Source organism: Thalassoglobus sp. JC818 (genome assembly GCF_040717535.1).
In the GTDB taxonomy this organism is placed as follows: domain Bacteria; phylum Planctomycetota; class Planctomycetia; order Planctomycetales; family Planctomycetaceae; genus Thalassoglobus.
The window spans coordinates 1-57,671 of sequence record NZ_JBFEFI010000015.1; the positions used below are offsets into that span (position 1 = coordinate 1).

The following is a 57,671-nucleotide window of genomic DNA, read 5'->3' on the forward strand; positions in this document are numbered from 1 at the left end:
GGCGCAAATGCAGGTTGAACCAGAGTGACATTTGAAGTCGCTCCTCGTACAGCCTCTCATCGTAACTCTATACAAACCAATTGAGTCCGAATTTTGCATTCATCGACTTACGCTAAACAGGAAACTCATCATGTTCAGCCAAAACATTAAGGAGAAAGGAGGTCAAGCATTGGCTGTCGCCACAGAACTCCTCAAACACATCAGCGACAAAACGATTCAAACTCAGACGAAAGACTTTGTGAGCCAGATCGCAGTGCCTGCGGAAACGTTCACTCGAATGGTGGCATTTGCATCAATGAGCCAGCCGACGCCGACGTCAATGAAATTCTCTTCCGCCCAACCGCCCATAGTATCTGAAAAGCTTCGGAGATTTCATTCCGCAAGCGCAGTCATTCAATGCGTTGGGTTTCGGAGGACGAAGACATGAGCATCGAGTCGATGGAGCACGTTGAATGACTCCGGAACTGTCCGATTCAAGAGGTCAATGTGAGCTGTGTTGAACTCATTGACTTCCGTCTCTGAGAGTGTCGCGCCGACTCCGCGACAAGCTCGAAATCGACCGCACCAGCCTTCACGGGTAAACGGGATCGGCTCGTCATAATAGAACATGGCCTGAACATCGAAGTCTGCTTCAGCCCAGGCCGGACAGGCAGGAATATTTCCGGACCAATCGGCACCGCCCCAATCTGGGTTGAACTTGAGCACAAGCTGTTCGCTGGCATGAGCGATCTTGTCCACCCGTGGCAACCAACAAAAATGTGAAGTCACGAGGAGACCGTCCGGCTTGAGGATTCGTCGCAATTCTCTAACTACTTTATCGGTATCAAAGTAAAGCCAGCACTGATTGGCAGCCACCACATCAAACGTCGGCTGCTGCCATGGAAGTGACTCGGCAGAGTGAACTGCGAATTCAACGGAAAGCCCCTCTTCGCTAGCGAGTTGTTTTGCCATCTCGATCTGTTCGCGTGAAACGTCGACACCGGTCACGTTTGCGCCCTGTTTTGCAAACTGACGAGCCATCACACCAGTGCCTGTGCCGAGATCCAGAATTCTCTGTCCCGCGAGTCCGATGTCGAAAGCAGAAAGTCGCCGAAAGAAACTGGCAGGTGGACCAGGACGATGAATCGCGTAGTCCCGCGATGTCTTGCCCCAATCGATGCTCTTGTCGCCGTCGGTTGGTTTCAGATCATGCATCGTTTTTCCTTCCCAGATTAGTGTCGTCTTCTTTAGTTCAAACTTTTAACTGGCAACTAACTCTCAATCGCAATCAATTGTCCTTCCCATCCGCTTTCAGAGTTCTTTGCGATCATCAAATACTCGCCTGACTCCGGTGCTTGAACGATGACCTTCCCACACTCATCCCAAACAGCGCTGCGTCCACCTGTTGGAAATCCGCCTGTTTCGCATGCGTAGTTTGCCATTGCGACGGGAGATTTGTACTCGCGTGCGTATCGAGCAAGAGTGTCTTCCGCTTTGCAGACTCCCTCAGGGGTTTTCGCCACGCTCGCCACGTAGATCGTCGCACCTTTCTGAAATGTATCTGCCGGGTGAATAGGATTGCTAATGTCGGCACAAATCGCGACTCCAACCTCACGCCCATGACATGGATAGACAGCCACATCATCCGACGGAATAAACCACGGAAATTCGTCTGGGTGAACGAATCGCTTTCGATAGACTTCGATCGGGAGTCTTGGTCGAAAGGTCAATGCTCCAATGAAGGGCTTTGCTGCGGATGATCGAATCGGGGCACCAGCGATGATTGCGATCTCCCGACTGTCCGACAATTCCTGAAGCACGGTCAGACACGGATCATTGGCCTCAATCGCAGTCTCTGCGGCAATCGTCGGCTCGTACCCAGTGAGAGAGAGTTCCGGAAACAGGACGAGCTTTGCCCCATGATCCGCTGCACAAGATACGATTTCGGCATGCCGCCGGATGTTCTCAGCAATGTCACCTTTCACAGAAGCGGATTGGGCAACTGCAATGCAGAACTCTTCTTGCGGCATACTCCCCTGCTCGATCATTGCAATTCTTCTAACTTGAATTGGAGCGATGAGCTTAACATTTTATGAATGTTTAGCTGTCGTTCGTCAAACTGAAGGCCATTGAAGCCTTCGTCAAACATGAATAAGTATGGTGCAGCAGATACTACCAACAACCCATTCCATTAATTCCGAAGGAGCATGAAGTAATAACCTCACGGCTTCAGTTTGTCGGCTCGTTGTACGAAGTCAGGGTCGATTGTAACACCGAATCCGGCGCCACTGGGACAACGGACCACACCGTCTTCGCATTTCAATGATGAGTCAGCACAATGAATGGGGAGACTCGTATTCCCCTTAAATTCCATAAACGGGCCGATGTTGGGTGTGAATGAGGCAAATTGCACAACGTCCAGGTAGCCGAGTCCGCCGCCGGACATGTGAGGCACAACTTTCATCCGGGCGGCCTCTGCCATGCGAGCAACCTGTGTGGCTCGAATCAGTCCGCCACCGTAGTGGAGATCGGGCTGAACAATATCCACTCCACGATTGGCGATTGTCCACTTCCACCGATGCATCGAGAACTCCTGTTCCCCTCCTGCGACGGGAATTGCGAGCGCATCAGCAACCTTCTTTGTGCTCCACAGGTCATCGAATTCACATGGTTCTTCAAAGAATCCGTACTGATGCTCTTCCATCAGCCTTCCGATCCGGATGGCTTCTGTCGCATCGTAGCTACTGTTCGAATCAGCATAGAGCGTGAAGTCGTTTCCGAACTTCTCGCGCACGAGCGGAATCAACGCTTCACTGCGGCCGGGGAGAGAGTCCACATTCCGGCTCATCCGTCCCCCCAGACGGAATTTAATCGCTTTCACACCTGACCCAGATACTAATCCCTGCAAATGTTCCACTTCTTCTTCTGGACGATTCCCACGGTTTCCGCTGGCAAAGTAAACCGGGATATCTTGCCGCAATCGACCACCGAAGAAATCAGCGACGGGGCGATTTGCAGCACGACCGAGTAGCTCCAGCATGTTCATTTCGATCGCAGCAACACAGATCCATAGAGCGATTCCCTGAAGCTTATAGTTACTGCTTCGTCGATACACATCCCACAGCAGTTCTTCAATTCGACGTGCGTCCTGACCAATGAAAGCTGGTGCGACATTCTTAAGAAACACTGGCCAGAAGTAGTCCATTTTTGCTGGATTCGGAACCGTGATCGCTTCGATGCCATCGGAAGTGCGACTGCGGACGAGATAGCTGCGACCGTTTCGTAACAGTTCAATTGACTTGACTGTGACGGGCTGATTCACTGACGACAGATCGAGTACGGGCTTCTTCAGAATTTGATCGAGTTTCTCTGAGAGACGATGCCCTTCATTGACTTCGACTTGATCGCTGACCACTTGAGTCGTAGAAAGCCCGATTGCAGCTGCGCCCGACAACGTGATCGATGCCAATGCCGATCGACGTGAGATGCACTCGTCTGTTTTGAAACTGCTGGCCGACCGAGTCGATTCGGTGCGTGTTTCCATAAGTTAAACCTCTCTGAAATCTGTGTGCTATTCGTCGAAATCCCACCCTGAATAAACTCAGTGCGTTCCATGCTCACAAGTGAACTCTCCCGAACGGGACTTGGATTGAATCGTGAGATGTATTGGCAAGGCAAATAGGAAAACAATTCTTCCCAACAAAACACAGCGAGCGTGCAACGGTCCATAAGAGCCGATCTATTTCCAGCTCTCTTTCAGGTTCTCGTAGCCACTCTGATGGGCGGCTAAAACTGTTTTCGAAGCGGAAGTCCCGGTTTCGATCGACTGCTCAAGGACGAGGTGAGGAGATATTCCACGGCTACGAAGGATGTCAAACAGGCGAGCGTAGTTGAGATCACCGTCGAAGGTAAAACTCTCCGTCCAGATTCCTCCCTTCGACTGACGCAGGTGCAATTCGACAATGCGGTCAGCGTAGTGATCGATCGCGTCGAAGAGTGCGACCTGAGAATTGCCACATCCTCGATAGACCCAATGGGCATCCAGACAGAACTTCACGTGCTCAGGGTTCGTCGCAGTGAGCATATGATGAAATTCGCGAGCACCCTGTCTCAACTCGCTATCGTGGTTGTGGTATGCCAGAGTGATACCAAGTTTCTTCAACTGTGCTCCGAGCCGGTTTAGCGACTCTGCTTGATGGATGAGTTGCGAGTCTGACTTGTCTTCGCTGCCGCCCCAACGAATCGGCGACGGGTTCGTGACGATAATGTGTGTGCCGAGGTCGGCTGCGCGTTCAGCAATCGACAACACCTGATCAATGCTTGCTTCGGACTGTTCTTCGTCGTGCAGGACGCTATTCACATAAAGCGACCGCATTTCCAAATTATGGTTTGAAAGGCGTTCTTTCAGACCGTCGAATTCTGCGGGCTGATGAATGATCGGCTCGTATCCAGTGATCCCTGTACTGGCGATGTCAGCGAGCAGCTCATCTGTATGCAGCGTCAATGTTTTTCCGTCACGGCGTGCGAAGGTTGACCACGGGTAGGTGTTAGTGGCGATGTGCAGCGGATGGTCGGTAAGTCGATCCGCAGCCTGGAGTTTTGTCAGCGTCATACCAAGAGCAGTTGCTCCGGCGACTTCAGTCAGCATTTCGCGGCGATTGATCACTTCAAATTCCTCAGGTGCCGAATTTTGCAAGATTGGCCATACTTTGAGTCATCGTATGTTTTTTCTGCATTCGTGGTAACCATTCGATTCAATGTGCTATCCGATGATGATTTTCAGTGTTTGTGTTTCAGACTCAAGGTGATCGAAGCGTGGAATTGGACGAGCGAATCAAACAGGTTCAAGATGGGAATCTGGATGCATTTGCAGTGATCGTACGCCTCCATGAACGAACAATCCGTGCTTGGCTCGTTTCGCGTTGTCCGCCTGGAGGAGATGCGGACGAAGTGGCACAAAAGACATTCGTGCAAGCTTTCAAAAGAATTGACGACTATGAAATCGGGACGGACTTCCGAGCCTGGTTGTTCACAATTGCCAGATATCAGTTGATGGCGGAGTGCACCCGACTGCAACGACTGGCGGACTATCAAAGCCGCTACGCTCCACTCGCACTCAGCCGAGAATTGGAACGTCGGGCGACGAGTAGCTCTCAAGCACAGGATCAACTGCTTGGATTCCTGCGAAGCTGTCTGAAAGAGATGGGTGAGAAGCCACAGCAGCTTTTGAATTGGCGATACACCGAAGAATTGCCATTGGCTGAGATTGCGGAACTGACGAATCGAAGTGTTGGGGCAATCAAGAAACATCTGTTTAAATTGCGAAAGAGTCTCCACGACTGCATACAGCGAAAGCAGGCAAGCGAGGCTGTGCGATGAATCCTAGTTTCGACCAGCTTTGGACGGACTACCTGGAAGGAGAACTCGACGGCTCCGGGTTGATCGAGTTGCAGGAAATGCTGGCTGCTGATACCGAACTCCTCAAACATGCTGCGAATCTCTTCGAGGAACATCGGTTGCTAGGATTGGAGCTTCAACCATTCGATTCAGACGCTTTCGTCCAAGATACCATCCGGAGAATCGAAGATGATCAAGGGACGTTTCTCCGTTCTATCACCGAGAAACTTCGCGGAGCCGAACAGCCTTCCGAGAGGGACTCTTCACTCGTCAGATCAACTGTCTCTTCCAAGCGATGGTTCAGTTCGATCGCGATTGCGGTTCTTACACTGCTCGTCTCCTTAAGTCTGCAACACTGGTTTGGTTCATCCCAAGTGATCGACAAAACGGACCTAATGTCAGACAACGCGACTCGCTCTCGATTGGCAAATGATATTGCGACTCTAATTTTTGAAGACGGTTGTGAATGGTCGTCAGAAACAGCTTTGCATGAGGGGCAACGATTACCGCCGGGGAGTCTTGAACTCATCACAGGAACAGCAGTCATTCGCTTTGACGGTGGTGCAGAACTGGTGATGACCGGGGAAACGTCCCTCGTCTTGAGTTCAACAGGCAGTGCGAAACTCAATCATGGGAATGTTGTTATCCGAGCTGAAGATGGGGCAGAAGGGTTCGAATTGGCAACGCCTCGCTGCCCGCTGATTGACCTCGGGACAGAGTTTGCAGTCCGCGTTGGCTCTTCCGGTGACACCGAAGTTCACGTTCTGGATGGACAGGTCGAGTATCGAAATGGCAAGTCGCCGGACATCTTGACGGCTGGCCACGCAGTCCGACTTTCGAAAACAAGTGACACTGCGGAAGCGGTTGAGCTGGACTCTCCTAGGTTTGAAGAAGTGGTTCGCCGTGCGAATCCCCGACCGCAACCTGAACGCATGCAAGCTTACGAGGGGTTCCATTACGAACCTGGCATTCTACCACTCGAAGAAACGACGAAAGGCATCGGCTGGGGTGGCCCCTGGCGGCTGCGAACGCAGGAGGAGCGCAAAGTCCCCGACGTTGAGAACTCGCCAGAATTCTTTGAGATTGTTCACGGATTAATGAACGTTACCTGGCCCGTTCCCGGCGGGCGACTGGGAATGCTTATGCTTCCACCTAGCAATTCTTTCTACGTGAGGCCGCTCGCCAAGCCTGTAGATCTCGGCAAAGACGGAGTCACATTTTTCAGTTTGATGGTCCGCGAAACCGAGCGGCGAACGGATCGAAAGCGGCCGCAGGAACATCTGCGTCTCACTTTCCGCGCGTCCGAGGACTATTTTTCTGATTCAGTAAGCTTTGGGCATGGGCCCGGGGCTCGCCCTCGGATTCAAGCTGGCAATGGCAATCAGTTTACAAGCCCACTCGTCTTGCCAACTGAACAGACGATGTTATGGATCGGAAAGATCATTTCTCGCAAGGAGGGTAAAGACGAAATCTATTTCCGAATTTATGGCGAGCAGGATCTGCTGGGATACGCAGAGCCGAGCACCTGGCACGTTGTTACACGCGGAGTTGATATTTCCAGTCGGCTGGATCGCCTGCTTTTGAGTTCGACGGGAGTGACTGCTCGAATCGTGGATGAACTACGTATCGGCCCGACCTGGCGAAGTGTCGCCCCCATGCGGGAGGAACATTGATATCGCCTGCTCACTTACCCTCGACAGTATCGATCCTTCGGGTAACGCCTCAATCAAGTGAGTCTTGGAGTTTTTTACATGCTGGTCGTCGACCTTCGTCGATTTGTGTTTCAATTGCCCTTGCAAATGAGCCAGCAGCTTTGAATTACGAGTTCTTGGTGATGCAGTTTGAAGCTACTTAGAATGCGGTGAACCTGAATAAACAAGGAGTGGCTAAAGTTCTCCATTTAAGGTAACCAAATGGCAGAAGCTGCTATTTAAAAGCAATCAGAAGATTGGAAATCGACCAGTGGGAGATTTGAATTGAAGAATTGTTTCGCAGTCGTCGCTGTCTGCCTGATTTCCGTCTCGAATGCCCGAGGCGAAACTCCATCTTTGATCCGTGAGTTCTTGACCACTCACTGCTTGGATTGCCACTCTGGTGAAAGTGCCGAGGCTGGTTTCGACCTTGATTCCCTCGCCTTCAGTCTGGATGACTCCACGGTTTTTGATCGATGGGAGAAAGCTCACGACAAGGTTGAACGTGGGGAAATGCCTCCGAAAGACGTCGATCAACCGTCGGATTCTGAGCGAGGTGTTCTGCTTCAGCAACTATCGAAACACTTAACCGCTGCCGATCAAGATCGCCAAACGAAATTTGGTCGCGGGACAATCCGCAGACTGAATCGAGCTGAGTTTGAAACAGCACTCAGTGATCTTTTTTCGATCCCACTAAATATCCAAGCAGAGCTCCCCGAGGATGCGAAGAATCATGGTTTTAATACAGTCGGTGCAGCGCTCAATGTTTCTTCCGTTCAGATGGAAGCGTACCTGAGCGTTTTAAACAAAGTGCTTACGCAGGCCACTACCCTGTACGAGAAGCCTCAACGGCGAACTCACCGTCTGAGCTACCGTGAAGAGAATGGCATCATGCAGGTCTACCGTCGCGGCGGTCCCTTCCTCATTCAGGATGACGGAGTCGCTTTCTTCGCGACGGAGAAGTTTTCACATCTTAATGCAGTCATGAGCCAATGGACTGCTCCTCACACAGGGCGCTATCGGGTCAAGGTATCGACTTTTGCACTACGTTCGGACGAGCCGGTGATTGTCTCGTTGCGAGCAGGCGGCACTGGACATGCTGAGTCGAATCATGTGCCTCATGTGTTTCTCGACCATTTCGCCGTGAAAGAAGGGAATCCACAGATATTTGAGTGGGAAGGGACTCTAGAGCGCGGCCAATATTTTCATGTCTATCCGACGTCATTGCCTCCGATGCGGTTTGCCGGTCCCAAAGAGGAAATGCAACAGCACGCATACAATGGTCCGGCTGCCGTCATTCAGTGGGTCGAAGTTGACGGTCCGATTTTTGAACAATGGCCGCCAGCATCTCATCGTGTACTGTGGGGCGATGTTGCAACGACACCAATTCCCGACGCTCAACCGAATCAAGATCCCATCGCACATCTCGACGAACCTCCCGCCAGGATCGCGCAGCCCAAAATGACTCGAGTTCCAGTTGAGAAAGCGACTGGGAACAAATGGATCTACGATCCGAAAAAGCAAGAGGTGGGAGGTGAACCGATTCACAGGAGTGCGGGCATCCCTGCTCCACTACATGCCACACTCGCATTAAATCCATCTTCACCGAAGAAGGTTGCTGCTTCACTGTTGTCAGAATTCGCCAATTGTGCCTTCCGTCGACCTGTTGGTGATGAAGAAATCGCCCCTTACATTTCTCTCGTTCATCATTGGCTGGACGAAGGGCGAGACTTTGAATCGGCGATGCGTGTCGGGTACATGGCACTGTTGACCTCTCCTGGTTTTCTCTATCACCAAGCTTCGTTGCCCGATGCAGCCTCCGAGTTAAGTCCCGTGGCATTTGCCGAAAGACTCAGCTTTTTCCTCTGGAATGGTCTGCCGGACGATGAACTCAGAACGCTAGCCGAAACGGGTCAAATCTTGGATCCCGACACGCTGCGGTCTCAGGTCGATCGCATGCTGAACGATGACCGCTCCGATCGCTTCCTTAAAGACTTCCTCGATCAATGGCTCGATCTCCGCTTGATTGATTTCACAGTACCAGACGAGAAGCTGTACCCGGAGTTCGACAAACTCTTGCAGTGGTCCGCCGTGGAAGAAACTCTCGCTTTCGTCCGCAAACTTGTCGAAGAAGACCTGCCGTCCCGGAATGTCATAGATTCCGATTTTGCGATGGTGAACTGGCGCCTCGCGAAACACTACGACCTCCCAGCAGTTAATGAGATGCACGTGCAGGCGGTCTCTCTTCCCAAAGACTCTGTCCGCGGTGGTCTTATGACACAGGGGAGCATCCTGAAGGTGACCGCAAATGGCACAACGACCTCTCCGGTTGTGCGCGGCGTCTGGTTAATGGAACGAATCATGGGTATCCAACCAGACCCTCCTCCGCCTGGAATTCCGGCTATTGAACCTGATATTCGTGGTGCGACGACAGTCCGCGAGCAATTGGAGAAACATCGCAGCTTGGCCAATTGCGCCGATTGCCATGCCAAGATCGATCCCCCCGGAGTGGCACTGGAAAGTTTCGACGTCATTGGAGGCTGGAGAGATCACTACAGAGCTATCAACGAAGAACTCGAAGACTTGAAGCCAAGGTACAGCCCGTTCCAACCTGTCCCGATCAGATACGTCGAAGGGCCTCTGGTTGACGCTTCCTACGAATTAGCGGATGGCCGATCGTTTGAAGACATCCAGGGATTCAAACGTTTACTACTTGAAGACGAACGTCAAATCGCCCGAGGAATCACCAAGAAGCTTCTTATTTACTCGACCGGAGCCGAAGTCTCGTTCTCTGATCGAGAAAAAGTTGAAGCAATTCTCGACCGTGCTCAATCGAGCGAGTACGGCTTCCGATCACTCATCCACGAAATCGTTCAAAGTTCACTTTTCCATCGGAAGTAGCTCAATCGATCAGAACACAAATCTCGCGACCAAAACAGGCCCAATCTCTATGCATCGTATTCAATTAAATCGTCGCAGTTTCTGTAGCGCCGCTGGCGTTACACTGGCATTGCCGTTGTTCGAGTCTATTGTGTCGAGGAGCTGCCACGGTGACGATTCAGCCCGAGCGACGGACGGATTCGTGCCTGATGATGTGCCACGCCGAATGATCTGCATTTGCAACAATCTGGGACTGCATCGTCCATTCTATATGCCCGAACAGTCGGGACGCGACTATCAACCTTCCCGATACTTAAAGCTCCTTGATCAGTTTCGGGATGACTACACGGTCTTTAGTGGAGTCTCGTTGCCGTCTGTCGATGGCGGACACATCGCCGAGAAGAGCTTCCTGACGGGTGCTCCTCATCCTGGAAGCGGGAGTTTCAAGAACTCAATTTCGCTTGACCAGCTCGCAGCAGATTACATCGGAAGAGAAACTCGGTTTCCCTCGCTTGTATTGTCAGGGCGTGGCGGCAGCAACTCGATTTCGTGGACACGTTCCGGAGTTCCGATTCCCGGTGAAGCTCGACCGTCGCGAGTGTTTGAAAAATTGTTTCTGGCTGGCAGCCCGAAGGAGATAGAAGCCCAGATCCAAAGTCTCCGTGAAGGGCAAAGCATCATGGACACCGTGCTTGACCAAACACGGTCACTTCACCGTCGACTGAATACAACCGACCGTGCCAAGTTTGACGAGTATCTGACTTCGCTTCGCGAGGTTGAGCAGCAGATGGTTCGCCTTCAGGAATGGGAGAAGACTCCCAAGCCCAAAGTAGACGCCAAACCTCCACGAGATATCAAAGACAATGCTGACGTGATTGGTAAAGCTCAATTGCTGTTCGATCTGGCCCATCTTGCCTTCGAAACAGACTCAACGCGGATCATCACGGTGCTTATGCAGGGAGACTTTCTCGTCCCACCAATTGACGGCGTGACCGAAGGTTATCATACCGTTTCTCATCACGGTCAGAACAAGAAGAAGATCGAGCAACTTGCAATGATCGAAGAGGAGCATATCCGGCAATTTGGACAACTCATCGGCAAACTGAAAAACACCAAAGAAGATGGCGGATCGCTGCTTGATCGAACGATGGTGTTGTACGGCAGCAATCTCGGCAACGCGAGCAGCCACGATAACACGAATTTACCAATCATCCTCGCGGGTGGCGGGTTTCAACACGGACAACATCTCGTCTTCGATGAGAAAAACAACTACCCGCTACCAAATCTGTTCGTCAGCATGCTACAGCGACTGGGTATTGAGACCGACCGCTTCTCGAGCAGCACAGGGACAATGCGAGGCCTGAAGCTGACGTGAGGAAACACTCTCAGGATGAGTCTTTAGAGCCCTTCGATCATCACTCACTCCAGTTTTTAGGTGAGCGCCTATTCAGAATCTGGATCGCATGGTACCTGCCGAATCGATAGTCATCAGGATTCGCGTTTTGTACGATCACAGACTGATCAAACCACACTGATGCGTAAATTGCACTCGCTCTTTCCCACTGACAACCACATTCAGGAAAACATTCACCAGTCAAAATCGATGTAACGTTCTTTTAAACACTGCCTCGAAGGAGTAGTTCTTTTGAACGATGACACAAAGCCTTCGTCAATCACACGCAGGGATTCGTTAAAGCTTCTCGTCCCATCCGCTGCGGCGTTCGTGCTCTCGGGACAATCCTTCGCCGATCCCGGACCTGAAGAGCTGCCACGATCCAAAATGGGCCTCGTGATTTATGATTGCAATCATCGTCGCCAATGGTTGCGTGAGAAGAATCTTCAACACGATCTGTTTGAGCCGATCACGTTTCTCAAACATTGTCAGGCATTGGGAGCGGGCGGAATGCAGGCCAACCTCGGAGTGATGGCGACCGAAGAAGTTCGCGAACTCCGCAATTTCGCCGATCAACATCAACTGTTCATCGATGCCATCATTTCAGTACCCAAGAACGATACTGATGTCGACCGGTTCGAAGCCGAAATTAAGACTGCACGCGAAGTCGGTGCGCAGGCAGCGAGAACGACCATCATTCCTGGCCGACGCTACGAGCGATTCAAGTCGCTGGCTGAATTTCGAGAGTTCGAAAACAATGGTCAGCGAATGCTCGAAAGAGCGGCTCCCATCGTTGAAAAACACCGTGTGCCATTGGCCGTCGAAAACCACAAAGATCAGCGAATCGCGGATCGAATCGCGTTATTTCAACATCTCGATAGCGAGTTTGTCGGAGCCTGTGTCGATACGGGCAACAGTTTCGCATTGCTCGACGGGGCCTACGAACCCATCGAAGCTCTGGCCCCCTATGCGTTCTCCGTCCACTTGAAGGATCAGTCGCTTCACGAATACGAAGAAGGCTTCCTTCTCGCAGACATCCCGCTCGGGCAGGGAAGCTTTGACCTTAAGCGGATGGTTCAAACTCTTCGCAAGTTCAAACCGCAAATATGCTTCTCATTAGAACTGATCACCCGCGACCCACTGAAGGTTCCGTGCCTGACGGAAGACTATTACGCCACGATGCCTGATGTTCTGAGCCGCGACCTTGCACGCACACTGCAATTCGTTCGGATGAACTCTTCTGAGAATCTGCAAGAGGTTGGCACGTTACCTCTGGAGCGACGGGTTCAACTCGAAGACACCAACATCGCCGCAAGCCTTACGTATGCTCGGGAGGAGTTGTCTTTATGAACAGTTCTCTATCTCGTCGTAATTTTCTCAAGACGGCCGGTGTCGCCGCAGCATGGACCGTGACAGCAACTGCCGCTCCTGCGAGATCCGCCAATAACATTGTTCGCGTGGGAGTGATCGGAACGGGGGTGCGAGGAAAATACCTGATCGGCAACCTGCCCAAGTCTGCTCGGGTCACCGCAATCTGCGATTGCGCAACCTCTCGAATCGCAGGGACGCTGGAACCCAAAGGGACTTTCACTTCGGTCTTGCAGTCGTTTTGTGAAACCTCTGCCACTGCTTGTCAGACCTATACGGATTACAGGCGGATGCTCGATCGCGAACAGTTCGACGCCGTCATCATCGCCACTCCTGACCATCACCACACTCTGGCAGCCATGTTGGCACTGCAAGCTGGCTTGGATGTCTATCTCGAAAAACCGCTCACTGTTTCGATTCGTGAAGGTCGATTGCTTGCGGACATGGTCGAAAAGACCGGACGTGTGCTACAGGTCGGCAGTCAGCAACGAACGATGGAGCTCAACCGGTTTGCGTGTGAATTTGTCCGTGACGGAGGTTTGGGCCAAATCACTCGAGTGGAGCTACCCAACTATCCGGGGCCATTGCCGATGCCATCGCTGGAAGGCGAACTCGCTACTGGCGGAGTCGATTTTAATCTGTTCTGCGGGCCTACTGCATTGCGACCACATCACCGGCACTTGTGGATGAAAGAAGATTTCAACGTTGGTGGTTTGTTGTGGCGAGGATGGGATCTGTTTCGCGACTATTCGGGACACCTCATGACAAATTGGGGGGCTCATTCAATCGACATGATGCAGTACGCTCTCGGACGCGACGACACCGGACCGGTCGCTATTGAGGCGATCCAGCCGGATTCAATCGAGATGATTCAGAAAGACTGGGCCAACAAAACACCCAAGCCCGATGGACAACATGATCGCCGCTTTTGGCCTGTAGCGATGAGATACGCCGATGGAGTTGAAGTTCTGTTCCACGGACCGAATGAGCCTATTCACATTTATGGCGAGCGAGGGACGATGCAAATTCGTCGTAACTATTATTCGATTGATTCTCCGGGATTAATTACCGATGGGCCTGATCCAGAACTGGTTGAGAAATGGGCAGGAGACGGACATGTCGCTCGCCCGCATCTTGAGAACTGGCTCGACTGCATTGTTACTCGCGACGTTCCGAATGCACCGGTTGAAGTCGGTCATCGAACGGCCACCGTCTGTCATCTCGCGAATATCGCACGGGAAATCAATCGACCACTACGCTGGAATCCGGACAAAGAGCAATTTGTGGATGATGAAGAAGCAGACCTCAAACTCGATCGCCCGCGCCGCGAAGGCTTCGAATTGCCGACTGAATAGCGATAACTTCTCAACAAGGCTGTCGACCGATGCAACATCGCCTCCTTGTCGACGACAAAAAACTCAAACAACGATTCTCTTACCGTCCTCCTGTTCACCGATTTTTATTTCTGCCGTTATTGAGCCTGTCGAGCACGAGACAAATTCGGGCCGAGTCATTCAGAAAGCTCAAAAACACGACGCGGGGCTCTTCAACTTGTACATGCTAGCGTTTCTACACCTGGGTACGCGGCGATGTTGGATTTCACCCTGGAGGGCCAGTCCGAATTCGCAGTGGGTCACGCAGCAGGCGAAGAACTTTCTAATGGATGCCGAGGACCTGGAACTCGCGCCGAAGATGGTGATGCGGGATAACGATGCCAAGTACACCGCTCCATTCGATGCGGTGTTCGAGAGCAGTGGCGCCCGCATCAAACGCAACACGCCGTTGTCACCCAACCTTCGGGCACACGTCGAGCGGTTCATCCAGACGCCGCAGGTCGAGTGCCTCAACAAGTTCGTGATCGTGGCTCAGCGGCATTTGAACTACGTCTGTCGGCAGTTCGAAGCATGGTACAACACCGAGCGACCACACGAGGCGTGCGGACATCTGCCACCGGCGATGGAAACAGAACCGGAGGAGCGAACCACGATTCGCCGTGGCGATGTGATCTGCAACACGCGGCTCGGTGGGGCGCTGAAGTCGTATGCGCGGCGGGCGGCTTAGACGTCGCAAATCAAGTTCCCTTTTGACTGTCATTTTTCCGAACGGACAGCTCTACTCAGCGTTGTTGATTCTTGCAATGTGCGTACTGATCTCTTTGCATGCAGATTCGATCTGGACGCAGACAGTCTCAATCTGCTGTTGAACCGCAATTAGCCCTTCCTTGTGACGTTCACAAAGTGCTTTCTGCTCCTCGGTTAATCGCTCGATGTATCCTTCAAACTCTGATTCCGGAATGTTCCCATCGTTGTCAGTCTTGAATTCATCGACCGAGATTTCTCCATCTAATGCCTCTAGCAGATCCTCATTCGTTCGCGCCAAATCCAATGTGTCACGATTGCCAGTCCAATCCTCGATTGACCTCAAGAGTTTCATGTCAACCTGAGACGACAATGGACCGCTAGGTTCATATGCTTCTGCCCATGCCCGATCTTTTTCACTGACTGCGTCTTCCACTGCCTTAAAGGCATCGTATGATTTGTCGACATCGTCATTGGTGAATTCGCCCTCTAATACTGCTCCGAGCGCCTCGAGCTGCGACTTGACAAGCAACAACGGGGTGATCGCTGAAGGCATCTTCTGACCGTAAAAGCGAACTGAGTCAGATTCTATTTCATCGACCCATTGTGAGATCTGACTTATGGTCGAAGAGTCACGAACGATGATACCGCCCTCCCAACTTGAAGAGCTTTCCTCTGAATAGTTGGCAGACCCCACGTAGGCGACCGTGTCCGTCAGTATGATTTTGGCGTGATTCCGAAAGCAAAACAGTACACGGGCAAAGGCGCCAAATCGCTCGGGATCGAGTTTTCGGAACATCGTCTTCATTTTGTTCCGCGCACGCTTCTTCGCGTTGTCAGACGTGTAGTCTTTGAATCGGCCTGGAATATTCGTAATCAGACGAACTTCAGCATCGCAATCACGAAGAAGTTGAAGGAGGCCTTCGTTGCCGTTCGAAATATTATAGGTGACGACCGACACTGTCTCGGACTGACCGATCTGATCAATGACCTCTTGGTAACCAAAATCGTCTTTTGAGAGAACGAGTTGGCCTGTCACGTCTGGGATCTCAATTCGCATTGTGCTTTCCTCGGATCTTATTGATTCGTGGCTTCACGTTCTCGAAACCAAGGTGAGAGATTGACAACAGCCTTTCGGACTGCATCAGGTTGAAGCCCCGACTTGGTCGACAAAATTTCGATGAGATCTTCCTGATTGGGTTGGCCCAGTGCGAGCCGATACAACAGCCGTTGCTCTTTCATCCAATGCAGCCAGTGCTTCTGTTCGCTTGTGGGCACATCAAACACGTAGCGGTTTACGGTCCCATCTTTACAGACCCACCACGGGGCCAGGCCGGAATCGTCGCTCATTCGCTCGTCTGCCAGTTCCGCAATCCGCGCCCACGGGCTCTGAGCAGAGCTCCGAGTCGAGATCGCCTCCTTGGCTAACCGAGCCGCGATCGCACGACGGATCGAGAGTCCGCCAAATCGCTGAATGCGGCCCTCACGCTGCTCCAGGTCGACCGGATTTCGGCACAGGTCCCAGTGCACCAACGTGTCGCACCATGCGTGGAAATCGAGCCCTTCCTGGCCGACCGATGTCGTAGCCAGCACGTAGGGCCAGAATGGCGTATTAAATGCTCGCCGCATTTCATCGGTTCGAAATGGCTTCTCTCCGTCTTCCAGACTGCGTACCTGCGTCTGAATAAACGGCATCGCGACATGGCATCGCAGTGAAAAGGTGGCGTCACGTTTTGCATCGACAGGATGCAGGAAGAACATACCGCTCTTGATGGTCAGACCTTCCCTGAGTTCCTGTGCCAGTTCTTCGTCGTGCAGATTGCGGAGCATCCCGGTGATCCAGAGATGCTCATCGAGAACGGATTCCAGATTGCCATCCGTAACGGCCCGCAGAATTGCGTCGGGATAGGACTCATTTCCTCTCGAAAGCAATCGGTAAAACCAGCGCTGATCAAGGTAGTTCTGGAGCCCCATCCACGAAGCTGCCAAGACCTCATAGAACGCCTCTTCCCAGTTCAGTACTTGTTCTTCAGAGTCGGAGCCACTGAAGTGTCGCAGCAAAGCCCTCCCGACGACGACTCCTGGCGAACCAAGTGCATAGTCGACCAGCGACTCAAAACCCGCTAGCCGGATCACGTCCAACGGTAGTTCTGCCTCCGCGTCCCAGTCACCCAGCAAATTGCCAAGACCAGTGTCATCAGTTTCGCCGGTGGCAATCTTGTTTCGCGCTGACCACCACGATTCACTGATCCTGTCCCAGTTGCCCGCAAGATGGTCGAGTCTTGCGATCAGCCCTCCCCGTGCAAGACCCTTGGAGTTCCTTTCCGCGTCGGACTCTGAGGATTCAAAACCGTCTCTATCACACGGTTTACGATGATCGCCGGCGCATCTACGTTCGGGGCACTCGACCGCCAGAAGTGCCCAAGCCTCGCATCAGACGTTCAAGACTGAAGATTCGGGCGGCGAACAACCCTGTCCGAAACGTGATCAAGGTGGCTCGCGAATACGAGGCGTTTCTGTCTCGCCCCGAGGTCTACGGCTATCGCCAGGTCGCTCAGAATTTCGGTATCTCGAAGGTGATGATCAGCTACTACCTGACGCTCTTGAATCGGCTCCCAACTGACTTCATCAGCTGGCTGGAAAACTGCGAGGAGGAACTCCCGCTGACGTTCTTCAGCCTGAAGCGGCTGAGACCCGTCACGATGCTGGACGAGCCGGATCGTCGTCCCGAGCTGGTTGCCCTGACTCGAAAACTGATCGAGGAAATGCAGGGCGATCCGTCAGAGGCCGTGCCAGCTCTCCTGGAACTTCTCGGGGAATCGGCACTGGCGACGCCAAAAGAGCGTGAGCATCGGTCCATCCAGCTCGACTGATTGATACGACTGGGCGGCATCCTGCCAAATCACGCCCCCAAGAAGCCGCTCAGCCTTTTCAAAGGCCGTCACCGGGGTGCAAAAAATAGATTTCCCTGTGTTTTACGTTGTTTTGCGAGTCTACCACGATGAGGAATGTTTACCAGTCTCTGCTGCTTCTGATCGCCGGAGCTACCCAGCAGGAACTGGCTCGGCATGTTCGATATCTGAAGGTTGAGAACGAAATTCTGCGGAGCAAATTGCCCAAACGGGTCACGCTGACTGAGAAGGAAAAGAACCGTCTCGCGAAGTTTGCGGCGAAGCTCGGATCGGCTCTGAACGAGCTGGCGACGATTGCACATCCCAGCACCATCCGGCGATGGATTCGCGAGGCGGCTGATGGCGTCAAGAAGTCAGTGGCAAAACGCGGTCGACCGAAAACCAAGGAGGAAATTCGGGAGCTAGTCCTGAAAATGGCTCGTGAGAATGACTGGGGTTACACCCGAATCATGGGTGAGCTCAAGAAACTCGGGATCACGCCGCCGTCTCGCAACACGATCAAGAACATTCTCAAAGAGAACGGGCTCGATCCAGGGCCGAAGCGAGGCGAGGGAACCTGGGACGACTTTCTGAAGCAGCACGCCTCCACACTTTGGCAATGTGACTTCTACGCCAAGAAAGCTCTCACATTGAAGGGCTTTCGGGATCTCTACATTCTCGTGTTTCTGCATGTGGAATCGCGGCGCGTTTACATCACGCCGTCGACGTTCCATCCCAATGAGGAATGGGTGAAACAACAGGCTGTTGCGTTTCTCGGCCACGTAAGGGACAGCGATCTCGACATCAAACTGCTGATGCACGATCGGGACACCAAGTTCACTGCCTCATCTGATGCGTTGTTCGATCAGGCGGGCGCTGAGATGAAGCAGACGGCGTTCCGGTCGCCCAACACGAATGCCTTCGTGGAGCGGTACATCCAAACGCTGCAACAAGAGGTGCTGGATCACTTCATTGTCTTCGGCGAACAACACATGGACTACATCGTGGCCGAGGCTGTTGAACACTACCATGCGGAGCGACCGCATCAGGCCAAAGACAACGCGCTGTTGATCAAACCGCCTGATGATGGAATTGAAGGGAATGCCGAGAATCAGAAGATTCGGCTCCACTGCAACGAGCGGCTCGGTGGCTTGCTGAAGCACTACTACCTGAAGGCTGCTTAGTGGTTGCATGCTTGGAAACGAGACGTCATCTGATTCATTGCTTGTGTCGCATGGCGAATTGTTCAGCCGACATAGCTGACGCCCTCGCTCCGACCGTCGAAACGAGGGCGTCCACTCATCTACTCCATATCGCAGTCCTCATCAGGATCAAACGACGTATCAACCCACTCCTCGTGAGTTTCGTCGCCATACAGATCAAACAAGCGGCGATTGATCGGACGATTTGCGCGGGCTTCCTGACGTGCTGTGACTTCGTCCCACATGGTCTGCGATTCGTCGCCGGACATCGAACCATGTTCAAGCAAATATGATGCGAAAGCCTCAATCATCTCGACGGTGTTGGCATGACTGACGTACACGGCTGCCCGTTCGATCTGCCTTTCAAGCATATGTTGTCCAAAATCGCCGTCTGACCAAACATAGCTGTGGGATTCGGTGGCAAGTTGCCAGTCGAACGGGAACTGTTGCACGCGTTCGATCGAGCAAGGTTCGCCCCGATATTGCAGTTCTGAGGCAGGGCCACAGAGGGCGACCGCAGTCAGGTTGTCCATCATTCGCGTGTGCTCGCTGGTTCCTGGCGGCAAACGGATTTCACGCGGCTCAACGATCGTCCGTTCGTCAATCCATTGTTTTCCCCTGGCTACCTCGAAGATTGAGTCTGGGAACTCGTCGAGCGACAGTCGGAAAACAGGAAACTGAAACCCGATCGCTGCGTATGCGTGACCGGCAACGTGCCAGGCTTGTGCTTCAAGCTGCTGTGACATGACTCTGCTCCTTCCGTAATAAATCGTTTTGGATGCCCCATTGTTGCTCGATCTTCCGCGCGGCTCGCTGGATTCGATCCACTTCACATTCGACGGCTTGCAGTTCATTGACCGTTGGAAGAAGACCGCGACGCATCATCTCCTTGAAGTCCCACAGGTTCTTGACGATCAACCGTAGTGCTAACCGAGCCATCCCGATCGTTCGGCCTTGGACATTGCTTGACTTCAGAATCGAGATAACAGCCTCCTTGCCGAGATGCCCAGGAACTGCCGACGAAACGTCAACTCGACCATTCAGGCAGTTTTGGAGACGCGTGGCAGCCAGGCGAGAAAGCCGACTCAGCTGCTTGGACTCGGCGAGGAGACGACAATCGCAAGTCACATCGACTCGGTGTTGAAGTTTCTCAAGGCTGCCCCGTGCCCTTGCGAGGCGACTCAGTACCTCGCCGAATTTCACCGTATCGAAAACCGTATCGTCGGATTGTGGGGCAATGGATCGGAACCGCCCCTCGATACGCCATTGATGCGGTGACGTTGACGCACATCCGAGGTTCGGCTGAGGCGTAAGACCGCCACTCGCGACTGAGGTCTGACTGGATCGAAAAGTACAGGCAAGACTGACTCTCCACAGTGTTCGATCAACGAATCGACAGCAGTTGCGAACTGAATCGCCCGCTTGAGTTTCGGGAAACTGGTCTTCGTTTGCGTTGCAATCTGTTCCGCGAGTTGCCGCGCCGGGCAGTGTTTTGCAAGGCTGCTCCATTCGCAGAGTGGAGATTTGCTCTCCGTAGCGACTCGGCGACGGAGTTCGAGAAAGCGTCTCCCGTCAAAGTATTCTCGCTGGAGTCCGCATTCCACCTTCTTCGTTCGACGTGGTTCTTTGATGAACTCCACAAAGACTTCGGTAGAACAACTCCGAGATGCGAGTGTCTTGCGAAAGACTGCCGTTGATGGACGATCAGGAGCGTGAAAGAAGTGGGACGGGCATTTCGCCCGGCAGTCACTGGCTCCGAACTTCGCCACGGGAGCGGTTGCGCTGGGCAGTTCCATCAAAGCCTTGGCCCACTGATGCTCGACGTTCGAGTCCGCGTTTGCGGAATACCAGATTTCGCAGAGCAGAGCACGCTCGCGAAAATAATCGACATTCCAGTGCATCCGCTTGCCATCATTGCGTTGGCGTTTGGGGCGAGTCAGACGACGGTCGAGTCCACCTGGACCGCAAGCACTGCCAACATACAGATACCAACCCGGCAGAAACTTGTGCTGTGCTCCCTTTCGATCGAAGGTGATGGCGGTTTTCCGAGACAAGTAGAAGACCAGGACATAGACTCCTGGAGATTTGGAAATGGAGTGCATAGGGCTCCCCGTATCGACCGACCGAATCGTCTTGAATCGGCCGGTCGTGAAAGGTGGGCACGCCCTCTTGGTAAGCCAGTGATGAATGTGACTCGATCGGCTCCAAAACCAGTGGAGCGAACCGGAGACAAAGTACGGCGTTAGTCTTCCACGGCCTCAAACAGCTCCAATGCGCCTAGGACAAATCCTTTGAGCCAATGGCCGGACGGATGCTCAACGCCGATTGATTTCCAAAAATCCCAGGCTTCCTGCCGGTCGACTTTGGCCTCATGTCCTTGAAGGATCGCTGAACCCACGAGCTCCGAAACCTGGTAACAACATTCGTTGCATTCCTCGAAGTATTCGTCGAAACCTCCACCCGCTTCGTCATCGAGCGCTTCTCGCAGCAGTTGAAGATTTCTCAATTCAACGTAATGAGCGTTCTTTGCTACCCATCTTACGCCCGCATCGAAACCGGCTTCGTTCTGATTCCTTTCCTGATCCGTTTCCCATTCTTCGCGTGACGCTTGAAGTCGGGTGGTCGCTTCGGCGACAGCTTGTTCTGAAACGATCGTTGCGATTGAACGTGCATTTGTGCTTTTCATTGTCTGTTCCTGTTGTATGTGATCTTGCAAGAATTGGTCTGGAGTAGAGGTGACAGCCCGGTGTTGGACCGTGCCGTCACCAGACGACCGTGGTGGTCGGGGCGTCGGATGTTATGCAGCCGTGCGAGGCCACTCTTGACGCACTTCGCCGTCGATCACTCCATCGAGGACGATCTTGGTGCCGGAATAATACTGCTTGTGAAACAACGCGGTGCCGGCGGCGTCACATTGATCGCGGATACTGCGGACCCAGTCCGTTTGCATCTCGTGACGTTTGGACTTGGCCGCTTTTTCGCAGCCCGTGATCACCCAGTCGATCTTGCGAAGACGACGGCCAAATTTGATTGGGCCGAGAAGCGGCTCGGCCGAAACGAATCGCACTGCCACCGGAATCTTCGTCAGCAGGTCGATGCGTTGGACGTAGTCCTGATTCTCTACGGTGACGCCGAGCCAGACGTTCGAGTAACCCTTGCCCCAATCAACTGGAAGACGATCCTGGATCAACTCGGGACGTTTCGTGAGGATCAACCAGTCGAGGTGCTCGCATTCCTTGATGATCTCCCACGCTTCCGGTCGCCACGCGTCTGCATCGGCGTGAAAGAAATCAGACAAGGAACAGGTGAAGACGCGGGAGGGTGTTCCACTCTTGAGCTCCTTCCGGTTCCAGATGAACGGGTTTCGCCACGTACCTTCCTTGGTTCGTATCGGCCCGTTGAATGGGACATGCCCACGCAACTTCAACCATCGGGAGATGTAACAGTGTTGGCACGCGGGCGAGACTTTCTGACAACCCATCCAAGGGTTCCAAGTGTGGTGAGTCCAGCCGATTTTGGAGTTCTGCATTGTGAGGGTCTGTCTCTTTTGGGTGAAACGCGAGTTGGGACTCGCGTTGAGAAACTGGTAGATGACCGGCGTCTTAGGCGAGAGGCCGGTCATTAGACCCTCTTGGTCAGGGGTGGAACCTATTAGCAGCGAGTTCGGTGTAGGAGACAGCCTCATACTCGATCGCTGGCGTGCCTCTTTGCTCAGATGCTCGGAGTCGTTTGAGCGCATCGTGAGAACGACACGGCTTTGACGATGGAGATCGTCTCGTGAAAGTAGAGGCAAAAGCCTGACGCCGTGTAGGCGAGTGGTGGCATTCCCTGGCAGAAAGTCGGCGAACTTCTTGAGTCGCGACACGGGTAATGCAGTCCCGAACAAAATCGGTTCGGAGTCGCAAATGCGGCGATTGTATCAACCGCAGGCCGGAGCAAATCTTGCTGGCATATTTAGAAATACCATGGACAGTGAGAGCGATCAATAGAGCCAATGAAAGAGTGTGTGCTCTCCAAGAAAAAAAAGTCGCGCCCCACCGAGCTGCCTTCTGTGGGGCGTCCCACACGCCGGATCTACTCTGTGTGAGCGGGCAAAACCAGCTTTTGGGCAAGCTAGGATGTCAGGCTATATTCAACTGTCTGATGGTAAATATCCAATTTTTGGCTATTCAGATGAAACTGTTCCTAGTGTTGTCCCTCTTTTGATTTACGTGCTGATCTTGGGCGTTGGCTGTAAGTTGTCTGGCTGGAAGGTTTTGGTCGATTTCCGGGTACAAGTCCAATTACAACAACGGTCCGCTCTCCATTCTCAATGTCTGGATCAACCTCAAGACTCTCACACCAGAAACTGTCGTTTAGTGTATAGAGTGATCGAGGGGATTGTTTATTCTTCATGCCTTTGCTCGCTTTTACATTATCCTTGTGGCTTGCTGCGTTTTGAATGCGGAGATCTAGAATCAGCAGGAACGTCACACGGCCGCGTGCACTCGAATAGTCGGATGGTTGATGTAAATAGTTTTCACTAATGTGCTCGCGTTTGACATGCTGGAATTCATGCTTCAGTTCGATTGGAAATTCCACCTCAGGAAATCGAATTCCCGAATCTGTACGGCCTCCGGCTACCGGACCTGTCTCGTATACACTCTGTGTTCCAAATTCTTGTCGCAGCCAACGAAAGACATCTTCTTGAAGATCACTCTCTGAGGCCGTTTGCCCCAGTCCATTGTCCTCCCTGCAAAGACAGTACTGCGGCAAGGAATCTCGAACGAAATAAACAAAGCTCACCAATGACGCAACGGTTGATTTTAGTCGACTCCACCACTCAGAATTGTATGGTGTCAGTAGCTCGCGAAGTTCTTCCAGAAGCCGGCAAGCAGTTCGGTGAACCATCGGGTCACCCCCAAAAAGACCATCTCCATGGACTGCAAGTAATCTCGCGTTTGGAATCATTGATTCAACAAACGGAGCGACTTGTCCGGTTTCTAAGGCACTCTCCAGTTCGCTAATGATTTCCCCTGGATGGCGTCCGGTGGCTTCTGCGACTCGTTGAAGTTGCTCCTGTGCATTTTTTGAAACCAGCAGAGAATCTGTTTCTAACCGACATGTCAATTCAAGCAGATTGCGCAGCACGTCACAGCAATCAACATTCGTCAATTCACACTCACGGAGTACAGCTTCGAGGCGTTTGCGGCCTACTGCTCGATGCAAGATCTTGCCAACTGTGGGTCGGACAATCTTGCGTTCAATCTCGATCACGTCTTCTTGCACCAGCAGAAACGACTCACCGAGCCAACACGTGGAAAGAGATTGCAGTGCTTCGGAAAGACTGATCAAACCGGTTTGGATGTTGAGCCAGCTGTCCGCACCGTTTACTGCGGCCCTCGCTACATTCAACGCATCAATGGACCGTTCGATTCCGACTAGGAAGAACGTCAAACTCGGGGATTCGTATCCCGGCCATTGCGAAAATGCAACTTGCGTTGATGACGCTAACTTCGCACACTCGTCGTCGTCGGAGCCTTCGCAAAACATCAAGAACAATTGCATCAATTGCTGCATTGCCATAGCGTCTGGCCTTGAACCTGCCAACTGGAACGCCGTGGCGGATTTTTTCAGCGCTTCAACGACGTTGTCGCGATTGTCAGCCGAGACGATCTCTCTGGTTTCCATGCACGCCAAATAGAATTTTGCTTCTGCTGACGCCTCTTCGTGAGGAGAATCGGCAAAGTCAATCAGGTTGGCACGCAGCTCTGGGCAAAGTCCAATTTGCAGCAACCTCCCGCTCAACGTCGCTGCCTTCCCGACAAGATACGGGTTGGCGTGCTTGTCAATACGTTGCAGATGAGATGACAGCTCGGACCTTGCGAGAGGATCGCGACAACCCAACACAAACAGGGCATCGAGCAGTGCCGGGCCCAAGAATGCATCCTCTCGTACATTGCGAAATGCATCAACAATAGCATCAACGGCTTCGACCGCTCCAGAACGCGCAGACAGGGCAATAGCCAATGAAACTGATTTTTGGGTCAGCGGACCAATTGCCAATTTCAGTCCTGTTATCAACGCAGATGTTGCCTCTTGCGTTGGAGACTCCATTGCGTGCGTTGCCAGAGAGTCGATCACCCCATCGGTCTCCGGGCATTTGTTGGCCTTTGCGAGTTTCTGGCGGGCATCGCTCCAGTAATCTGCCGTCGACTGTTGTGTCACAGGAGAAAGTCCTCAAAACGCAAATTTCCCGGACTGTGCGCCGTAAACACGTTCTTGCCGTGTCGCATCGGAAAACTCCGGTCTAGCAGTAAAACACAGTATTTGAATGTGCTCCTCATCTGCTTCATCAATTGAATGAAGGACAGCTGCTAAGGCTCGAAAATCCTCTGGCACCATCTCTGCTGACCCCGGTTGGTCTACCAGTAGAAAGCCTGGGTGTCGTCCAAAGCCAGCCTTGCAGCCGAGTCGCATCATAGCCAAGAAGAAGGCAAGTTTGAGACGCATACGTTCACCCTGATTTTTGATTCCTGTGAATCTCACCTCTTCACCGTGCTTCGTCAATTTCACGGTACCGAGTTCAGAACATGTCACATCAGTGATGCTCTCCGCTCCAATCTGACGTGCAACTTCTTGCGTAAGGCAACTTAGGCTTTCGAGTAATTCTTTGTTTCTGCGTGACGCTTCCTTTTGCAGGATGTCGCGAGCCTTCTTCAATATTCGCCTCTTCGATTCATCGAATGCCCCTACTTCTTGAAATTCCTTCAAACGATGTGTCGTCGACGAGATTTGTGAAGAAAGCTGTCCTACTTCACGCAATAGTGTGTCTCTTAGTTCATCCTCTTGCTCAGTCGGTAGCGCCCGAGTGAGTTTGGCTTTCGCGGATGCTTCGAGGTCCTCAACGTCTTTGCGCAGTTGTACGACCTCACTTCTCAGAGCCTCTGCCTGTTGCCTCAACTGTTTCCTGTTTCCTTCTTCATGTGAAATCTGCGCGGCGATCTGCTCTGCTTCGGATTGACGAACGGCAATCTCGTCAGGTGTTGCATCATTCGCAGGTTTGTTGCATAAACGGCAAAGGTGCTCGTTCTGCTCTCGTTCAAGTTCCTCTGTGGAAACCTCCGAATCGCAGTTAGGGCAAAGGCTGACGTTGAGCCCAGTGAAGTGGAGCTTCAACGCAATCAATTCCTTGATCTGTGTTTCTCGTGAGCGGAGAAACGAGAGAGACTCAGCAACATCTGCGATTTCTCGTTGACAGCTTTCCTCTTGTGTGAGCCGATCGCGAATCATCTCTTGAACAGCCGTTATTTGATTCTGAAATCCCTCTTCAACAAACTTCTTTCGACGCACCGCGAGGTCCCGTTTCATTTTTCTGAGCCGATCCTTTACTTCGGTCTCCTGTTTCTCCAAGTCGGCAAGTCGTGATTGCAAACTCTTTCGCTCGTCCGCTGTGGATTTCTCCAGTTTGCTTTGCTTTGACGCTTCAACACCGAGCCAGTTGAGTTGCTCAACCAAATGCAAGCCAAGAAACGTGGAAAAGATCAAGCCTTCCTGGTTACCAAATGAGTGTTCTTTGTCGCAAAGCAAGTACTTGTCGCTGCCGTCTGGAATTTGAAGTGCCTGAAAGTAAGTGAGCCAAGTCGTACCCGCTTCGCTAGGACTGTCCTGGTCTCTTGCTCCAGGAACGGACCATGCAAGTCGAGAGAGACCAATCTTGTCGAAGAAAAAACGGCGGAGGGATTCTTGGAGTTCGTTCTTGTCAGGTGCTCTAAATACAACTCTAGACTTCGTTGGGTCGTCGTGCAGTTCGATGCCCTTTGGTCCCTCGTAGAGGACACCGAGCCCGTTTTCTGATTCTGGAGAGCACGTGATAGCAATCAGGAATTGTTCATCGTTTATCGAAAACCACAAACGTATGTTAGTGATCCACTTCTTCACATCTGCATCGTAGTCATCATCGTCGCCTGTCAGCGCGAATCTGATCGTCTTCAGAATTGACGACTTTCCCACATCATTATCTTCGATGAGAAGCACGTTGACACCAGGGCCAAAGTCTTGCGCGTAATCAATAGGCAGCGGGTGCTCTTCATTTGCAAGAGTTTTCGATCCGCTGATTTCGAGACGCACGATCGACAAATGGCATACCGGCCGAGCAGGTGGGTCGGCAAGGTGAACTGCATTCAACTCGCTGCGAATGTCGTGCAGTGAGATTTGCTTTTGAAATTTCTTGGCGAAACCGGAGTGCACTTTCTCAATCAACGCCTCCAGATTCAAAATTGGTTCAAGCGACATCAGTAGCCTCCTCGGTGAGCGTCAGTGGTTTCTTGAAGACCTGCTGATAGTGTTCTATCACTTCGCGAATTGGGAGGTCGGGGATGGTTCGGGCTAGTTGAGCATGGCGGTAGGTCGGGTGAGAGTATTGAAGATTGCGGATGTCACTTGCGGACAAACCATCATAGAAATGCTGTATTAGGCGAATGCGATTGTCGTACCACTTTGCATGCTCTAAGGACTGAACCAGTTGATCTGCAACCAACTGGGCTTCGTTGGATAGGAAGTAGTGTTTTTGCGGCTTCCCATCACGTCGGCGTTCGATCCCCACGTACACCAATCCACGCGCGTGCCACCATGCCTCGACTTCATTCAAACGCTCGTGTGCTCCGTACCAGAAGCGGCGAAATGGTTGAGTCCGCAGTTCAGGTTCCCGTTCATTTAGAATGGCATGAACTTCCCGTTGAACGTCATTAGGATTATTGGCTGAAGCAATGTTCAAGCGGTGGAGCTCGATGAGTTCATAGGCGAAGTAGCCGGGATAGCGGACTAGAAAGTCGAGTTTCTGTAACTTGTATTCAGGGGTGAAATGCCTTTCGACGTCTCGCTGGGGAAAGAACTTGCTCTGTTTGAGTTGTTCTTCACAAGGGGAAGAAAAATGATGGAGAATCAGCAGGAGTCGAGCTGCATCAACTTCTACAAAGCGTTCGGGGACACTGCCTCCAATAAATCGCTGATTCTCATTCATCGTTCATCTCCTTTCTCACTCGCTCTCAACTCGCATCAACCGTTCGACCAAGGCTCTACCTTGTTGCAAATCACGGGCTCGGAGTTCTTCTACGTGCCATGGGGGATCGCAGTTGCGGAGATGCTGACGAATGAAACGATCTCGGCGGCGGCTTCGGTCGCCATCATGGAATGCGGCTCCGTCGATGTAGATCGCAAGTCGTCGATCCGAGACCGCAAAGTCTGCAACCGACAACGTCGAACCGTCAGAGGCCGCCCCCAATGGAACCTGCTTATCAGGATGGAAGCCGTGTTCTTCAAACAGGTCGAGAAATTTGGCTTCCAGCGGTGAACCGACGCCACGTCGGTAGGCATCCAGCCAAGGTCCGGGATCGTCGAGATCACCGGTTTCCAATGGTCGCTCAACTGGCGCGGCAGCGGCAAGTTCGTCGAGTGCCGGTATCACTTGCGGCCACGACAGGTCATCGTGGTACCGCTGATTGTGGTATGCCTTCAGGCAGCGATAGCAGGCAGAATCGCAACCCGGGTGATCGAGATGCTCCAGCGTCCGCTCTGCAACCATGTGGAACAACTGTGCCACACGGTGCAGGTAGCCGCTACCGCCCAAACTCGGATCAATGAAGGCTAAAGACAACATTTCGTAACGGAAGTTTTGTTCGTTGATTTCCCACGGACCTTCAAACTCGAAGTCCAGTTCAGCGGCGTCGAGCATAAAATGGTGACGGATTCCGTTGAGCAACGAGAAGCCAAGTGTCACTCCGAATGATTTCCACGTTTCCGGTTGCGTACCTCGCGGTACGGGTAGCATCAGACGCAACACTTCCACATTGCTGGAGGTTGTGATCGCGACCGACTGAGGCGCACTGCCAAGCTGAGGACACGTATCGGCGTGACCGTTGTTGTTTTGGTTGCCTTGCCGGCCCGCATTTCGTCGACCTCGGCCCTGCACCTGAGCTGGTTGGGCTGGCGTCAACATCCGACCGCACGATGGACACACGAGATACCCTTTTGCGTCGCGATGCAGTACTGGTAGGCCCGACTGCAATTCGTTGACTGTTGGTTGTAAACCCTCATTCACCCAACGGACTTCTTCATTCTGACTGAGCCGTAGCGCCCAACCCGGACCGACCGTCCAGCGCCCCGTCACGCGATGCCCTTCGCCGCTCCACTGCGGATACACCTTCACAACATTTCGTACCGCGTAGCGTTCTTCTTCGTCAAGAATCGGACGCTCGTCCTTCTTTGCCAAGAAGCCGGCAAAGTCGAAACTCGGCAATGATTGTCCCGGTCGGGAATCACGACAGCGTGGACAGCGAGGTTCTTGTGCGTGGTATCGCAGTCCGCAGGAGCTACACAGTCGGTAGGTCCATGTCGAAACATCTGATCGAGGATTCCATGGGGACGCGTTATCCAGACCAATGACCTTCCATCGGCGTCGCCGAGCGTACACGTGAGCATCTGGCTGAAACTGGCCGATTCCAAACCGACGCGTCACGGAGATCGGGTCTTCTTCGTGATCGTCGCCCAGTAGACGCAGCGCAGCTGGCTCAGACGGAAACTCGTATCCCGGCAGCAATCCGAACTCGGCGAACCGTCTCAGCGGATAACCGGCCGAACGGTCGTCTGCGTCTTGCTGATTTGTGCGTTGATCCGTTGGAATGCCGAGGATTCGAGCGACCAAATCAGCTGCACGAGTGCCGGCGTGGCGACGTTCCAACGTCTGGGTGTAGTGCTCAAGTGCTTGCCTGAGCTCGATGACCTGACGAGCCGTTGCGTCAAATACGAATCGAATGCGATCCGGCAGGGCCGCGAGCAACGCACGCAGGTCATCGTCAGTAAGATTTGCTCGGGAAAGCACATCGGCCCCCCACGCCTGACGTGCGACTTCAATGGCATGTCCCACCTGAGCCGTAACACCCTCGATAAGCGCGTTGACCGCCTCATCTTTCATTTCGCCCTGAGGTCCGACATAGTCGATCATGCGACCGGCCAGCCCCGGCTCAGCAGAACCAAGTACGATCGCGTAGAGGTGGCGAATCAAGACATCGCGGTTGCCCAATGAGACCGCTGGCGCAGGAACTTCGCCCGCGATCATCTCCCGTGGCTTGTCGTAGAAGTATTGATCGTGCGGCGTACTTCGCGCATACCCGAGCACGATTCCAACCCGTGAACGACGGCCGGCACGTCCGCCGCGTTGTGCGTAGTTGTCCGGCCGAGGTGGCACATTTCGCATGACCACCGCGTCCAAACCACCAACGTCAATTCCCATTTCCAAAGTCGGAGAACACGCCAGCATGTTGACCGGTGATTCGTCGGCGGGAGCCTTGAAGCTCTCTTCAACCTCAGCACGATCGGCGGTTGTAATCTGGGCCGTGTGTTCCTTTGCGACCAATGGAATGGCTTCACAATTTCGGATTCTCCGCACATGTCGATTCTGGTCGACTGCCGCGTTGTCCCATGTGACCATCAGCCCGTGACATCTGGGGCACGGAGCATGCACCGGTGCTCTCGCCCGAACGTCACCACAAACTTCGCAATGAACACGCTGTTGTTCGGTCAGCAACTCAAGCCGTATCACCTCCGAATTGACTTGCAGCAGATGCGCCCGGTCTCGAAAGCCGTACAACTCGACATCGGTGACAAAGCTACCGTCGCGAAGAAATGAAAGAATGTCCTCGGCAGTCTGAGGATTCAGTTGCGTGACTCCTCCAAGTCGATCCTGCAAATGACGAATGATTCGTTCGACACTCGGCCCACGGCCGCCAACACCCGGTCGTCGCCATGCGTTGTGATGCTTGATACCTGCTGGCAACTGCGCACCATCCATGTTGGCCACGACTTCTCGCTGCGGTGTCAATGGATAACCCTGCGGCAGCTTCATCCGCCGCTCCCATTCAGCTCGTTGAAAATGCTGCGGACAGGCGATGTGCGCCGGATGGTATTGAAGCATCGGCCGGCTCAACGCACCCCGCGTGCGCATCTCGTCCAGCACAACTCGACACAGATATTCCAGTTCCCCGAGGTTGATGCCGAGTGTCCCGGCCAGATGTTCGCCGCGAGCCTGAACGTACTCATCAAGTCGGTTGTAGCGGACGCCAACAAGTCCAAGATTGAACAGCGTACCACGGTATCCGGCATTTACTGCCAGCTCATCCAGCAGCGGAGCTTCTTCCCACACGGCAATCCGATCCCTCGTGTCGTCAGGAAGCCATCCGGTATCCTCCGGGACGTATGGGTTGTCGTGATGAGTGACTGCCAGTTCACTGAGTGCTTCGACTGCTTCCTGAATCCGAAGTACGCCGCGCGACTCCAGTAATTCGACCAGACGTCGACGCATGCGGTCATAGCGACTTGCAAAGATGACGAATCTCGCCTGATGAGCAGCATCCTGTCGGCTGTCGCTGAATACGAGCAGTCGCTCTTTTCCATCGTGCCCATCTTTGCCTGCGTTGGCCTCCGCGAGTGTTTCGACCAAGCCTTCGCCGATAACTTTGACGGCTGCCGATGTGCCGAGCGCGACGGGAGTCAGCACACTGCGACTACCGGCTGTTCCGCCGCAGCAGAGACAACGTGTTCGCGCCGGAGCAAGCGTCACCTGCATCCGATAATCCGCTGGATCATTGCTGAACTGCAATGACGTGGGGTCGATCGAACCCATCCGAACCTGCCGCCCGCGAATCTGAGCGGGAACTCGTTGCTGGCCGCGCCGTGGTGGAGCCACGTTGCCCGCATCATCATCGTCATCGTCGTCATCAACAATCGCAGGAAGATTGAATCTATCGGGTTCGTATAGCATCCACTCCGGCTGGTCAGAGGTTTCCGGTCGCGGCCGCAACGGCTCGTTGTCCGGGTCCCCCATGAATGCCAGATAGTCAGCTCCACAGTTTCGACACAAATACAGCGGTGCTGTTTGATGTCCGCAATCGCCGCAGCGTTCCTCACCCATCGGATACAGTCTGCCGCAGTCAGGATTGATGCACCGATGAAATTTCCAACCTCCGCGCAGGAATCGGTGAGCCCGAAGCCGCAGGGCTCCTGGTGTTCCGTCCGGTAGTGCCGCTCCGACTGTCAGTGCGGCTTCCACTTCGCGAGTGAGTTCTTCAACCGAAGAGCCGGAACGCTCCGCGACAGATTCACGTACAGCCTCCACGATCTGACTGATCGACATCGGACGCCGAATCAGCCAGTCATTCAAATCCCACAACAACTTGTAAGAACGAGCAGACTGCTCCAGCGACGCCCCGGACGTACCTGCGAGCTCGCTAAGTGCCTGCTGAATCGACGCGGAGTCTCCGAAGTCCAGCCCACGAACGTCAACAGGATTTGCGGGTGACGGATAAACGGCTTCGCTAGGGACATCGACCGATTTCAATTCCTCACCCAGAACGACGATTGACCCACGTTCAGCACCGGTCAAAGTGCCGAAGAATTCCTGAACGGCTTCGTCACGCAGTCGAATGACTTCTTCACGCGACAGGCCATCCTCGGCAAAAGATTTGATCGTCGCTGATGTGCCGACTGCTACGAGAGTCGGGAATCTCTTCGGCCGTTCCTCCGCCGGAGGATTTGGGTTCCAGTCCTGTCGTGCCCGTTCAAGGTGAGCCTTCAGTCGCCGCGTCAGTAACGCAATGTTGCTGCCGAGGATTCCGCGATACGAGTGAACTTCGTCCAGAACCAAGTAACGGCAGCGGTGATTGGCGAAGATGTTCTCACGGTCCGCCGGACGCACCAACAGATATTCCAGCATCATGTAGTTCGTCAGCAGAATGTGCGGCGGATTTGCTCGCATCTCCTGCCGAGTCTTCTGCGACGTGGAACGATCATACTGCTCGACTTTGATGTCTCCGAAACCAGCTTCTGACAGGTACTCCTCGATACGCAGCTTTTGGTCGTTAGCCAACGCGTTCATCGGATAAATCAGAATGGCCGTCAGCCCGGACTTCGGGAACAAGGCCGAATCTTCAAACGCATTCTGAATCACCGGTAACAGGAAGGATTCGGTCTTGCCGCTACCGGTTCCCGTGGTCACAACAACCGGCCGAGCACTATTCGACAGCAATTCGTCGATGGCTGCGGTCTGGTGAAGATAACCGCATGGCTGCTGAGTCCGTTCTTCCATCACTCGCGCGAGGGCCGGTTCGATCGGCAGGTCCCGCCAGTTGCTGCCGTCCACAAACGGTCGATGGGCCTGATAGAACGGCTCCTGAGCCAGAAAGCCTTGAGCATCGAGTTCCTGTTCCAGCGCGGCTCGCAGGTTGGCGTCCTTCGCGCGGAATTCGGTTTGCAGGTAATCCCGATATTCGGAGATCACATGTTCGAGTGCTCGGATGGGATGGAGAGTTGCTGCCATAGTTACTCGCTAAAATGCTCCGCGATGACTTGATTCGCCTGAGTTGTCACGTCTGTGCCCTCAAAGGTCTCGACCAGCCGCCCGGGAAAATGTTTCTCGTACCACTTCTTCTTGGTCTCCGTGTGATTCCGATACTTGTCCTGATCCAGTCGGCCCCAGTGCTCCCAGAAATACTGCTCGCCGTTCCACGTGATTGTGAAGTCCGGCAGGTAGAACGTGCCGTCCGGCGCGAACAGCGGCTCCTCGTAGCGAAACAGGACTTCACGTTCCGCAAGCATGTTGGTGATGATCACCTCGGACTTTGACCGCACAACGAATTCCGAAAGCGTTTCATGAATCTTGCCTTCTTCGTACCACGCCTGAACATTCAGCATGACTTCAGGAATCGGCGCGAAGTCAAAGAGCGACGCATTGATACAGACCAGATGCGACCGTTCCCGGCGTCGCATGTTCAAAAGCGGGCCAATGTCTTCCTGAATCAGCAGCGTGCAGTGTTTGGCGGCGCGGGTTATTCCTGTGTAGAACAACTCCGGCGACAGCAGCGTGTCTTTGTGCTTGGGCACGATAAAGTAAACGTGATCAAACTCGCTGCCCTGTGACTTGTGAACCGAAATGGCGTAGGCCAGCTCAAGGTGATTCTCCACCTTGGCATCAGGAATCCATTTGTCGTCTTTGTCTTTACCCAGCTTCGAGCCGTAACCAACCCAATGCTTCTTACGCTCGAATACAACCTGAAAATGTTTCAGTTGGAATTCGCCCCATCTCCATTTTTTGCCATCAAAGCCGTGAGGCTTCACGTAACCCAACTCGCCGTTGAAGACCTCAACTTTCTCGGACGTCCTTGTCTCCGGGTTATAGCCATAAACCGGCTCGCGATTCGACAATGAACGGTTGGTGATCTGAATTACCTTGTCGAACAACATGACGCCGTCCAACTGCCGATTGAAATCCGGCTGTTCATCTCGGGCGATTCCCTTGATGTGTTTCTGGATTTCTTCGTTCAGCGGCTCCGTGCCGAACAATTCCCCGCGATAGGGCGAAATCACTTGGTTGTATTCGGCTCGCTGTCGCTTGTAGCCGTTGTCGCCCTCCGTCTCGCAGGCCTTCTTCCACAGATCGAACGGGCGATCGGGATTCAGCGACTCGTTGGAATCCCGCTCCATGTCACGAACCATTTCATCAATCAGCACTTCCGAAAGCGTTTCGGGGTCGTTCCAGTAGACGACCCTAAGGTCTTTGTCGACGTCGCCGCCGTCCTGCACACGCTTCAGCAATTCTTCAGCGGCCGCTTTTCCATCGTCGTCTTTTTCGACGCCAGCGCGTTGATAAGCAGTCGCGAGTTCAAGAATCGCCTCACCGCGATCAAAAACTCGATTCTCCATCTGCCGGATGTTGATCATCAGCTCAGCGTAGCTCTCCGGCTGGTGCTGCTTCAGATAGTTGATGATCTCCGCGAAACACTTGCCGCGTCCGATCGGAGGCAACTGGTTGGGGTCACCGACAAGAATCAGACGTTGCACGGCGGACCAGTTGATGGCCCGGAACAGCGTCGTCATCAGTTCCAAGTCGAGCATTGAGGATTCGTCGACGATGATTGTCTGAGCCTGCTCCTCTTTCTTGCCGCCGGACCGTTTGAAGGTCATATTTGGATTGAGCCAGCCGAGCTTCGCCAGAAACGAATGGATCGTCACCGCATCTTTGCCGGTCTTTGACCGAATACGGTCAGCCGCCTTGCCGGTCGGGGCGAGCAACTTGAACGACGTTCCCGAACCGTGAGCCTTCTCGATCGCCTTGATGAGCGATTTGATGACAGTCGTCTTGCCGGTGCCGGCACCACCGGCGAGCACAGCCAGAGGACGTGGAAAGATTCGGGAGCAGACTTCCACCTGTCCCTGAATCGCCTCACCGTATTCTTTAGGAGCCTTGCGATTCAGATCAGAATCGGTATCCATCAGAAACGATTGCCAATGGCTCTCAGTCACTGGGGATTTGAACGTGATGTCCGGTCGCTCGACCAACTGCTTGATTTGTTTCTCAATCTCCCGTTCCGATTCGTAGACGTGCTTCAGGTAGAGATACAGCATGTCGTCCAGCGTTCGGTAGGTGATCGCTTCGCAGATGTCTTCTTCATCGACCTGAAGGTAACGCTCTGTGAATTGATGCGACTTCCATTCGGGATAGAAGCTTAGCCGATGGTTGACGTCGTGGATGATCTTGCGAGCCGGCAGGAAGGTGTGTTTGTCCTCCCGCTTCAAATGTTCGACACACAGTGCCCGCAGTCGTTGCCAGTCGTCAACTTCGTTCAGAGGCTCGCCGCCAAGATCAGGTGACGGAAACACGCCGTGATCAATGCGGCTGAAGCTGATCGAATCATCGACATCGTCGCCAACGTATTCCTCGCAAAGCAGGTAGGGATTCTCGCCGACATCTTTCAACGACGAATAGATGCCGTTCTGTGCTCGCTTGTCGGACAAGATGCTCTCCAGCTGATCCGGCCGCAATGCGAACCGTGGGAAAACGTCGGTCAACAGTTCCCGGTCAACGTCTTCTCGCAGCTTCCACTGGCGGGCGATCTTCTTGCGGTCTTTGTCTGTCAGTTCCAGTCCATCCACGGACTTCGTGTCGCCGTTCAGCATTGCAAACAAGCCCTCACAGGTTTCCTGCTCTTTCCCCCGTTCGACTTGTTGTTTCCAGAACGGAATTGCCTGTTGAAACCCGATCAGGTCCAGTACAGCCGGAACGCCGGGATAGAGCCCGCGGCTTTCCCACAATTCCCCCACAAGTGATTGCAGCCACTTCGATCGAGCGGACCAGTCCTCGGACTTATCACCCATCTCCTGCAACGTGCCGGTGATCTCCAGAAACCGCTCGGCGATGTCCAGCAGATCGTCATCGGAAATCACACGCGTGGCGTACTTGAACAGCCTTGTATTCTCAGGGACGAAAGCAAACTGTTGCAGTTTCTCAGGATCGTCTTGGTACAGATGATAGGGCAGGCGGAATCCCTGATCGGGATAATGCGACGTAACATCACATTGCCAGATGAATCCGCCACCGTACTTATCTTTGATCCGCGGCTCGCTGTCCTGAAAGAAGCGAATCTTCGCAACTTCCTTGATACGCGAGATGCCGACAATTGCGTACTTGCGATCGTCGTCCTGATTCAGCGGGTTGCTGTAATTTGCGTAGTAGACGATCAGACTCTTGTCGTTCTCGATCTGAGCAAAATAGTCTTTAGCGTTCTGAAGTCGCTGGTCGTAATCGAAACCGCCGCCACGCTTTTGGACATCGTCGCCATACATTTCCTCATACGGCCAGATGCAGACTGTGCTCGGTTTCAGGGTCCAAGTCTGACGCTTTGCGCCACCATCAAAGAAATCGGGTGGGTCGGAGTAGATGTCAAAAGACTTGTCGCCAAACGCGTTGATACTGTACATGCACGGAGGCACCTCACCGGGCAGCTTGGTACAGCACTTGCCGGCGTTCTCCTTTTCGTAGCCAAGGTCGCGTTTCTCGCGGATCAGCTCGCCGGGGTACGAATGGCGACCGACGCAGTACACGTTGGAAGCCGGGTCCTGACAGACTCTGCCGTTCCATCCATCCTGATGCCATGCGATGCGAGCTGAAATGTGTGCTGTCATGGTGTGTTCTCTAAAGTTGTCCCAAAATCCATCCATCGGTGGTCGTTGCATGCGGCGATCGCAGGCTGCCCTCGCTGCGATAGTTTGTCACAACGTCCAGCATTGAGCAGACGCCGACAACGGCGTCAAACGGGTCTTCTCCATCCGCCGTCGCGCCAAAACCGTCATCAAGTTGAGCGAATAGCCCATCAGAAAATGTCACTGGCCTCTTGGCGCACCAGCGGACCATTTCCGTGCCACGCAAACGGCGATCTTCCTGCCTGCGTTTACTCCAGTTGCCGCCACTCAAACTGAGATGGTGATACGATTCGGCTGGATAGGTCTCGCAAATGACGATTCGTTTGGTCCGCAACAGGTCATTCAGCCGACCATCGAAAGGCCAGATACCGAGTTCATCGCCGTAGTGCTGGATTGCCGGCGCGATCAGGTCTCGCCAGCCAATAATTGCAGCGCGTCCCACCTGTTTCGCACCGAGTGTCCAGAACAGCCAGCAGGCGTTCGCACGGTCGTCGGTCGCGCGGTCACAGTCCCGCAGCAGATCGTCCATGCTGTTGACACCGAGTCCGGCGACCAACTGATCCTGAGCCGTTCCGCCGGGGGCATAGGGATAGAAAGGACGGTGGATGGAAATCTCATTCGCCTGAGTGGCGAGCGTGTAGAAGTCAGCCCACGGCCCCTGACCAAAAAGCTGTAAGCCCGCTCGGAACGAGTTGATACCGGCGAGCTGGCAATAGGCAGCAGCTAAGCCAATCGGGAAGTCGAAACCAACCAGCAGAGTTTCATCCTGTTCGCACTGCTGCAAGAGGCAGTCGAAGAATGTGCCGAGATCACCGACACCCGTAGCTTCACTAACCGAGTAGTGCCCGAATTGACGCCGCGCAACGGACATCATCCGCTTGGCAGGATCAGTCCCCCAATCGGCGTGTACTACAATTTGTGGCGGATTTCCGTTCATGTCTTAGCAACAATGTCTAATCACGTTAGTTTTGGTCCGACAAGTTGGAATCGCTCAGCCACTTGGCGCGACATTTGGTCCCGAGAACCAATCCTTGTTCCACTCGATGTTGCTGGGCGGTGTGGAGCCATCTGGAATTTCAATCTGTTCCGGTGGCACGATCACGACTGGGATTGGCTCAAATTGAATGCGTGGTGTCGGTTGCCCGTCTTTGACATTTTTCAGCCAGTTCTGAAGGTGCTTCCACGCGTCGCCTAATTCGGCAAGACAGTCATGCCAGAACGCAGTGTGGAAATCCTGTACAAACTCTTCTTCGACCCCGTGCTGCGTCGGCCAGTTCGTTTCCTTCGTCTGTAATAGCCGCACGTTGAAAGTCAGTGCTCCGTCGCTGACCTTCTGCGGAACAAGCCGAGAATGAATGAACTGAGTTCGTCGGTCGTACACATCTCCAAGCAAGGGATACTTGATCTTGATTTGTTTGCGACCGGCCTTGCCTTCTTGTTCGATGTCTTCGTCATCGACCAAAGTCGTGATGAGATCAGCGTCCTCGAACGCCAAAGCCAAATTATCAATGCACGAGCCGAGGCTTTCCCAGAAGGTTGCGGAAGCTAAGTGAGCATCGAGCAACAACTCAGCCAGCGCTGGCCCCGTGGAAATCTCCTCCGCGATTCTTTCAATTCTCTTCTTTGATTGGAGAGCGTGATAAAGTCGAATAAGCGCGGTGTAATGACTACCCGCGAAAGGCATCCATTTCTCCTCGACAATCGAGCCATCTTCCTTTCGTTGGGGATAGACAAAGTCTGCCCATACGTCCGCGTAAGCGTAGATTACCGGTGAGAGTTCCTCATGATACGCGCAGATCACACGTTCCAATGGGTCTCCCGCGTGGTTCAGTAGTGCGAAGTTCTGTTCTGATTTCATAGGCTTACTTTTTCGCAGTCTTCTCCGGTGTGCCGGTGAGTTTGAATTCGCCGTTGTCTTCTTCCTCGCCGGGGATGGGGAGGTTGATGACGGGTTCGGGCAGGTTTTCGTTGAGCGGGATGTCGTGATACGGGTCGTGCTTCTTGGTGAAGGCTTCGAGCCCGATGTCTTTGAGTTCGTCGAACGCCGCCAGACACAGCTCCGGCGCGGACGGATAGCTGCTGTGACTGAATGTCGACAACACATGCTCGTACTGCTCACGCGTCAGGCCGTAGGCATCCGCGACGACGGCGTCCATTTGAGTGCGAATCTGCCATCTCTCGTCCTCGCTCTGCAAGGCTGGCCATGAGAAAACGTCTCGACATGACTCCCGCCAGTTTTCTCCTAGTTGCTCATTCCAGAGTGGAAGGTACCGTTCATCCTGTGATTGATGACGAAGCGCACCGTGCGCGAGAAACAGAGCCCGTAGTTTGTCCAGCTTGGGTATGGCAACTAATCTGAGGAGAAACATGTTTACTGTGGCCGCGACACGCAGCCGCAATAAATAATCGGCGATAAAAGTATTGAGTGCCGCCATACGCGCAAGGGCATTTGAGTTCGGTCGTATCCAAGGTGACCATTCGGCTGGGCATCCTTCACTCGTGATTACGGCTGGCGGCAACAATGCCCAAACCATTGTGCGTTCATTGGTCGAACTCGCGAATTTCCGATAAGCGCTTCGATAGTAGGTCCCGGTCTTGAACCAGCGCTTGCGGCTTTCAAGCACTGAAACAGGTACTACATATTGCATCGCCGGGGCAAAATGGACGTCAAAATGCCAAAAGCACTTTCCTTCAAATAGGGGCAGCACTTCCAACGACAATAGCTCGGAGTGAGATTTTGAGGTAAGCCATCCGCCGGTCTTCTTGAAGCGATCAATCGGCTCAAGTAGATCACTGTGATTGGTTAGGTTGACCTCAGAAGTTGAAAACGCTTGACCCTCGGAGTCCCAATTCTCTCCGAGCAGTTGTGCGCGGCGTAGACATGTACGGCATACCTCAAAGTCAAACGGATTACTGAACTCAGAGAAGGCAAGCAAAGCTCCACCAGTCCTTTCAACGAACTCCTTCGAGAAAGTAAAAGGAGGTTCTGAGGTCATGCCCTCAAACAACCAGCTGTCGTCGTGTAGGTAGAATCGACAGGGAAACTCGTGCGTAGGACCGGTCTTTGCGGCAGTCACGACTGCGAATTTGAAACTGCTATGGATTTCAAAAAGCTTTCTCTTGTTCTCAAAAGAGTAGCAACACCCCAATTTCAACTCATTCAGGTAGAGTTGCCTCACGCCAGTCGCGCCTTCATTCGCATGGAATGCCGATGGGACTACAACGCCCGTCATCCCTGACTTATCTAACAATTGTGCATTGCGCTCCATGAAGACACGAAACAGGTCTAAGAATCGCCCCGCAAGGTCTCCTTCAACCTGGACCTTCTGATACGAATAAAGCGCATCGAACACACGCTTCGTTTGTTCAAAACTCTCTACATATTCGTTGAATGAGACAGTGTTCTCTGGAACGGATAGAACTTTCGCTTCAATTTCATCGCGTTCACGCTTGTTTGAGGCATTCAACTCCTCAAAGTCGAAACTCGCGAACCATTCTTTTCTTTTGATCGTGACGGTATCCCATGGCGGATTCCCCAGAATCGCGTTGAAACCTCGCCGACCAAATGGCACTCCTGTGGGGAAGAAAACCTCAGGAAAAGCGAGGTCATATGGCAGCGCAGGTTCAACGCTCGTGGATTTCATGGCGGCCGCGATTGAAGCGCGATCATTCGGCAGTTCCGTGAGTCCTAACCCCCGACAGACCATGGACAGGACTTGGCGTGATTCAATTCTGCTCGGAAGCTGTCCGGTATCAGCAATCTCACTCAACAATTGAGAGTACGCGTGATCATCGCACTCATCTGGCCCCAACAGAACACCGCCGCACCATGCAGCCGCGACTATGCGAAATGGCAATAACTTGTCATCGAGTTCGGCTTTGACATTTGCCTTCTCAATGAGGTCTGACACGGTGCTGCCAACACTTGCGTCGAGTTGACGCACGTAGCGAATCGCTTCAGTGATCCCCTTCTGAAATCTCAGGTTCAGCCCATCGGCGAATAAGCCTTGGATAAGTTCATCTGGTTTGCTTGGTCGGTAGACAAGCTGATTCCAGAACGGGCCCGTCAGTGAATCGCCAAGAACCAATCTGTGATCTAAGAACGTCAGGGGCATTCCCTCGGCATGTGACTCCAGCCATAAAGCTAATTTCGCCAGCTCCACCGCCAGCGGATTTTTGTCGACGCCGTACAGGCAGTGCGTCGAGACGAGTCGGCGGCACAGCGCTTCGGCTCGCTGCTGAGAGTAACCCGTTTCTTCGCCTTCTGGTGATCGACTCGGCAGATACTTCAGCATCTCGTCATCGGGATCGGGAAGTTCGATAACGCGCTGACGCCACTTGGCGGCTTCTTCCAGCGCCGCTTCGCGTTCGGCCTTCTTGCCTCGTTCCGCACGCCGTTCGGCGGCCATTGCGTTTTCATCGCACAGGCGGCAGGCTTCATACAGGTGATGACCAAGATAACGGCATGCTTCCACCAGAAAGTGACCGCTCCCCATCGCCGGGTCGAGCACTTTCAGCTTCAGAATCTCCAGTGGGTTGGGGTCTTTCTGCGGACTGCGTTCTTCCACCTGCGGGCCGAGCGTTTCCTGAACAAGGAAGCGTACGAACGAATGCGGCGTGTAGTACGAACCACTGGCTTTCCGCCCCAAGCCAACTCGCAGATAGAACTGACCGGGTTCGATGCGTTCGATCCATTCCACGCTGGTGCCGCTGGAAGATGATTCTTCATTATCCGTGGGGCGATACTTTTCGCCTTGTTCGAGCGGAACGACCACTTCCAGCTTAGATCGTCGCAGCCGGCACATCGGTTCGCCGGAAATCCCCGGCTCCAGTTCCAGCAATGCTTCGTAAACTCGACCAAGGTCTTCCACGTCCAGCGGACCGTAATGCACGCGTTCCCGCGTGTCGGCTCCTCGACGCAGCGGCGTCCACAGCAGCCGGTCCAGCAAATGAGCGACCGCCCGTTCGCCCCACTTCAGTTTGGCCAGATGCGGTGTGGTGTTGAGGCCGAACAAGGCACCACCGAGCGGTTTGACCATCAGCTCAGTGCATTCCAGCCCTTCATCAAACATCTTGAACAGATTGCGCAGTCCCTGCTCCAACAGACTGCCCGTCTCCGCTCCCTGTTCCAACACCTCGCGAGCATAACCGGCCAGCCCGATGCTGGGTGAGAACGTATTACGCCACAGACTGGTCGACGCGAACGTAAACGACTGGGCTGGATTGTCGCTCGATTCCAGCTTCAGAATGAATAACAGCCGGTAAACCGTAATCAACCCTTCATGCCACAGGTCTTTGGCAAGCTGGTCTTTGTCTTCATGCGACTGGAACCATTCACGATTGGATGGGTGGTCGATGATTTCCTGAATGAACCGTTCCACCGCCTGCCGCGCCTGAACTCGCAGTTCCTTGGTGACGCGAGCCTGTTGCAGTCGGGCTTTATCAACCAGATCGGGCAGTGCTTTGACGCCGGCTGGTGAGGCCAGCGCGAGCAGTAACAAAAGCGAATCGGGCAGGTCGCGGCTCCGCTTCCAGCCAGGATCAATCGGAATGGTGACCGTGGAGTCAGGTCGGGCCGGATCAGAGATCAACAGCATCAACTGTATGCCGTTAGTCAGCAGTCCAAACCGTTCACCAGAAGCTAACAACACTCGCTGAGCAATTCGCAGATGACTAAATCTGTATGCGCGGCCTCGCTTGGACGGAGCGAACAGGTCTTCATTGAACGACGTCACCCACAATCGCAGCTTGGATTCGCCGTCTTCGGAAACCAGCAGCACGCCGCCGGCTTCTCGGTCTTCCCGAGTTTTCACATCCGGTGCTGATTCGACGTGGCTGTATCCCAGCAGTTCCGTCAGCGGTTCGATCACGTGATTGCGAACTCGCAACGCGCCACCACTGGCCGCCAGTGAACGCAGCTTGCGGCGATACCCGTCCCAGAACTGTTTGAGTTCTTTGCCTTCCTTACCCGTCGTTTTTCGCAACAACTTGTTTCGCTTCAGCTCTTTTTCGAGCTCAAACTTCACGAAGGGATCAGGCAATGCCGGCCCCTGAAACTGACAATCGGAAAAATCGAGCGGCATCAGTTCACCTCCGGCAGCAGCATGAGGATTCCCAATGGCACAACTTCCGGTTCGCGTAGGTCAGCAAGGGCGTCCAATTGCTTGATTCGCTGTTCGTACAAACGCAGCACGCCTTCCGCTTCAAAACGAGCGCCGGTTGATTGATTGCGGTCGGTGTAAAACGCCGCCAGTCGCTCAGCAGGATCTTCGAGTGTCTGCCATGCTGCTTTCGGCCCACTGTCCCCACTGTCTTGTTCGCCGAACAGTTTACGCTGTACCTGCGTTGTACGGCCGGTGCCGCTGATGTCATCGCATCGTGATTGCAACCACTTCAACTGCTGGTCACGTTCGCGACGCAAGGCCTCGCCGCGTTCTTTGACGAACACTTCGGCAAGCGGCTGAAATCCTTCCACTGCCGTCGCAGTCGCTTTGTCGATGACCTCTGGAGCCCAGTTTTCAAAGTGGTCTTCCCACAGATCAGTCGTACGAATGGCTTTATCCGGGTTTGCGAAGGTTCGCCAATCGTCCGCCGAGTCGTACATCGTGGTCTCACCCGATTCCGTGATCCGCACGGCCAGCACGCGTTCCAGTTCGCGGCCTTTCTGACTGGAGACACGTCCTAAGAACGTCAGCAGCAACTGCGGATTGGGCACGTTGGCGTTGACCGCGCTGGCTCGCGGGTCCTCACCGCGTTCGGCTGCTCCCCCAAATGACAGGTTGCGGACACGATCGAGGGCTCGCCGGACAAGCGGGTGAGCCCGGCCAAGGAATCCGACTGAGTTGCCTTCGCCGTCTGATGTGACGGTAAGGTCTGCTGTAAGTCGCACAAGCCGCGTAGTCGGATCGTAACCGGGAAGATCATCCAGTCCGTGTTGCCATTGCGGCGGAATACGGACGGCAAAGCTGGCGTCGTCGCGACGGCCGAGGACTTCTCCACCGTCTAGCAGAATGGCATCACAAACGAATGACGCCAGATCGACGCTTTCCGCTTTCGCTCCTTCGTCGTGGGCGTCTTCGGCCTGCTGGACAAGATAGTCTTCTGCATTCAGTCCATCATCGCCCAGCCATGTGTTGGTGCGGGCAGCTTCGCGGAATCCTTTGAGCGAACGGTCGATTTCTTCCAGCAGTTCGCGGGTCGCTTCGTCGCTGCCTTCGTTTTCGTCAGCATCGGTGAAGTCCAGAACTTCCGGTTCTTCCTGAAAGAGTCGTGTGTCTTCATCCATCAGGCCCTTGAGCAATCGGGCCTGCGTGGCGTCAACAGAAGTGGTGACTCCCAGCGTGTTAGGTACGAAGGTCAGGCTGGCTCGCTGTTTTTCATACTTCGCGATCAGCCGCAACAGGATGCGTTCTTCAAACGTGCCTCGCAGATACAGATACTTCACTTGCGGCTGAAAACTCTGGCCATAGCGGTCGATGCGTCCGTTTCGCTGTTCCAGCCGATTCGGGTTGAATGGCAGCTCCAAATGAATCAGATGGTGGCAGCGTTGATGTAGGTTCAAACCTTCGGCCGCCGAGTCAGTGCTGACCAAGATCAGGTTGTCTTCGACTCGGAAACGCTCGGTGGTCGCCGCACGTGTGGCGTCGTTGTCCGTACCGCTCATGCTGATCACAGGACCGACTTTGGCAGCTTTGATTGCTGCGATGGCAGCCTGCTGGCTGTCGACATATTCGGAGTAGATCAGGATGTTGGTTTTCGGTTCTTCCTTGCGGATCGCACGAATCGTCTTGATCAGCTCGAGGAGCTTCGGGTCCTGATCTTTGGCTGTGTCGGCGATGTCGATCAGGTTGTCGAGGTGTTCGACGACGTTAGAGACCTTGGCCTGTTTATAAGAACCACGACGCAACTCACGCTGCATGGCTGCCAGTTGTTGAGCGACGTCTTCCGCTTCAAGGAAACTGCGTTCCTGTTCCTCTTCTGCCGTGATCGAACCAAAGCGTTCGATCTTTCTTTCGTAGTCACGTATCGTGCGGACTCGCTGACGACGGGCTTCCTGTAACTCGGCCGTGTCGTTCAGGAATTGTTGGAAGCGTTCAGCCACGACACTCAAAGTTCGCTGGCACGCCACCACCGTTGACACACTTCGTTTCAACAGAGCGATCCAAGCGAGCACGTCCGCGTAACTCTTGTTGCGGAATGCTCGCCGCAGCTCGGGAGACACGAGGTCCAGCAGACCGCGTTGCAGTTCGACGAACTTCTCCTGAGCATCGACTTCGGGTGTGACGGCAACAGGCGTCACGACTCGTTCGGGAAACAGCTTCTTCTTTTGTCCCTCGTTGTTAGGATCATCGACAAGAATGTGGGACTTGAGTCGACGAACAACGTGGGTTCGGTAACGATCTTCTCGCAGTGAACCGCGTCCATCGACCAGCGATGGGTCGAGCAGTTCACACAATGACGCGAACGAACGATCGTGGCCGTCATGAGGCGTGGCCGTCAGCAACAGCAGCGAATCACACCGGCGGGCAAGCACTTCCGCCAAACGTCGCCGTTGGGAGTCTTCTCGATCTGGTGACGACCCGACGTCCATGCAGTGGTGTGCTTCGTCAATAGCAACGATGTCGTAGCTGGCACGCTCAAGTTGATCCAGCACCCGTTCCTGCTTGAGAAAGTCAACAGAGACCAAACCGAGCGGTACGTGATCGAACGGATTCGATCCGAGTTCCGTTGCGCGGCGGATTTCTTCCAGCTTCGCGCGGTCAATGACTTCGCAGCGAAGGCCAAAGCGTTCCGACAATTCCAGCTGCCACTGCTTCATCAGCGGACCAGCGGGCGACACGATCAGGATGCGGTGAGCCAACCGGCGTGCCACCAGCTCTGTTATGACCATGCCGGCCTGAATTGTCTTACCAAGGCCGACACCGTCCGCGAGCAGCAGCCGCACGCGACTCATCCGTATCGCACGAAGCACCGGCACCAGTTGATAGGGCTCAATCCGCAGTCGACCGGGCTGAACGGCAAGCAACGCATCAGGGCCGAGTGCCTGCTCCAGCAAAAACGCCTGATGGTAAACCAGCCAGTTGGCCAGAGGTGCCGCACGATCGGGCTGCAATTCATGTCGGACCGGTTCGATCTGCTCGAATGGAAACAGAACGTCGAGTTCATGTCCGTGAACCGCGTTCTCCAGCCCGCGAAGACGATAGAGAGTTTGTTGACCGAGGCTTTCACTCGATACGACTTCCCATCTCAATCCACGTGCCTGAACTTCCGTTCCCGGAAGTAGCCCCGTTTCGCTCATTCTCCATTCCTTGAATGTTCAATTTTCTTCAGGAGCCGATCGAGCTCCGACTTCTTGTACAGGCGGTAACCGTTTAGTGGATTACGCCGCTCCTTGATCTTCCCATCACGGCCCCAATTGCGCAGCGTATTTGGCGTGACACCCATATACTCCGCTGCTTCCTTGATGGTCACGTAGTCTTGGAGGTTGTTCATGACGTCATCACTCGAATATGCGACAAAGGGACCCTTGTAAAACCTTACCAAGCATTGAGCGCGTTCTCAACCTCCACCAGCTTGCCGTAAGAGGCGCTCTGTGAAGCTCTGACGGTCGGGCAAGCAACGCAGATTGCTAAATCGAAGCGTGAATCGCGGCAGGTGAAGGTGATGCCCCTGGCATAGCTCTGGGAACTCGCTTCTCAGGTGCTTGCAGCCCCGTGTGAACCGACTTTGACCGGTTCGTGCGGGGCTTTTCTCGTTTCGGGGCCGGTGGTCGGTCCTGTGTTCGATTTCACTAACTCGGAGGAACAAGCCTTGTCGCACATTGTTTCGATTCAGACAGAAGTCCGTGATCCCGTCGCCATTCGGTCGGCGTGTGATCGACTCAAGCTGCCGGAGCCAGTCTTCGGCAAAGCGAAGCTGTTCAGCAGCTCGGCAACGGGCTGGGCGGTGCAGTTGCCGGAGTGGCGGTATCCCGTCGTGGCCGACGTCAACACCGGCAAGCTCGCCTACGACAACTACAACGGTCGTTGGGGCGAGCAGAAACAGCTCGACCGGTTCCTCCAGGGCTATGCAGTGGAGAAGGCGAAGATCGAGGCTCGCAAGAAGGGCCACTCGATCATCGAGCAGCCACTGGAAGATGGCTCGATCAGGTTGACGGTGAGCGTCGGAGGTGCTGCATGAGCAAGACCATCGAAATCACCGTCCTGCCCAATGGTCAGACCAAAGTGGAAACCAAGGGCTTCGTCGGTACTGAGTGTCGACAGGCCAGTCAGTTCATTGAGAAGGCACTGGGGCAGCAGACGGACGAAGTCCTCAAGGCTGAGTTTCATCAATCGGCCTCGCGTCAGCAGTCGGTGCAGGAAGGAGGCTGACCGTGACCAACGTCCGCCGCCGTGTTCTGCGCCCGCAAAGCTCTGACGCGGAATCCCGTCGCCGCCAGCGAAGGCTTCAAAAGAAACAGGATCAACTCACTAAAGAGCGTGAATCCCTCAAGCGCTGGATGTCGCGTCTCAAGCGAGCCTTCCACGCCATGGAGAAGCTGCAAACCAAGATCGCTCGACTCGAACGACAAGTTGAGCAGCTTGAAGCCGAACAATCGGTGACCGCTCCCGAATAGCCGTCCCCCATCATTTTTATTCACCACTCAACAGGAGTCCGTGTATGTCACTGACTGAACGGCTTGGGGAGTACGTGCGCGCGTGCTTCACGGGCATCTGGATTGAAAGCCACGAGCATCAGGATGCTCTGGTGGCCATCGCGCAGCTGTGTCGTCAGGAGGAATGGCGGCTCGCAACCTGGGATATTGAACAAGGATTGAAAGTCCCCGGCGTGGAGATCGAAGCCGCCGGGAACGACCCGTTGGCAGCCATTCGCGCCGTCAACTCACTGGTCACGCCGGATGGAACGGCGGTATTGGTACTCCAGAACTTTCACCGGTTCCTGCAATCGGCAGAGATCGTTCAGGCGATCGCTCAGCAGATTGTCGCTGGTAAGCAGAACCGGACGATTCTCGTGGTTCTCGCGCCCGTCGTGCAGTTGCCGATCGAACTCGAAAAGCTGTTTGTTGTCATCGAGCATGAGTTGCCCGACCGTGAACAACTTGGCGAGATCGCTCGCGGGATCGCGACCGAAGACTCCGAACTGCCGGATGGCCCGGAACTGGAAGCGGTTCTGGACGCAGCCGCCGGTTTGACTCGAATGGAAGCTGAGAACGCTTTCAGCCTGTCACTGGTTCGTCATAGTCGAGTGACGCCCGACGCAATCTGGGAACTGAAAACTCAGACGCTGAAGAAATCCGGTTCACTCGAACTGCATCGCGGTCAGGATGACTTCAGCAGCCTAGGCGGACTATCAGCGTTGAAGTCCTTCTGCAAACGGGCACTGCTGCAACCAAGCCGGGGAGATAAGCGACGCCGACCGCGAGGCGTGCTGTTGCTGTCACCACCCGGATGTGGCAAATCGCAGTTCTGCAAAGCCCTCGGCAAGGAAGTCGGCAGGCCGGTGCTGATTCTGGATGTCGGTAGTCTGATGGGATCGCTCGTCGGGCAGTCGGAGGAACGAACTCGCCAGGCATTGCACATTGTCGATGCGATGGCTCCTTGTGTGTTGATGATCGACGAAGTCGAGAAAGCATTCGCCGGTGTGAACGGCAACGGTGACTCGGGCGTGTCGTCACGGATGTTCGGGACGTTTCTAAGCTGGCTCAACGATCATTCGTCCGACGTCTTCGTCGTCTGCACGGCAAACGATGTTTCCAGGCTCCCACCGGAGTTCGGTCGTAGCGAGCGGTTTGATGGGATCTTCTTTCTCGACCTTCCTGGTCGCCAGGAGAAGGATGCGATCTGGAACATCTACCTGACGTTGTTCGAGATCGACCGCGACCAGCGGATGCCCGACGACAGCGACTGGACCGGCGCGGAGATCAAAGCCTGTTGCCGCCTGTCGGCACTGCTCGATGTCCCATTGGTTCAAGCCGCTCAGAACGTCGTGCCCATCGCGATGACTGCCAACGAAAGCGTAGACCGCTTACGAAACTGGGCCAGCGGTCGTTGCCTGTCGGCGAATCAGCCTGGCATCTACGAGCCCGGCAAGGCGTCGAAGCAACGTCGTCGCGTGAGCCGCGATCCATCCAACAACTGACCCGGCTCATGGAGTCAATTTCCATTCACTGAAAGAGGTTATATGTCCAACAAGGAGAAGCATTGGTACCAGGACGGAGGAACTGTCCTCACGATTGTTGTCATGCTGACTCTCCTCATGATCTGGGGAAGTCGGTTCTGGCAACACGAGAATGAACAGCAAAAAGCTCCCGCGATTGCCCTGAATGCAGGTCGCCTGGATGTTTCGCCTGACGGCGAGCCCGTTTTGCATCTGAGGTTCTGGCATGTTTATCCGGGCGTCCTGAGGAATGGACGGCTGACGGTCATAGTCGACTACCCCGAAACCAAAAGCGGCGAAGGTTTGCGCATTCACGCGTTCGATACCTGGGAACCGAATGACGACCACACCGTCACCTGGGACGTACCGCTACCCGGATACGACCTCAAACAACGTGTTCCTGTTCGTGTCCGGCTGGAAGCCGAGAATGCCCGCACGTTTGCCTACACCCAGGTATGGCTCGGAACTGGGTGGGTCGAAGATGAGGTGAGCATTTCCGAGTGATTTCAATCACATCCCAATTTGGCATTCGACGCCGCTCAGTCTTCGCAGGCTGAGTGGCGTTTTCATTTCAGTAACCAACCAAAGGAGAACTCAGTGAGCACCGTGCTTGAGAGCAATAACGACACACAACACATCCAAACACAACTTGCGGCTCGACGGATGCGAGCCACCATGGCGGCGATCAAAGTGGTCTTCACCTGGCTCGGGACGACAAAGACGCTGTCCACCGATCAGAAGATCGTCGCAGCAGATGTCTTCGGTGCGGATGGTGCTTCCATCAGTGCTTCCAAACGCCTGCTCGACCCCAAACATCCGGCGCTGGCGGCCGTGACGAAGATCAAAGGACGGGTGACCAAGTTCTGGAAGGAGAATAGCCTGCCGTTTCCAGAAGGAGGTATCCGGCTGATCCGTCACGACCAAATTGCCGAGTTTGACGAAACTCTCAATGGCTTCCGTTCCGAACTTGATGACGCCGTTGTAGAACTCGAACGGCACTACGATGAGATGCGATCGGCGGCTCGTGAACGGCTGGGCTCGTTGTTCAACGCCAGCGATTATCCGGCGACGTTGATTGGTGCGTTTGGCATTGAGCATTCGTTTCCGGCGGTCGAAGCTCCAGAGTATCTACGTGAGCTGAACCCTGAAGTTTACCGCCAGGAATGCGACCGTGTTCAGGCTCGATTCACCGAAGCCGTCGAGCAGGCCGAGCAGATGTTCTTCGAGCAACTTGCTGGTCTTGTTGATCATCTGGTCGAACGCATGTCCGGCACGGAAGACGGCAAGCCAAAGACGTTCCGCGATACCACTGTGGATAATCTGAACGAGTTCTTTGCTCGGTTCCGCCAGTTGAATATTGGCGGCAACGCTGATCTTGAGGAACTTGTGGAACGTGCCGAGTCGATCGTCAGCGGCGTGGAGCCTCAGCAGTTGCGGGACAACGCGTCCCTGCGGCAGCACATCGCCACGCAGATGTCGACCGTGCAAGCCAATCTCGACGGTCTCCTCGTTGATCGTCCTCGCCGGAAGATTCAGCGACGGCCACGTTGAAGGAGGTCTACGTGCAACTACTCATCGAACCTACCGGCAACTGTCGCTGTGTCTACTCGGAAGCGATTGATGTCCAGCAGATCGGCGAAGCGAGCATCCGCCGTGGTTCGCATGTTGAACCAACGGCGGATGGTCAATGGGCCGCTGATCTCTCACCCGTCAACGGTCCGGTTCTTAGTCCGTTCTCAACGCGCTCCGAGGCACTCGACGCTGAAGTGGAATGGTTGCTCGAACACTGGCTGACGCCTGGCGAGTAACAACAACCTGATCTCAGCTTCGCAGAGTGCGGGGCGGCTGTATCTCAACGGCCGCCCAGTGTTGGGCGGTCGTTCTACCTTTTTCCAGGAAATGAACAAATGACCCAACGAGAAATTGATGATGCCGTCTGCGTGGCGACTGGTGACACACTGTGCGACGTTCGCCGCATCGGATTCAGCATCGCGGACCCGCTGGAAGTAAATTTTGACCCCGAGCCTGACGACTTACCTCCCAACATTATCGACTGGGATCAGCTTGAACTGGAACGCAACTATGCCGTGTATCCCATGCGTCGCGATCGCCGACGTTGGGCTGCCTGATGGCAGCAGGCAACGATCCCAAACGCCGACAACTCGATGAGTTCTATGCGAGCTACACCGTGTTTGTCGGCCTGCTTTGCTTTGCCGCATTCTTTCTGTTTGGTTGGGAGACCATCCTCACTTGGATTTTCTTCCGGTCCGGAATGCGGCTCTTTCATGACGTGATGACCGATTCGCCGGTGTCACGTCCACCACCAACCCAACACAAGAGGAGGTGCCGTGATTGAACTCACCCGCAAACAGATTCATCTCATCCGCTCAACGATTCGGCAGGCCCTTGGAATCACCTCAGCGCGTCGGGCACCGATTGTCACGTTTCGAGCAACTCCAGTCGGGCTGCTGATTCAGTCCTTCTCGGACAACATCGCGGTTGAACATCGCATCGAAGGCGACTTCCGTCCCGACGCCATCACATTGCCCTACGAAGCACTGCAAGCCTGCGAAGGCAAGCGGAACGACCAAGTCAGTATCCAGCAAGATGGTGAGACGATCACCGTCCAGTGGCTCGATGGCGGCATTCCTCAAACTGCTCAGTACAGCCATGCCGAGCCGGTCCAAGTCCCCGAATCACCACCAAAACTCACAGGCATCGACCGCGAGTTTATTCCGGCGATGGCGGAAGCTGTGGCGACGACCGACAACGAATCGTCGCGTTTCGCACTGAGTTGCGTTCGACTGCGCGGCTCGGACGGCCAGATTGCCGCCACGGACGGACGTCAGGCATTGATGCACTCGGGGTTCGCATTCTCCTGGGATGACGATGTTCTGGTTCCCGGCACGAAGGCATTCAGCTCTCAAGCCTTCAGCAATGCAGCCGAAGTGTCGATTGGGCGTTCCGACGAATGGGTTTCGATCCAGGCAGATAGTTGGACGCTGCATCTGAAGATCGGGAAGGACGCTCGATTTCCCAACATGGACGATCATGTTCCGGCTGTCCATGCCGCGATATCCACAATGATCCTCGCCGATACGGATGCCGAGTTCCTGACTCAAGCCTCCCGAAAACTCCCGGCTGCATCCGAGTTCAATGCGCCGGTTACTGTTGATCTCAATGGATCGGTTGCGATCCGAGCCAAGAGTGCGGACCAGGACGTCGGCACCGAATTCGTCCTCAGCAACTCGCAACGCTCGGGCGAAGAAATGCGATTCAACACGAATCGCGATTATCTCCGCCGGGCGGCGTCGCTGGGGTTTCGACAGATTCATCTGCGTACAGCGGAAGCCCCCGCATTTTGTCGTGACGACCGTCGCTCATACATCTGGGCATTGCTCGGAAAAGACGGCGCGATCACTCCAGACGCAAAGCTCACTCGCATCGAGTCGCCATGCGATTCACCAAAACCATCTCCACAAAGAAGGACCACAATCCCCATGCCAAACACGACACGTTCCACATCGCCCCGACCCCGCGCCGAGAAACCTGCCAGCGTGCTAGCAAAGGCCGAGGCCCTGCGTGATTCGTTGAGCCAGGCGCTGACTGACACTCGCGGATTGATCTCAGCCATCAAAGCCAAGCGGAAGCAGAACCGGCTCGTCGAATCGACGCTCCGTTCACTCAAGCAACTGGAGAAAATCGGCGCGTAGTCGTCACCAATCATCGCAACACCAGCATGGCCCGGCTTCATCCACGGATGATGCCGGGCTGTTTTCTTACCCACCAATGAGGAGGCATCCATATGCCCGTACAGATCAACATCGGCCTCAACAAGAAGGTTGGCGAGGCCAACTACGGCAGTCGCGGCGCGTCGGTCAATCTGGAAGTAGAACTCGATTCGGGAATCATTGAGGACCCGGATCGCTTGCGAAGCCAGATCCACAAACTGTTCGGACTGGCTCGTGATTCGCTCAATGCCGAACTGCATCAAGATGACAACAATTACTCCACCAATGGGCATCACCGAAACGGTAATGGCCAGACGAATGGCAACGGTTACTCGCAGCGTGCAAACGGAAACCGTTCCTCGAACGGTCGCGGGGCAACCCAAAGTCAGGTGCGAGCAATCAAGGCCATCGCCGGTCGTGGTCGGATTGACCTCGGGCCACAGTTGGATCGGTTTGGGGTTCGCAAAGCGGAGGACCTCGACATCGCTCAGGCATCCGAACTGATCGACGAGTTGAGGGGCCAGTCGACGGGAAGCGGGAGCAGCCGATGATCGCCTCTGCCAACTTCTCCAACGGGGTGAACAACGAACGGTCCATGCAACTGACTGGTCGAAACTATCTCAGCGTGAGTGCTGTGAAACAATTCCTGCGTTGTCCGCTGTCCTACCGCTTCAAATACATCGACCGTATTCCCGAGGAGACAGTCTCCTCTGCGCTCGCGTTTGGTCGCGGCATTCACGCATCGCTCGAACTCTGGTTCACTGCTCAGCTCGAAGGTCAGCCCGAACCGACGTTAGAAGAATTACTGGTCATGTTCTGGGACGAATGGAAAGCCTGCGAGCAGAAGACATCCATCCGTCTCGGCAAGAATGAGGACATCACCAAAATTGCCGACATGGCTCAGCGGATGATCGCTGCATTCATCGCAAGTAGCGCGGCTCATCCCGCTGGTCAAGTTGTTGGCATCGAGGAGGAGTTGCGAGCAGCGCTGCTGGTTGACGCTCCTGATGTTTTGGGCAGACTCGATCTGGTCATTGAAGCGCCCGATGCGTTCATCGTCATCGACTTCAAGACGGCCAAATCGAAATGGAGCGACGCCCAACGCCAGGACGCGGAATTGCAAGCCATCGTCTACAAGGAGCTCGTCAGTCAGATCGCGGGTGACAAACCGGTTCGAGTCGAGTTCATTGCCCTCACGAAGACCAAAGCGCCTTCGGTGGCCATCGAGTCCGCCGCCATCACAGACGGCGCAATTCGTCATGGCAAAGCCATCATGTCCGCCGCCTGGCAGGCCATTCAGAACGGCAACTTCTATCCGTCCCCGTCCATCACCGCCTGTCCAAGTTGTCCCTATCGCAAACAGTGTGACGCCTGGCAGGGTTGAAGCTCTTGGATACAAATCACTCCAACAAGCGAACAAAGGAACACCCACCATGGAAACCGTCGTAACTCTCGCCGTTGCCGTTGGCATCGGCTACTGGGCCTACTCAGCCGGAAAACGAAATGGCTCGAAGGCCGCTTTCAAAGTTGGCTGGCGTCGCGGCCGAGCATACCGAAACCGTCGAGCCTGACTTCACATCTACTGCCCCCGAAGTTCACCGCCGCCGTCCGGGGCAACTCGGACGGCGGCTTTGGCTTTATCTTTAGCTATCAGACGCACCTCCCAGCCAATGATACTTTGGCCTACCCGTTGCACGTTGTGATTCCAGCAAGTTTGAACCTGGCGCTAAGCCAGCCTGAATGAAACAGTGTTTCGACGGCTCCTGACCCTGCGGTCGGGCAAGCGGCTCGCGTTAGCGCGGAACAAGCCGCAGAAGTCACTTCGCGTGAATCGTGCTCGCACGGCTCGGGAGTCATCAGGCCAATTTGGCATTTGCGAAGAAGGCACAAGGGGTCTGAGTTGATGCAGGGTGAGTAATGGCTCGCGAGAAACGCAGTGATGTTTACCAGCGAGTTACGAAGTCGCGGCGCCCATTGGAAGCCGATTTGGGGGTAGGCGACCTCATGCTGAGTGCGTCATTCAACGCAGCCCCCGCGCCGCAAGCGATGTGTTCGTCATCGCTTATGACCATGAACGCGTGTTGGCGGTCGCGAGGCGCGACAGAGCGAATAGCCCTTCAAACCACCAGCTCAAATGCCTCGAAGCGCTCAAAACCGCCGCTCCCTGGTGGTTCAGAAACCAACATTTGCTGATCGGGGGCATGCCCGATTTGCACAAGGCCCCGTGTAATCGAGAGGTACTTGGACACCGCGCGACGTCGCCTTCTCACCGGTCAACTCCAGCGATGAGCCAATTTGCGGGTAATCTGCTACTGGGCTGCAAACTGGGCGTAAGACGGGGCTCTCGTTGCTTACTTGTCAAAATCCTCAGTTGAAACGAATGAAACAATCGGGCCGCGACCACGTTGACGGTTGACTTGAATCAAACCGGATTCCTCCAGCGCTCGCAGGCCACGGTAAACCGCGAATCGACTCAGCCCGTACGATTCGATGACTTTCGGTGTGAGAAGAATGTGCCGCGTTCGTTCCAGCCGAAAGCTCTGTATGACCAAGATCACACCCGTAATCAACGCGGTTTTTCCTGGGACCCCGATTGCTCGTCGCAAAAAACTGAGATGCCAACTCGGATGGCCAAGGGAGTCCTTGCCGGCGTCAGCAGATGTGCCCGCCGACGCACAACTTTGGATAATAGAAACCATTTTCTGCTCCTACGATTCCGAACTGGTTGGTGAGTCGATGACCGACAGGCGTATGACCCGCTTCGGTTCGAGCTGGTTCTTCAGCCGCTGGGTCTCCTCGGGACCGATGACTGCGGAAAGGCTCTCAAACGAAAAGCTCCGCTGCTCTGTCTCGGTGGCTTCGAGTGACAGCTCGCCAGCGACTACCGGGGCTCCATTCAGGTATTTGTCTCGCACGCGCTGACGCAACTTCTCGTACTCGCGAAGGTGCCGTTGAAGTATCTTGAGGCGTTCAAGTTCCTCCTGCGTGACACAGGCGGCTCGTGCTGCGGTGGGCAGAACTCCTCGCAGCCAAAAGTCGTTGATCTCTCGCGGAGTCAGTTCACTCATTGCATATCTCCAACCAACATTGTTCTCGACATGGTACGGGCCGTTCTTGCTTGTCCTGCAATCCTGAAACCCCATGAGATGCAGTGTTTACGGCTCGAACGAGTTGTTTCGTATATCGTTGTTCTTCTTTCATTTATTGAACCTCTGATACAAACACTTACCCTTCGAGAAAAGAAAGAGAAGCAGCGCTATACGAAACAACCATCTGTCCACGTAACCTGTTTTCCGAAAGCATGTTAGGATATTTCACTCAATCCCTGCGGCCCGTACCATGCGAGTTCTCAACTCCTCGTCGCGAGATGACTTCCTCAATTCGGCATGGCGGTCGATGACAAGCTGCCGCACATCTTCTGGCATATCGAAAGAAGGCCGCTTCCAAGAGTCGGTCAAAAACGCGGTGCGTTCCTCACAATCCACCTCCTGGATGAAGGTCCCTCCCGGTCGAAACCTTACAACGGCAAGCGAAGTTTCATCGTCCGCAAATGGCTCAGTACAACGAATTTGAAACATTCCGTTCTGGGCGTGGTTTCCCAATACGAATGCAGTGTCAATCCACTTGTCCAACTCGTAGTAGTCCATCGCGTCCTTGTGTGTCAGATCCGCACGTGGTTTGTTTGTTGCCACTCCTCCCCAAAGCTGATGTCCGATCCAAATAGGACAACCAAGAGCTTCCGCGAAATCTCGGCACTCTCGTAGCAAACTGGTGGTCATCGAGATGCTGTCTCGAGTCGTGGCGTGCTTTGCGCCGATTCTCCCCTGGATGAGCGAGGGCACATCGTCGATCGTGAGTCCGACTAATGTTCCACACCCAATTTGTTGCAAGATGTGATCGACAGCGACATGTGCTGGACTCCCCCAACTTGCGACCGGCAGACTGTTCGCATCCACGAGACAGAAACCATTATCAACCATGTAGGTTGCCGTCTCCAACCGTTGTCGCACATCACCACAACCGTCAACCGCATCGAGTCTCCCTTCACTCGCCGCAGAGAAGGGCAAGTCTGCAAGGCAACACGTTAGCCGAGTTTTCAGCTCCTTGAGTGATGACTGAGAAGCAACGTAGGCCCATCGTCCTTCAGACTTTTGGCTTGATGATTTGAGGTGCTGTTTCCCACCCTCAGCTGCAATCATAGAAGCGAGAGTCGTAATCCCAGTTCCTGTTGCGCCAAGAATGGCATGCACACCGTTGCGTTTGTGGCCAACCGGAATAGCGCGATCCAGGAAGCTAATCCCGGAGAATTGAGTGTTGAAATCCTGCATTTGTTCTCTTCTTCTAGTTTTCTTGACGGATCATTTGGGAGACTCGCCTTGCTTGGCGGTCAGATATGGGAACTGCGTTCACTCCCGCAAGACGCTTGATTTCAGATCGTCCAGGCCATCGCCCGTGGGAGCGTTGGTAGGACTGGAATTGTGTCCATAGTTGCTCACGAATTGAGCTTGCCCTGGTATCTGCTTCGTTTGCACGAATCTGGTTGGCTTGTCGTAGCACCTCTCGCTTGCGAAACGCGCCTCTGCGCTCGCTCGCAGGCGTCAACGGATTCGTCACAGGTGCCTGGCGAGTCCCGTACCACTCGCCCCACGGAGAGAATAGCCGTGTCCCTTTGGTTGCTGACGAAAACTCGTGCCATTGATCAGCATTCGCCAAGTGCCATTGCTGGTACGCGAACAGGCCCTCGTAGCCGTCTCTCATCTCTGAAACCCGATTGCCCGGTGGCTCACCAAAAATGAGCGAACGCAATGGGTCTCGTGAACAGAATGCTCCAATACGCACCGCTGGTGCCTCGCCGATAATGCTCAAATCTTCCAGCAGGTTTTCTTCATCAATGTT

At 54.2% G+C, this 57,671-nt stretch carries 47 protein-coding genes and 1 pseudogene (1 of these 48 running past the window's edge); 23 read left to right on the top strand and 25 right to left on the bottom strand.

The genetic code is table 11. The features are described from left to right. Window positions 1-172: 172 nt before the first annotated feature. Window positions 173-357: pseudogene (locus AB1L42_RS22510) on the top strand (oxidoreductase); the annotation flags it as partial. A gap of 36 nt (window positions 358-393) precedes the next feature. Here the strand turns inward: AB1L42_RS22510 and AB1L42_RS22515 are convergent. From AB1L42_RS22515 to AB1L42_RS22530, 4 genes are all read right to left on the bottom strand, one after another. After that, window positions 394-1,194: a class I SAM-dependent methyltransferase gene (locus tag AB1L42_RS22515; RefSeq protein WP_367061948.1), complete on the bottom strand. Its 801-nt coding sequence runs from the start codon at window positions 1,192-1,194 to the stop codon at window positions 394-396. Window positions 1,195-1,250: 56 nt separating this feature from the next. Further along, entirely contained in the window at window positions 1,251-2,027 is a 777-nt protein-coding gene (locus AB1L42_RS22520) for a carbon-nitrogen hydrolase family protein (RefSeq protein WP_367061951.1), read from the bottom strand. 173 nt (window positions 2,028-2,200) lie between these two features. Continuing rightward, entirely contained in the window at window positions 2,201-3,523 is a 1,323-nt protein-coding gene (locus AB1L42_RS22525) for a mandelate racemase/muconate lactonizing enzyme family protein (RefSeq protein ID WP_367061954.1), read from the bottom strand. Between the two features lie 195 nt (window positions 3,524-3,718). After that, window positions 3,719-4,645: a sugar phosphate isomerase/epimerase gene (locus tag AB1L42_RS22530; protein WP_367061957.1), complete on the bottom strand. Its 927-nt coding sequence runs from the start codon at window positions 4,643-4,645 to the stop codon at window positions 3,719-3,721. A gap of 116 nt (window positions 4,646-4,761) precedes the next feature. Between AB1L42_RS22530 and AB1L42_RS22535 the strand changes: the two genes are divergently transcribed. The 7 genes from AB1L42_RS22535 (at window position 4,762) to AB1L42_RS22565 (ending at window position 14,769) form a co-directional block, all read left to right on the top strand. Next, window positions 4,762-5,358 (top strand): sigma-70 family RNA polymerase sigma factor, encoded by a 597-nt coding sequence (locus AB1L42_RS22535; RefSeq protein ID WP_367061960.1) that lies wholly within the window; start codon window positions 4,762-4,764, stop codon window positions 5,356-5,358. Continuing rightward, window positions 5,355-7,049 carry a FecR domain-containing protein gene (locus AB1L42_RS22540; RefSeq protein ID WP_367061963.1) on the top strand — a complete coding sequence of 565 codons (1,695 nt, stop codon included), beginning with the start codon at window positions 5,355-5,357 and terminating at the stop codon, window positions 7,047-7,049. Before AB1L42_RS22535 ends, AB1L42_RS22540 begins: the two co-directional genes overlap by 4 nt. Before the next feature lie 303 nt (window positions 7,050-7,352). Further along, window positions 7,353-9,968, top strand: a complete 2,616-nt coding sequence (locus AB1L42_RS22545) for a DUF1592 domain-containing protein (RefSeq protein ID WP_367061966.1) — start codon at window positions 7,353-7,355, stop codon at window positions 9,966-9,968. Window positions 9,969-10,149: 181 nt separating this feature from the next. Continuing rightward, complete coding sequence (locus AB1L42_RS22550) at window positions 10,150-11,322, top strand: DUF1552 domain-containing protein (RefSeq protein WP_367061969.1); 1,173 nt, start codon at window positions 10,150-10,152, stop codon at window positions 11,320-11,322. 270 nt (window positions 11,323-11,592) lie between these two features. Beyond that, window positions 11,593-12,690: a sugar phosphate isomerase/epimerase family protein gene (locus tag AB1L42_RS22555; protein WP_367061972.1), complete on the top strand. Its 1,098-nt coding sequence runs from the start codon at window positions 11,593-11,595 to the stop codon at window positions 12,688-12,690. Further along, window positions 12,687-14,063, top strand: a complete 1,377-nt coding sequence (locus AB1L42_RS22560) for a Gfo/Idh/MocA family oxidoreductase (RefSeq protein WP_367061975.1) — start codon at window positions 12,687-12,689, stop codon at window positions 14,061-14,063. The genes AB1L42_RS22555 and AB1L42_RS22560 overlap by 4 nt, the downstream gene beginning before the upstream one ends. A gap of 304 nt (window positions 14,064-14,367) precedes the next feature. Continuing rightward, window positions 14,368-14,769: an integrase core domain-containing protein gene (locus AB1L42_RS22565; protein ID WP_367061978.1), complete on the top strand. Its 402-nt coding sequence runs from the start codon at window positions 14,368-14,370 to the stop codon at window positions 14,767-14,769. A gap of 51 nt (window positions 14,770-14,820) precedes the next feature. Here the strand turns inward: AB1L42_RS22565 and AB1L42_RS22570 are convergent, their stop codons facing one another. Together AB1L42_RS22570 and AB1L42_RS22575 are read right to left on the bottom strand one after the other, a co-directional pair. Next, window positions 14,821-15,846 carry a phospholipase D-like domain-containing protein gene (locus AB1L42_RS22570; protein WP_367061981.1) on the bottom strand — a complete coding sequence of 342 codons (1,026 nt, stop codon included), beginning with the start codon at window positions 15,844-15,846 and terminating at the stop codon, window positions 14,821-14,823. A 17-nt stretch (window positions 15,847-15,863) separates the two neighbouring features. Further along, window positions 15,864-16,922, bottom strand: a complete 1,059-nt coding sequence (locus AB1L42_RS22575; RefSeq protein ID WP_367061984.1) for a helicase-related protein — start codon at window positions 16,920-16,922, stop codon at window positions 15,864-15,866. Between the two features lie 281 nt (window positions 16,923-17,203). On the opposite strand from AB1L42_RS22575, the gene AB1L42_RS22580 reads away from it, so the two are divergent. After that, a complete protein-coding gene (locus tag AB1L42_RS22580) occupies window positions 17,204-17,659 on the top strand; it encodes a hypothetical protein (RefSeq protein WP_367061987.1) in 456 nt (151 codons plus the stop codon). A 128-nt stretch (window positions 17,660-17,787) separates the two neighbouring features. Beyond that, window positions 17,788-18,861, top strand: a complete 1,074-nt coding sequence (locus tag AB1L42_RS22585) for an integrase core domain-containing protein (RefSeq protein WP_367061990.1) — start codon at window positions 17,788-17,790, stop codon at window positions 18,859-18,861. 119 nt (window positions 18,862-18,980) lie between these two features. On the opposite strand, the gene AB1L42_RS22590 is transcribed toward AB1L42_RS22585, so the two are convergent. The 15 genes from AB1L42_RS22590 to AB1L42_RS22660 all read right to left on the bottom strand — a co-directional run bounded on the left by AB1L42_RS22590 (window position 18,981) and on the right by AB1L42_RS22660 (window position 46,380). After that, the gene (locus AB1L42_RS22590; RefSeq protein WP_367061993.1) at window positions 18,981-19,625 is read right to left on the bottom strand and encodes a hypothetical protein; all 645 of its coding nucleotides are present in this window, start codon (window positions 19,623-19,625) and stop codon (window positions 18,981-18,983) included. Further along, the gene (locus tag AB1L42_RS22595) at window positions 19,609-20,007 is read right to left on the bottom strand and encodes a hypothetical protein (RefSeq protein ID WP_367061996.1); all 399 of its coding nucleotides are present in this window, start codon (window positions 20,005-20,007) and stop codon (window positions 19,609-19,611) included. The genes AB1L42_RS22590 and AB1L42_RS22595 overlap by 17 nt, the downstream gene beginning before the upstream one ends. Window positions 20,008-20,078: 71 nt before the next feature. Then, window positions 20,079-20,981, bottom strand: a complete 903-nt coding sequence (locus tag AB1L42_RS22600; RefSeq protein ID WP_367061999.1) for a GIY-YIG nuclease family protein — start codon at window positions 20,979-20,981, stop codon at window positions 20,079-20,081. A gap of 140 nt (window positions 20,982-21,121) precedes the next feature. Further along, the gene (locus AB1L42_RS22605; RefSeq protein ID WP_367062002.1) at window positions 21,122-21,565 is read right to left on the bottom strand and encodes a hypothetical protein; all 444 of its coding nucleotides are present in this window, start codon (window positions 21,563-21,565) and stop codon (window positions 21,122-21,124) included. A gap of 111 nt (window positions 21,566-21,676) precedes the next feature. Then, the gene (locus AB1L42_RS22610) at window positions 21,677-22,501 is read right to left on the bottom strand and encodes a DUF5131 family protein (RefSeq protein ID WP_367062005.1); all 825 of its coding nucleotides are present in this window, start codon (window positions 22,499-22,501) and stop codon (window positions 21,677-21,679) included. A gap of 563 nt (window positions 22,502-23,064) precedes the next feature. Then, a complete protein-coding gene (locus AB1L42_RS22615; RefSeq protein ID WP_367062008.1) occupies window positions 23,065-25,086 on the bottom strand; it encodes a hypothetical protein in 2,022 nt (673 codons plus the stop codon). A gap of 12 nt (window positions 25,087-25,098) precedes the next feature. Continuing rightward, window positions 25,099-27,153 carry a hypothetical protein gene (locus tag AB1L42_RS22620; protein ID WP_367062011.1) on the bottom strand — a complete coding sequence of 685 codons (2,055 nt, stop codon included), beginning with the start codon at window positions 27,151-27,153 and terminating at the stop codon, window positions 25,099-25,101. Continuing rightward, entirely contained in the window at window positions 27,143-27,880 is a 738-nt protein-coding gene (locus AB1L42_RS22625; protein WP_367062014.1) for a hypothetical protein, read from the bottom strand. Before AB1L42_RS22625 ends, AB1L42_RS22620 begins: the two co-directional genes overlap by 11 nt. A 15-nt stretch (window positions 27,881-27,895) precedes the next feature. Beyond that, window positions 27,896-33,229, bottom strand: coding sequence for a DEAD/DEAH box helicase (locus AB1L42_RS22630; protein WP_367062017.1), 5,334 nt, complete (start codon window positions 33,227-33,229; stop codon window positions 27,896-27,898). A gap of 2 nt (window positions 33,230-33,231) precedes the next feature. Beyond that, complete coding sequence (locus AB1L42_RS22635; protein ID WP_367062020.1) at window positions 33,232-36,870, bottom strand: AAA family ATPase; 3,639 nt, start codon at window positions 36,868-36,870, stop codon at window positions 33,232-33,234. A 10-nt stretch (window positions 36,871-36,880) separates the two neighbouring features. Further along, window positions 36,881-37,825 carry a DUF429 domain-containing protein gene (locus AB1L42_RS22640; RefSeq protein ID WP_367062023.1) on the bottom strand — a complete coding sequence of 315 codons (945 nt, stop codon included), beginning with the start codon at window positions 37,823-37,825 and terminating at the stop codon, window positions 36,881-36,883. A gap of 54 nt (window positions 37,826-37,879) precedes the next feature. After that, a complete protein-coding gene (locus AB1L42_RS22645) occupies window positions 37,880-38,746 on the bottom strand; it encodes a hypothetical protein (protein WP_367062026.1) in 867 nt (288 codons plus the stop codon). A 4-nt stretch (window positions 38,747-38,750) separates the two neighbouring features. Then, window positions 38,751-42,971, bottom strand: coding sequence for an N-6 DNA methylase (locus tag AB1L42_RS22650; RefSeq protein ID WP_367062029.1), 4,221 nt, complete (start codon window positions 42,969-42,971; stop codon window positions 38,751-38,753). Beyond that, window positions 42,971-46,186 carry a helicase-related protein gene (locus AB1L42_RS22655; protein WP_367062032.1) on the bottom strand — a complete coding sequence of 1,072 codons (3,216 nt, stop codon included), beginning with the start codon at window positions 46,184-46,186 and terminating at the stop codon, window positions 42,971-42,973. The genes AB1L42_RS22650 and AB1L42_RS22655 overlap by 1 nt, the downstream gene beginning before the upstream one ends. After that, a complete protein-coding gene (locus tag AB1L42_RS22660; RefSeq protein WP_367062035.1) occupies window positions 46,183-46,380 on the bottom strand; it encodes a helix-turn-helix domain-containing protein in 198 nt (65 codons plus the stop codon). Before AB1L42_RS22660 ends, AB1L42_RS22655 begins: the two co-directional genes overlap by 4 nt. A 318-nt stretch (window positions 46,381-46,698) precedes the next feature. On the opposite strand from AB1L42_RS22660, the gene AB1L42_RS22665 reads away from it, so the two are divergent. From AB1L42_RS22665 to AB1L42_RS22725, 13 genes are all read left to right on the top strand, one after another. Further along, window positions 46,699-47,067 (top strand): DUF1257 domain-containing protein, encoded by a 369-nt coding sequence (locus tag AB1L42_RS22665; protein WP_367062038.1) that lies wholly within the window; start codon window positions 46,699-46,701, stop codon window positions 47,065-47,067. Continuing rightward, window positions 47,064-47,258 carry a DUF2997 domain-containing protein gene (locus AB1L42_RS22670; protein WP_367062041.1) on the top strand — a complete coding sequence of 65 codons (195 nt, stop codon included), beginning with the start codon at window positions 47,064-47,066 and terminating at the stop codon, window positions 47,256-47,258. The genes AB1L42_RS22665 and AB1L42_RS22670 overlap by 4 nt, the downstream gene beginning before the upstream one ends. A gap of 2 nt (window positions 47,259-47,260) precedes the next feature. Further along, window positions 47,261-47,503 carry a hypothetical protein gene (locus AB1L42_RS22675; RefSeq protein WP_367062044.1) on the top strand — a complete coding sequence of 81 codons (243 nt, stop codon included), beginning with the start codon at window positions 47,261-47,263 and terminating at the stop codon, window positions 47,501-47,503. A 44-nt stretch (window positions 47,504-47,547) separates the two neighbouring features. Continuing rightward, window positions 47,548-49,026, top strand: coding sequence for an AAA family ATPase (locus AB1L42_RS22680; protein ID WP_367062047.1), 1,479 nt, complete (start codon window positions 47,548-47,550; stop codon window positions 49,024-49,026). A gap of 42 nt (window positions 49,027-49,068) precedes the next feature. Continuing rightward, window positions 49,069-49,548 (top strand): hypothetical protein, encoded by a 480-nt coding sequence (locus tag AB1L42_RS22685; protein ID WP_367062050.1) that lies wholly within the window; start codon window positions 49,069-49,071, stop codon window positions 49,546-49,548. Window positions 49,549-49,719: 171 nt separating this feature from the next. Then, the gene (locus AB1L42_RS22690; protein WP_367062053.1) at window positions 49,720-50,595 is read left to right on the top strand and encodes a hypothetical protein; all 876 of its coding nucleotides are present in this window, start codon (window positions 49,720-49,722) and stop codon (window positions 50,593-50,595) included. Between the two features lie 11 nt (window positions 50,596-50,606). Continuing rightward, window positions 50,607-50,852, top strand: coding sequence for a hypothetical protein (locus tag AB1L42_RS22695; RefSeq protein WP_367062056.1), 246 nt, complete (start codon window positions 50,607-50,609; stop codon window positions 50,850-50,852). Between the two features lie 99 nt (window positions 50,853-50,951). After that, window positions 50,952-51,173, top strand: a complete 222-nt coding sequence (locus tag AB1L42_RS22700) for a hypothetical protein (RefSeq protein ID WP_367062059.1) — start codon at window positions 50,952-50,954, stop codon at window positions 51,171-51,173. Next, window positions 51,173-51,400 carry a hypothetical protein gene (locus tag AB1L42_RS22705; protein WP_367062062.1) on the top strand — a complete coding sequence of 76 codons (228 nt, stop codon included), beginning with the start codon at window positions 51,173-51,175 and terminating at the stop codon, window positions 51,398-51,400. The genes AB1L42_RS22700 and AB1L42_RS22705 overlap by 1 nt, the downstream gene beginning before the upstream one ends. Beyond that, window positions 51,393-52,757, top strand: a complete 1,365-nt coding sequence (locus tag AB1L42_RS22710; protein ID WP_367062065.1) for a hypothetical protein — start codon at window positions 51,393-51,395, stop codon at window positions 52,755-52,757. Before AB1L42_RS22705 ends, AB1L42_RS22710 begins: the two co-directional genes overlap by 8 nt. A 92-nt stretch (window positions 52,758-52,849) precedes the next feature. Continuing rightward, window positions 52,850-53,326, top strand: a complete 477-nt coding sequence (locus AB1L42_RS22715) for a hypothetical protein (RefSeq protein WP_367062068.1) — start codon at window positions 52,850-52,852, stop codon at window positions 53,324-53,326. Then, window positions 53,323-54,159 carry a PD-(D/E)XK nuclease family protein gene (locus AB1L42_RS22720; RefSeq protein ID WP_367062071.1) on the top strand — a complete coding sequence of 279 codons (837 nt, stop codon included), beginning with the start codon at window positions 53,323-53,325 and terminating at the stop codon, window positions 54,157-54,159. Before AB1L42_RS22715 ends, AB1L42_RS22720 begins: the two co-directional genes overlap by 4 nt. Before the next feature lie 49 nt (window positions 54,160-54,208). Continuing rightward, window positions 54,209-54,346 carry a hypothetical protein gene (locus AB1L42_RS22725; protein ID WP_367062074.1) on the top strand — a complete coding sequence of 46 codons (138 nt, stop codon included), beginning with the start codon at window positions 54,209-54,211 and terminating at the stop codon, window positions 54,344-54,346. 780 nt (window positions 54,347-55,126) lie between these two features. Here AB1L42_RS22725 and AB1L42_RS22730 read toward each other — a convergent pair. From AB1L42_RS22730 to AB1L42_RS22745, 4 genes are all read right to left on the bottom strand, one after another. Next, window positions 55,127-55,474 carry a hypothetical protein gene (locus AB1L42_RS22730; RefSeq protein ID WP_367062077.1) on the bottom strand — a complete coding sequence of 116 codons (348 nt, stop codon included), beginning with the start codon at window positions 55,472-55,474 and terminating at the stop codon, window positions 55,127-55,129. 9 nt (window positions 55,475-55,483) lie between these two features. Next, a complete protein-coding gene (locus AB1L42_RS22735; protein ID WP_367062080.1) occupies window positions 55,484-55,843 on the bottom strand; it encodes a hypothetical protein in 360 nt (119 codons plus the stop codon). A gap of 246 nt (window positions 55,844-56,089) precedes the next feature. Then, window positions 56,090-57,103, bottom strand: a complete 1,014-nt coding sequence (locus AB1L42_RS22740) for a hypothetical protein (RefSeq protein WP_367062083.1) — start codon at window positions 57,101-57,103, stop codon at window positions 56,090-56,092. Window positions 57,104-57,116: 13 nt separating this feature from the next. Further along, window positions 57,117-57,671, bottom strand: the 3' portion of a protein-coding gene (locus AB1L42_RS22745; RefSeq protein ID WP_367062086.1) for a hypothetical protein. 84 nt of this gene lie beyond the right edge of the window; the window shows 555 of its 639 coding nt (coding positions 85-639); its start codon lies off the right edge, out of view — the gene reads right to left on this strand; the stop codon is at window positions 57,117-57,119.

Bases quoted from the DNA above. Each gene is read 5' to 3' on its own strand.
- AB1L42_RS22560 (WP_367061975.1), top strand. From the start codon at position 12,687: ATGAACAGTTCTCTATCTCGTCGTAATTTTCTCAAGACGGCCGGTGTC.
- AB1L42_RS22570 (WP_367061981.1), bottom strand. From the start codon at position 15,846: ATGCGAATTGAGATCCCAGACGTGACAGGCCAACTCGTTCTCTCAAAA.
- AB1L42_RS22520 (WP_367061951.1), bottom strand. From the start codon at position 2,027: ATGATCGAGCAGGGGAGTATGCCGCAAGAAGAGTTCTGCATTGCAGTT.
- AB1L42_RS22650 (WP_367062029.1), bottom strand. From the start codon at position 42,971: ATGCCGCTCGATTTTTCCGATTGTCAGTTTCAGGGGCCGGCATTGCCT.
- AB1L42_RS22620 (WP_367062011.1), bottom strand. From the start codon at position 27,153: ATGTCGCTTGAACCAATTTTGAATCTGGAGGCGTTGATTGAGAAAGTG.
- AB1L42_RS22610 (WP_367062005.1), bottom strand. From the start codon at position 22,501: ATGACCGGCCTCTCGCCTAAGACGCCGGTCATCTACCAGTTTCTCAAC.
- AB1L42_RS22565 (WP_367061978.1), top strand. From the start codon at position 14,368: ATGGATGCCGAGGACCTGGAACTCGCGCCGAAGATGGTGATGCGGGAT.
- AB1L42_RS22720 (WP_367062071.1), top strand. From the start codon at position 53,323: ATGATCGCCTCTGCCAACTTCTCCAACGGGGTGAACAACGAACGGTCC.
- AB1L42_RS22690 (WP_367062053.1), top strand. From the start codon at position 49,720: ATGGCGGCGATCAAAGTGGTCTTCACCTGGCTCGGGACGACAAAGACG.
- AB1L42_RS22525 (WP_367061954.1), bottom strand. From the start codon at position 3,523: ATGGAAACACGCACCGAATCGACTCGGTCGGCCAGCAGTTTCAAAACA.
- AB1L42_RS22715 (WP_367062068.1), top strand. From the start codon at position 52,850: ATGCCCGTACAGATCAACATCGGCCTCAACAAGAAGGTTGGCGAGGCC.
- AB1L42_RS22680 (WP_367062047.1), top strand. From the start codon at position 47,548: ATGTCACTGACTGAACGGCTTGGGGAGTACGTGCGCGCGTGCTTCACG.
- AB1L42_RS22585 (WP_367061990.1), top strand. From the start codon at position 17,788: ATGAGGAATGTTTACCAGTCTCTGCTGCTTCTGATCGCCGGAGCTACC.
- AB1L42_RS22740 (WP_367062083.1), bottom strand. From the start codon at position 57,103: ATGCAGGATTTCAACACTCAATTCTCCGGGATTAGCTTCCTGGATCGC.
- AB1L42_RS22540 (WP_367061963.1), top strand. From the start codon at position 5,355: ATGAATCCTAGTTTCGACCAGCTTTGGACGGACTACCTGGAAGGAGAA.
- AB1L42_RS22515 (WP_367061948.1), bottom strand. From the start codon at position 1,194: ATGCATGATCTGAAACCAACCGACGGCGACAAGAGCATCGATTGGGGC.
- AB1L42_RS22735 (WP_367062080.1), bottom strand. From the start codon at position 55,843: ATGAGTGAACTGACTCCGCGAGAGATCAACGACTTTTGGCTGCGAGGA.
- AB1L42_RS22705 (WP_367062062.1), top strand. From the start codon at position 51,173: ATGGCAGCAGGCAACGATCCCAAACGCCGACAACTCGATGAGTTCTAT.
- AB1L42_RS22590 (WP_367061993.1), bottom strand. From the start codon at position 19,625: ATGTCACAGCAGCTTGAAGCACAAGCCTGGCACGTTGCCGGTCACGCA.
- AB1L42_RS22630 (WP_367062017.1), bottom strand. From the start codon at position 33,229: ATGGCAGCAACTCTCCATCCCATCCGAGCACTCGAACATGTGATCTCC.
- AB1L42_RS22700 (WP_367062059.1), top strand. From the start codon at position 50,952: ATGACCCAACGAGAAATTGATGATGCCGTCTGCGTGGCGACTGGTGAC.
- AB1L42_RS22730 (WP_367062077.1), bottom strand. From the start codon at position 55,474: ATGGTTTCTATTATCCAAAGTTGTGCGTCGGCGGGCACATCTGCTGAC.
- AB1L42_RS22605 (WP_367062002.1), bottom strand. From the start codon at position 21,565: ATGAAAAGCACAAATGCACGTTCAATCGCAACGATCGTTTCAGAACAA.
- AB1L42_RS22625 (WP_367062014.1), bottom strand. From the start codon at position 27,880: ATGAATGAGAATCAGCGATTTATTGGAGGCAGTGTCCCCGAACGCTTT.
- AB1L42_RS22645 (WP_367062026.1), bottom strand. From the start codon at position 38,746: ATGAAATCAGAACAGAACTTCGCACTACTGAACCACGCGGGAGACCCA.
- AB1L42_RS22600 (WP_367061999.1), bottom strand. From the start codon at position 20,981: ATGCACTCCATTTCCAAATCTCCAGGAGTCTATGTCCTGGTCTTCTAC.
- AB1L42_RS22670 (WP_367062041.1), top strand. From the start codon at position 47,064: ATGAGCAAGACCATCGAAATCACCGTCCTGCCCAATGGTCAGACCAAA.
- AB1L42_RS22640 (WP_367062023.1), bottom strand. From the start codon at position 37,825: ATGAACGGAAATCCGCCACAAATTGTAGTACACGCCGATTGGGGGACT.
- AB1L42_RS22660 (WP_367062035.1), bottom strand. From the start codon at position 46,380: ATGAACAACCTCCAAGACTACGTGACCATCAAGGAAGCAGCGGAGTAT.
- AB1L42_RS22635 (WP_367062020.1), bottom strand. From the start codon at position 36,870: ATGACAGCACACATTTCAGCTCGCATCGCATGGCATCAGGATGGATGG.
- AB1L42_RS22725 (WP_367062074.1), top strand. From the start codon at position 54,209: ATGGAAACCGTCGTAACTCTCGCCGTTGCCGTTGGCATCGGCTACTGG.
- AB1L42_RS22685 (WP_367062050.1), top strand. From the start codon at position 49,069: ATGTCCAACAAGGAGAAGCATTGGTACCAGGACGGAGGAACTGTCCTC.
- AB1L42_RS22655 (WP_367062032.1), bottom strand. From the start codon at position 46,186: ATGAGCGAAACGGGGCTACTTCCGGGAACGGAAGTTCAGGCACGTGGA.